Annotated in this window: 37 protein-coding genes and 5 pseudogenes; 16 read left to right on the top strand and 26 right to left on the bottom strand. The window is 70.0% G+C overall.

Going from position 1 to position 56,902, the window contains the following annotated elements; translation table 11 throughout:
* Window positions 1–1,077 (bottom strand): DEAD/DEAH box helicase family protein (locus H299_RS0122415; protein ID WP_027750231.1); only part of this gene is annotated, 1,077 nt, incomplete at its 3' end.
* 99 nt (window positions 1,078–1,176) lie between these two features.
* Between H299_RS0122415 and H299_RS0122410 the strand changes: the two genes are divergently transcribed.
* Window positions 1,177–2,289: a TniQ family protein gene (locus tag H299_RS0122410; protein ID WP_486587375.1), complete on the top strand. Its 1,113-nt coding sequence runs from the start codon at window positions 1,177–1,179 to the stop codon at window positions 2,287–2,289.
* 42 nt (window positions 2,290–2,331) lie between these two features.
* Here the strand turns inward: H299_RS0122410 and H299_RS39700 are convergent, their stop codons facing one another.
* The 4 genes from H299_RS39700 to H299_RS0122385 form a co-directional block, all read right to left on the bottom strand.
* Complete coding sequence (locus H299_RS39700; RefSeq protein WP_158692374.1) at window positions 2,332–3,129, bottom strand: hypothetical protein; 798 nt, start codon at window positions 3,127–3,129, stop codon at window positions 2,332–2,334.
* A gap of 331 nt (window positions 3,130–3,460) precedes the next feature.
* Window positions 3,461–4,036, bottom strand: coding sequence for a hypothetical protein (locus tag H299_RS0122395; RefSeq protein ID WP_027750227.1), 576 nt, complete (start codon window positions 4,034–4,036; stop codon window positions 3,461–3,463).
* Entirely contained in the window at window positions 4,037–5,599 is a 1,563-nt protein-coding gene (locus H299_RS0122390; RefSeq protein WP_027750226.1) for a helix-turn-helix transcriptional regulator, read from the bottom strand.
* Window positions 5,596–5,883: a helix-turn-helix domain-containing protein gene (locus H299_RS0122385; RefSeq protein WP_027750225.1), complete on the bottom strand. Its 288-nt coding sequence runs from the start codon at window positions 5,881–5,883 to the stop codon at window positions 5,596–5,598. The genes H299_RS0122390 and H299_RS0122385 overlap by 4 nt, the downstream gene beginning before the upstream one ends.
* A gap of 773 nt (window positions 5,884–6,656) precedes the next feature.
* Between H299_RS0122385 and H299_RS0122375 the strand changes: the two genes are divergently transcribed.
* Window positions 6,657–10,568: a hypothetical protein gene (locus H299_RS0122375; RefSeq protein WP_027750223.1), complete on the top strand. Its 3,912-nt coding sequence runs from the start codon at window positions 6,657–6,659 to the stop codon at window positions 10,566–10,568.
* A 110-nt stretch (window positions 10,569–10,678) separates the two neighbouring features.
* Here the strand turns inward: H299_RS0122375 and H299_RS0122370 are convergent, their stop codons facing one another.
* From H299_RS0122370 to H299_RS0122355, 5 genes and pseudogenes are all read right to left on the bottom strand, one after another.
* Entirely contained in the window at window positions 10,679–12,169 is a 1,491-nt protein-coding gene (locus H299_RS0122370; RefSeq protein WP_027750222.1) for a UvrD-helicase domain-containing protein, read from the bottom strand.
* Window positions 12,166–12,646: pseudogene (locus H299_RS35615) on the bottom strand (hypothetical protein). The gene H299_RS0122370 and the pseudogene H299_RS35615 overlap by 4 nt, the downstream one beginning before the upstream one ends.
* Window positions 12,643–12,843: a hypothetical protein gene (locus H299_RS40575; RefSeq protein WP_027750221.1), complete on the bottom strand. Its 201-nt coding sequence runs from the start codon at window positions 12,841–12,843 to the stop codon at window positions 12,643–12,645. The pseudogene H299_RS35615 and the gene H299_RS40575 overlap by 4 nt, the downstream one beginning before the upstream one ends.
* A 317-nt stretch (window positions 12,844–13,160) precedes the next feature.
* Window positions 13,161–13,502, bottom strand: a pseudogene (locus H299_RS40570) (DUF6083 domain-containing protein); the annotation flags it as partial.
* 169 nt (window positions 13,503–13,671) lie between these two features.
* Window positions 13,672–13,935 (bottom strand): helix-turn-helix domain-containing protein, encoded by a 264-nt coding sequence (locus H299_RS0122355; protein WP_027750220.1) that lies wholly within the window; start codon window positions 13,933–13,935, stop codon window positions 13,672–13,674.
* 192 nt (window positions 13,936–14,127) lie between these two features.
* Between H299_RS0122355 and H299_RS0122350 the strand changes: the two genes are divergently transcribed.
* The 4 genes from H299_RS0122350 to H299_RS0122335 all read left to right on the top strand — a co-directional run bounded on the left by H299_RS0122350 (window position 14,128) and on the right by H299_RS0122335 (window position 19,928).
* On the top strand, window positions 14,128–15,138 hold the full coding sequence (locus tag H299_RS0122350; protein WP_027750219.1) for a hypothetical protein: 1,011 nt from the start codon (window positions 14,128–14,130) through the stop codon (window positions 15,136–15,138).
* A 409-nt stretch (window positions 15,139–15,547) separates the two neighbouring features.
* A complete protein-coding gene (locus H299_RS0122345) occupies window positions 15,548–16,306 on the top strand; it encodes a TnsA-like heteromeric transposase endonuclease subunit (RefSeq protein ID WP_486587374.1) in 759 nt (252 codons plus the stop codon).
* Window positions 16,306–18,687, top strand: coding sequence for a transposase (locus H299_RS0122340; protein ID WP_486587373.1), 2,382 nt, complete (start codon window positions 16,306–16,308; stop codon window positions 18,685–18,687). The genes H299_RS0122345 and H299_RS0122340 overlap by 1 nt, the downstream gene beginning before the upstream one ends.
* A gap of 119 nt (window positions 18,688–18,806) precedes the next feature.
* The gene (locus H299_RS0122335; protein ID WP_027750216.1) at window positions 18,807–19,928 is read left to right on the top strand and encodes an ATP-binding protein; all 1,122 of its coding nucleotides are present in this window, start codon (window positions 18,807–18,809) and stop codon (window positions 19,926–19,928) included.
* Between the two features lie 42 nt (window positions 19,929–19,970).
* Here the strand turns inward: H299_RS0122335 and H299_RS0122330 are convergent, their stop codons facing one another.
* Genes H299_RS0122330 through H299_RS39275 form a run of 4 tightly spaced genes read right to left on the bottom strand, consistent with a single transcriptional unit; the run spans window position 19,971 to window position 28,885 of the window.
* Window positions 19,971–21,035, bottom strand: coding sequence for a phospholipase D-like domain-containing protein (locus H299_RS0122330; protein WP_027750215.1), 1,065 nt, complete (start codon window positions 21,033–21,035; stop codon window positions 19,971–19,973).
* Window positions 21,032–22,846: a hypothetical protein gene (locus H299_RS0122325; protein ID WP_158692373.1), complete on the bottom strand. Its 1,815-nt coding sequence runs from the start codon at window positions 22,844–22,846 to the stop codon at window positions 21,032–21,034. Before H299_RS0122325 ends, H299_RS0122330 begins: the two co-directional genes overlap by 4 nt.
* Window positions 22,830–26,390 (bottom strand): DEAD/DEAH box helicase family protein, encoded by a 3,561-nt coding sequence (locus tag H299_RS0122320; RefSeq protein WP_027750213.1) that lies wholly within the window; start codon window positions 26,388–26,390, stop codon window positions 22,830–22,832. The genes H299_RS0122325 and H299_RS0122320 overlap by 17 nt, the downstream gene beginning before the upstream one ends.
* Window positions 26,387–28,885 (bottom strand): DISARM anti-phage system protein DrmE domain-containing protein, encoded by a 2,499-nt coding sequence (locus tag H299_RS39275; RefSeq protein ID WP_027750212.1) that lies wholly within the window; start codon window positions 28,883–28,885, stop codon window positions 26,387–26,389. Before H299_RS39275 ends, H299_RS0122320 begins: the two co-directional genes overlap by 4 nt.
* A gap of 119 nt (window positions 28,886–29,004) precedes the next feature.
* On the opposite strand from H299_RS39275, the gene H299_RS35605 reads away from it, so the two are divergent.
* Window positions 29,005–31,092 (top strand): DNA methyltransferase, encoded by a 2,088-nt coding sequence (locus H299_RS35605; protein ID WP_078512941.1) that lies wholly within the window; start codon window positions 29,005–29,007, stop codon window positions 31,090–31,092.
* A 175-nt stretch (window positions 31,093–31,267) separates the two neighbouring features.
* Here H299_RS35605 and H299_RS0122305 read toward each other — a convergent pair whose 3' ends face one another.
* The 3 genes from H299_RS0122305 to H299_RS0122295 form a co-directional block, all read right to left on the bottom strand.
* Window positions 31,268–32,668: a HEPN domain-containing protein gene (locus tag H299_RS0122305; RefSeq protein WP_158692372.1), complete on the bottom strand. Its 1,401-nt coding sequence runs from the start codon at window positions 32,666–32,668 to the stop codon at window positions 31,268–31,270.
* Window positions 32,669–33,148: 480 nt separating this feature from the next.
* Window positions 33,149–33,907, bottom strand: a complete 759-nt coding sequence (locus H299_RS0122300) for a helix-turn-helix domain-containing protein (RefSeq protein ID WP_027750210.1) — start codon at window positions 33,905–33,907, stop codon at window positions 33,149–33,151.
* Between the two features lie 9 nt (window positions 33,908–33,916).
* Window positions 33,917–34,150, bottom strand: coding sequence for a hypothetical protein (locus H299_RS0122295; protein WP_027750209.1), 234 nt, complete (start codon window positions 34,148–34,150; stop codon window positions 33,917–33,919).
* 1,082 nt (window positions 34,151–35,232) lie between these two features.
* Between H299_RS0122295 and H299_RS38545 the strand changes: the two are divergent.
* Window positions 35,233–35,626, top strand: a pseudogene (locus H299_RS38545) (transposase); the annotation flags it as partial.
* 78 nt (window positions 35,627–35,704) lie between these two features.
* Here the strand turns inward: H299_RS38545 and H299_RS0122275 are convergent.
* The 4 genes and pseudogenes from H299_RS0122275 to H299_RS38540 form a co-directional block, all read right to left on the bottom strand.
* On the bottom strand, window positions 35,705–37,285 hold the full coding sequence (locus H299_RS0122275; protein ID WP_027750207.1) for an MFS transporter: 1,581 nt from the start codon (window positions 37,283–37,285) through the stop codon (window positions 35,705–35,707).
* Window positions 37,286–37,357: 72 nt separating this feature from the next.
* Window positions 37,358–38,074, bottom strand: a complete 717-nt coding sequence (locus tag H299_RS35600) for a DsbA family oxidoreductase (RefSeq protein WP_078512940.1) — start codon at window positions 38,072–38,074, stop codon at window positions 37,358–37,360.
* Between the two features lie 344 nt (window positions 38,075–38,418).
* On the bottom strand, window positions 38,419–39,330 hold the full coding sequence (locus H299_RS0122265) for an NADP-dependent oxidoreductase (protein ID WP_027750206.1): 912 nt from the start codon (window positions 39,328–39,330) through the stop codon (window positions 38,419–38,421).
* A 192-nt stretch (window positions 39,331–39,522) separates the two neighbouring features.
* Window positions 39,523–40,129 (bottom strand): annotated as a pseudogene (locus tag H299_RS38540) (transposase); the annotation flags it as partial.
* A gap of 160 nt (window positions 40,130–40,289) precedes the next feature.
* Between H299_RS38540 and H299_RS35595 the strand changes: the two are divergent.
* Entirely contained in the window at window positions 40,290–41,726 is a 1,437-nt protein-coding gene (locus H299_RS35595) for a helix-turn-helix domain-containing protein (RefSeq protein WP_078512939.1), read from the top strand.
* An 18-nt stretch (window positions 41,727–41,744) separates the two neighbouring features.
* Here the strand turns inward: H299_RS35595 and H299_RS40565 are convergent.
* Window positions 41,745–42,632 (bottom strand): annotated as a pseudogene (locus tag H299_RS40565) (threonine synthase); the annotation flags it as partial.
* A gap of 534 nt (window positions 42,633–43,166) precedes the next feature.
* Between H299_RS40565 and H299_RS0122250 the strand changes: the two are divergent.
* The 6 genes from H299_RS0122250 (at window position 43,167) to H299_RS35580 (ending at window position 50,651) form a co-directional block, all read left to right on the top strand.
* Complete coding sequence (locus tag H299_RS0122250) at window positions 43,167–44,336, top strand: FAD-dependent oxidoreductase (RefSeq protein WP_027750205.1); 1,170 nt, start codon at window positions 43,167–43,169, stop codon at window positions 44,334–44,336.
* Complete coding sequence (locus tag H299_RS0122245; RefSeq protein WP_027750204.1) at window positions 44,333–45,301, top strand: ABC transporter permease; 969 nt, start codon at window positions 44,333–44,335, stop codon at window positions 45,299–45,301. Before H299_RS0122250 ends, H299_RS0122245 begins: the two co-directional genes overlap by 4 nt.
* Window positions 45,298–46,146 carry an ABC transporter permease gene (locus H299_RS0122240; RefSeq protein WP_027750203.1) on the top strand — a complete coding sequence of 283 codons (849 nt, stop codon included), beginning with the start codon at window positions 45,298–45,300 and terminating at the stop codon, window positions 46,144–46,146. The genes H299_RS0122245 and H299_RS0122240 overlap by 4 nt, the downstream gene beginning before the upstream one ends.
* Window positions 46,143–47,960 (top strand): ABC transporter ATP-binding protein, encoded by a 1,818-nt coding sequence (locus H299_RS0122235; RefSeq protein WP_027750202.1) that lies wholly within the window; start codon window positions 46,143–46,145, stop codon window positions 47,958–47,960. The genes H299_RS0122240 and H299_RS0122235 overlap by 4 nt, the downstream gene beginning before the upstream one ends.
* A gap of 124 nt (window positions 47,961–48,084) precedes the next feature.
* Window positions 48,085–49,689 (top strand): ABC transporter substrate-binding protein, encoded by a 1,605-nt coding sequence (locus H299_RS35585; protein ID WP_051262730.1) that lies wholly within the window; start codon window positions 48,085–48,087, stop codon window positions 49,687–49,689.
* Window positions 49,686–50,651, top strand: a complete 966-nt coding sequence (locus tag H299_RS35580) for a 2,5-dihydroxypyridine 5,6-dioxygenase NicX family protein (RefSeq protein ID WP_037760052.1) — start codon at window positions 49,686–49,688, stop codon at window positions 50,649–50,651. The genes H299_RS35585 and H299_RS35580 overlap by 4 nt, the downstream gene beginning before the upstream one ends.
* Window positions 50,652–51,220: 569 nt before the next feature.
* On the opposite strand, the gene tpg is transcribed toward H299_RS35580, so the two are convergent.
* The 4 genes from tpg to H299_RS0122205 form a co-directional block, all read right to left on the bottom strand.
* Window positions 51,221–51,778, bottom strand: coding sequence for a telomere-protecting terminal protein Tpg (gene tpg / locus H299_RS0122220; RefSeq protein WP_027750201.1), 558 nt, complete (start codon window positions 51,776–51,778; stop codon window positions 51,221–51,223).
* A 12-nt stretch (window positions 51,779–51,790) separates the two neighbouring features.
* Window positions 51,791–53,980 (bottom strand): telomere-associated protein Tap, encoded by a 2,190-nt coding sequence (tap, locus tag H299_RS35575; protein WP_486587372.1) that lies wholly within the window; start codon window positions 53,978–53,980, stop codon window positions 51,791–51,793.
* A 278-nt stretch (window positions 53,981–54,258) separates the two neighbouring features.
* Entirely contained in the window at window positions 54,259–54,855 is a 597-nt protein-coding gene (gene ybiA / locus H299_RS0122210; protein WP_051262728.1) for a riboflavin biosynthesis intermediates N-glycosidase, read from the bottom strand.
* Window positions 54,856–55,412: 557 nt separating this feature from the next.
* Entirely contained in the window at window positions 55,413–55,820 is a 408-nt protein-coding gene (locus tag H299_RS0122205) for a DUF5997 family protein (RefSeq protein ID WP_027750199.1), read from the bottom strand.
* A gap of 58 nt (window positions 55,821–55,878) precedes the next feature.
* Between H299_RS0122205 and H299_RS0122200 the strand changes: the two genes are divergently transcribed.
* On the top strand, window positions 55,879–56,619 hold the full coding sequence (locus H299_RS0122200; RefSeq protein WP_106965846.1) for a LysR family substrate-binding domain-containing protein: 741 nt from the start codon (window positions 55,879–55,881) through the stop codon (window positions 56,617–56,619).
* Window positions 56,620–56,902: the final 283 nt, after the last annotated feature.

The following is a 56,902-nucleotide window of genomic DNA, read 5'->3' as shown; positions in this document are numbered from 1 at the left end:
GTTGAGGGGGATGTCGGCGAAGGCAGTGTAGTTCTTATGGCGTTCGAACGGGCTCTGCCTGGAGCTGACGGTGCCGACCTGCAGGGGGGTGCGGTAGGCCGGGGGCATGAGGGCTGCGGTCTCGTGGAGTGTTTCGGCAAAGATTTCCGCCGCGTCGATGCAGGGGTGGAAGGTCAGGGTGCGGCGCAGGTCGTAGCGGTGCTGCGCGACCAGCAGGGCGACTTGGGCGGCTGCGGCACGGAGGGCTTCGCCGGTCCAGGTGTTCGCGGGAAGCCGGTTCAGGAGACCGCGCAGGTCTTCGTTTCTGATGACGACGCCGGCGATGCGGTAGTCGGCGAGGAGTCCCTCGTCGATCGCTTCCCTCAGGGAGATGCGGTAGACGACGGGGCCGTAGATGCTCTCGTCGTCCATGGAGGCGATGACGGTGTTGGTGTGGATGCCTTTGGCGCGGGCTTTCTTCTCGTCGAAGACACGGGGCGTCGCGGTCATGTAGAGACGGTGGCGGGCGGGCAGCTTGTCGTCGTGGTGGACACGGGCCCACGGTTTGTCGTAGTCACCGGCGGTGCGGTGGGCTTCGTCGGCGACTACGACGTCCCAGCGGGGCAGGTGGAAGTCGCGGTGTGCTTCGACGACCTTGTCCAGTGAGTCGTAGGTGCAGAAGACATTGAGCGGTCCGTGGGTGTCGGCTGCCTGGTCGGCCAGGTCGTCGGCGGTATCGACCATGGTGAGGACGCCGGCCAGGTACGGATCCGCCGGATTGCCCGAGGAACAGACGCCGAGGTAGCGGCCGGGACGTCCTTCGCGGTGCCATACCTTTGCGGTCTGCTCGAGCAGTCGCAGTGACGGCACGAGGACCAGGGAGACACCGTCGGGCGCCGTCTCCTGGACGATGTGCAGGGCCACCAAGGTCTTTCCGGTGCCCGTGGCCATGATGACGGTGGCGCGGCGGTAGCCCTCGATGAAGCTGCTCACGACGGTGTCTGCGGCACATTGCTGGCGTCCGCGCAGACGGGTCTTCAGTCGAGGGGCTGAAGCGGGGAAGGTCGAGTCCGGGCGGATGCGCGTCGTCGTGGCCATGGTCCTCCCCCGGTGACGGTGTGCACGTGCACCTGGTTCACAGGGTGAAAGGGGTGTGCTGGGCCATGACTGGGCGTTTGCCGGGCTTCACCCGAACGAGTGCTGGTGCTCTTGACCAGCCTCCGGCGGGCCGGTCAAGGTGACCGTGGTGGCGGCTTCAGTGGAAGGGCAGCGGTGCTGGACGATCCCGGCCTGTACGGGCCGCGCCGGCCGCTGCCGCTGCGTGTGCGGCCGGTGCCGGGTGAGTCGACGGGGTCGTTCGTGAACCGGCTCGCGCACGCCAACGGCCTGAGCCTGGCGGCGTTCCTCGACCGCGTCGGGCAGGGCGAGGCATCCGCGTACCCCGAGCGGGTGGAGAAGTACCCGCAGTCCACCGAGATGCACGTGAATGAGGCGGGGCTGCGCTATCTGGCTGTCCTTGCTGACCGTGCGGCTGATCTTCTGCAGCAGGATCTGCCCAGCCTGGGCGCGGAACACCTGCTGCCCGGCCCAGAGGCGGCGCAGTGGAGGTGGCGCTGGGAGCCTGTGGCGGGGCACCTCGTGCGGTACTGCCCGCTGTGCGCTGATGCCCTGGGTGTCGGTGAGACGGTGTGGCTGATGTCGCCGGACAGCTGGCAGGTCTGTCTGCGGCACGGTTACTGGTCGGATGACTCCCGCGGCCGTGGTCCGGACTTCGTGCAGCTGGCCGAGCTGCCTGAGACGGTGACGGCGCACCAGGTGCGCCAGCAGCTGGCCGAAGAGTGGGGGCCGGCCGGCGAAGAGTTGTTCGCCGATGCCTTCCAGGTGGCGGTGTACTGGTGGACGCGGATGCCGGACACCGTGTGCTGGGTGCGGCGGGCCTGGACGGCTGGGCTGGACGCGCGGGAGATGCGGGCGGCCCCGCTGGTGATCTACCCGGAAGTCGCGGAACTCGCGGGCGCCATGCTGGACTTCGAACGGGCGGGGCAGCGGGATACGGCGGACCGGTCCCGATGGCTTGCGGGCGTGGAGCAGTTGATGGCCGGGTGGGGGGTGGACGTGGCTGAAGGGCGTCAGGCGCTGCTGATGTGGCTGGGGCGCCACCGCAGGGGGGTGCCCGCGCCGTCCGGTCGTGCGGGCGGAAACGGGCTGCTGCTTGGGGCGGGACACAGCCGGATCGCGTCCCGGACCGGTCCGGTGAGCCAACGCTCATGTCTGACCTGGCAGTTGGGCATGCCAGCCGCCGACATGTAGGCCACATCCGAGCGGGGGGCTCCGAACCGTATGGTTCTGAGATTATCCGGGCAGGTTGATGTCCATGCGCACCGCCGCAGCAATGGGGGCACCTCGCTGACTGAAGACGCGTCGCAGTCCCTCATTGTCCGTTGCGTCGTCGACTACGTAGCCATCGAGACAAGATAGCACTCTGTCAACCACGAATTCGGGAAGACGATAGCCCACTTGTCCGCGCCCATCTCGCAGCTCACCATAAGAAGCGGCATAATTCCGTGCAAATTCACGAGTAAGTAGCCGAAGGGCCTCCCCTGAGAGTACGCGCGCCCCCACATCAGGCGGAGCAATTGGACGCTCCATTGGGATAGCTACCGGGATAGATGCTTGCGTCGGTATCGAGTGAGGATGATACAGCAGATAATGAACGGGGAGATTGTACTCTTTTTCATAGTGCGAAATCGCTTGCCACTGGGTGTCGCCCACCTGAAGGGCTTTGTATCGGCAAGCCTCGTCAAACCGAAACGTACGTGACCCCAGAGAGGCGGGGAGCGAGGGGCGCATCAGCGATCCGAAACCACCAGGGCGAGTGATCCCTTCATCCTCGATAAATTCAGATTCCCTGGGATAGAGGCGCTTGCTCTGCAGTAGCACGACCTTGGTACGTAGGAGAGTGTTGTCGAGTCGGAAAGTGACGATGAAGCCGATATCGGCAACTTCCCATCGATCCCAATGTCGGCCACCGCCAACAAAGTGAACATCAATATCGACGAGGGTGCCGGATGGCAACAGATGAGGACCCTGCGCTTCGGCGACTGCGTCTACGAATGCGAAGTCGAGGGTCTCCTCATGCACGGTCGGCATGCGGTCGAGTCTCGCCGTTACGCGTTCGTTCACGTCGAAAAAGACACCCCGTACGTATTCGATGACGTCGGGCGATAGCGGAATGGGTGTTGCCGTTGGCAATGGCCCTCCAGAAGCGACGAGCGCCGAGGTGGCCTCGGCTGGCCCTGGAACCAAGGGTAGATCCAGAGGCGGCCGCAAGCAGCGCTTCTCGCTGCTTCGAGCGGTAGTTCGGAGAAGACCTCTGGGCTATGAGCCGGCGAGCTATCGAGTTGCTCAACCCCGCGCCGGTGAACACCACCGGACGTCAGGGCGGCGGCGCTGGAGACCCCTTTTTGTCGGGCGCAGGCTGCTACGCGGCGAAGCCGATGTTTTTGACGTATTCGTACTGGCCCCACTGGGAGCCCAGGTCGGGCAGGACATCGGCGGTCCAGGCGTCGTCCAGGCCTTGGTGGTCGCCGGCCGCCCAGGACGCGACGATCTTGTCCCAGCGGCGCACGTTCATCGTCCGGTGGGCCACCACCCGCTGGAGCTGGCGCGCCACGCCGGACTGGTCGAGGGGGTGGATCTCCACGCGAGTGCCGCGGCCCTTGCGGTTGAGGCGGGCGGTGAGGTGGCGGGCGACGTTGCGGCGCCGCACCGCCTTGTAGGCGGCGTCGATGCGTTCCAGGTTGGTCTTCGAGGGACGGCGTGTGCCCTGCAGCCATGCCTTCAGCGTCCGGTCGCTCACGGTCAGTCCGGCGTCCTTGGCCGCCTGCCAGGCCCTGTCCGATGTCGTCAGGTAGTGCAGGCGTGCCATCAGGCCACGCCTGGCGGTCACCGGGGTGGCGATGTGAGCGGCGAGCCGGTCGAGCTGGCGGGCGACGGCTTCGCTGCCCTTGATCCCGCTCGCGCCGAACTTCCCGAAGTCGATGTTCTTCTCCGGCATCTACTGCTTCTCCCCCGTGCTGGCTTCGGCATCGGTTCCGGCGGTGTACGTGTCCTTGACCTTGACCTCGGTAACACCGCGACCTTCAGGGAAGACACGGCGCCAGTCTCCGATGACGTGGAGTTCGTCGGTGCCCATCGCCCGCACGACGGTCAGTCCCGCGTCGTGGGCCTTGAGCGTCTTCATCCAGAGGTTGGCGAAGGCCTGGGAGCGGATGATGTGCATCCAGTCCGGGCGGTAGAGCTCCCGGTTGTAGTTCGACTCCCCCATCGTGGAGACGAACTTGGAGTACATCGCCTTCACGTACTCCAGCGTCAGCCCGTCGCCGTCAGCGATCGCGGTGTCGCGGGCGTCCTTGAGGGCGATCCGGAACTTCTCCAGGAGGTTCTCGGTGGCGCCCGAGGTGTACGACTCGTGGATCTCGGGCGGCTCGCACAGGCGGTGCTTTGGGCCGGACAGGCGCAGCAACAGGCGCAGGGTCGGTTCGGTGACCCACAGGGGTCCTGGTTCGTCGCGCTGACCGATCGGGTTGGGCAGCACCGCGTCGTGCTCCCAGGCGGGCGGGGTGATCAGGTGGACTCCGGCGCGGCGCCGGTCGTGTGCGAAGCCCGTGGAGTGTTCCAGCTGGCCGAGCGGGAGGTGGGTCTTGAGGGCCGAGAGGTAGGCACCGTTGATGTCGAGTGCGGTGACCTCGTGCTGGCCGGGCGGCAGTTCCGGCCGCGTCCACTTTGGGCGGGCCTCCCAGATCTGGTCGGCGCCCCTGGAGGTCTGCTTCTTGAGGATGTCGGGGATCCAGGGGTGGGCGATCACGTCGTAGCGGGCGCCCTTGCGGGTCTCGTCCAGCAGGCGCATCGCGTCCGGGATGGCCCGCTTCAGCAACGCGGCGCTCGCGGCTTCGACATCGCCTTGGTGCTCGGCGAGTGCGGCGTGCGCCGCTTCGTGGATCAAGTCGGCCGGTCCGGACGGCTCCTGGAACGCCCGCCCGCGCGGGGCCGCACCTTTCCCGCCGGCCGGGCGGGGCGGGCGTGCTGTGCGCGGCTCGTGGGCCTGGGCAGACGGCGCGGCGGGCTTGGGTTTCGGGGTTTCGACAGGGGTCGCCTGGCAGTCGGAGGAGTCCAGGTGCTGAGCGAACCCCGCCACGCGTTGTCCGGCGGGACGGCCGCACAGCACACACGGCTCGGGCACGGCGAGCAGTTCCACCTCGTCTTCGTCCTGGCCGACTTCCGGCGAAGACGTGGAGGTAACGGCCGCCGCAGCAGCGCCTGACGCCATGGGCTGCTCGGCCGGCTCCGCCGTGTTCTCAGTCTCGTTCGGGGTCTCGGTGGCGAGCTTGGCGTTCAGTCCGTCCAGCAGGTATGCGTATTTGGCCCGGGCCTCGCCTGCGGGGTCCCGGCCGCTCTCCCATCCGCTGAGGGTGGACGGGCTCACGCCGAGCGCGCGTGCCACCTGCGCCTTGGACAACTGGGCCCGTTCCCGCAGCTCGCGGCGCACCTTACAGGGCGGGAGTTGGACCTGCGGGCCGACGGCGTCGAGCAGCGAGTCGATCGCGTCGAAGTCACTCACCGGCTCGTGCCCTTCGCCTCGGCTCGGGCGGAACGGTGCCGGTCGGCGGGCAGCACCTCGCACGCTCTGGTCGGGCCCGCCAGCAGGTCCAGCGCGCCGATGCCGTAGTGCTCGGCCAGGACATCGACGTCACGCAGGCTCCACGAAACGGCACCCGACTGCCGGCGCGACACCTGCGTCTGCGTCAGTCCCAGCACCCCCGCAACCGACCGCTGCGAGTCACCCGTCACCTGCATCAATGCGGCCACCGTCAGCCGCAACGACTCCTCCAAAGCCAATCCCATACCCCTAATCTACCCGATTCGATGCGACTATCGCATGAAAATTAGCTAATTGCTATCAGTGATGCATAGGAGCTTAACCTGCTCACGAGTGAGCTGAGGGCCCTCGCTATGGCGGTCTCTCGCCCGGGCCGACAGGCCAGCGGTGAGGACCGCTTTACTCACGCGGAAGCCTGCGGGACGCCCGCCGGGCGTCCCGCCTCGCCTGGCGTGCCTCTTCAACCGCCCGATCGGACAGGCACCGCGGGCACACGAGGTCCAAGACACGGCGGCGCAGGACCCGGCGCAGCCGGGGTCCGGGAGGCAGCGGCCACCCACGGCAGTGACGGTGCACCGTACGCGCGCTGGTGCCCAAGAGCACAGCGACCACAGAAGCGCTGCCGGCGTAGGCGGCCAGGAGGAATGCCATCTGCGCCTGGTGGCCTGCCGGGAACCGCGCGGCGGACTCGGCCTGCTCCTCCGGGTGGAGGAAGGCGTCGTGGCGCTCGCAGCGCGGCGCCTTCCTGCTGTTCCGGGCGATGCCCGGCGAGCTGGTGTTCATGGCTCCAAAAGCCTGCCCGGGGCCGCCTGTGGACAGCGGGCGGCCGGTGAGACCGTTCCGCATGCGGCGGGTGACAGGGCTTCCCGTGCGTCACCCGGGCTGATGTCGGCTGGCTGTCCGCATGGTGCACAGGTTGGCGTCCGAGTTACGCCTGTGCCGTTGTGGCGCGATGATGGCGTTGCGCTACGGCAGAGGTGGCCGTGCGTACAGCCCTCTCACGTTTGCGGAGTTACCCGTGTACGAGACTGCGAGAGCCGCTCTGCAGGAGCTCGAAAACGATCAGGTCTTCGAGCGGGTGGCGCTGCATGTGCTGCGGGTCCGTTTTCCGCAACTGCGGATCACCAGCTCCACGGGGGATCTGGGCCGGGATGCGTTCGGCCGTCCCTTGTTCGGCGAGAACGACCAAGTCGTGCTGTGGGCGAGTCTGCAGCAGCGGTGGACGGACAAGCTGAAGTCCGAGCTGGTGAAGAACGCCAAGCACAGCAGGCGGGCCAAAGCGATCTACGTGATGAACCGCTCGACCAACGAGATCACCAAGGAGAAGTGGAGACAGAAAGCGCGTACGGAGTATGGCGTTGAGATGGAGATCGTCACTCTGGCTGAACTGGTCACCGAACTGGAGACAGACGGCTTGCGGTGGGTGGCGGAACTCGAACTCGGTGTACGTCCGCGGGCTCCGCGCAGGCTGTCGACGTGGGCGCAGTACATCGACGCCCTGTCCGTGTCGGTGCCCGGGATGACCGCGCCCTTGGTGGGACGCGAGGCGGAGATGCAAGCGCTCAGAGCGGCATTGGCTGACAGGAGTCCGGCGGCGCGGGTCGTGGTGGTGGAGGGTGCGGGCGGGGTCGGAAAGACCCGTCTGGCGATCGAGGCGTCGCGGTCGGTGTCGGCGGTGCTCGTCGCGCCCACAGGTGTGTCGTTGGAAGCCGGCGCGTTCACGGAAGCACCAGTCGATGCTCCCCTACTTGTTCTCATTGACGATGCCGACCGTGCCCCGGATCTGAGCGGTCTTCCCGCGCTCCTGCACGACGGCCGTTTCGACCGCGTACGTCTTGTCCTGACAGTGCGGCCCGGCCGTCACCTGGGGGTGCTGCAGCGCTGGAACATCGAACGCTGGGGCGGTGCTGTCGTCCCGCTTCGTTCCCTGGACAGAGGAGGCATCGACGCGCTTGTCACCGGGCGGGGGATCCTGAATCCGGCCTTCCGTGAAACCGTCATCAATCTGGCTCAGGGCAACCCGCTCATCGCTCATGCGGCCTGTGAAGCGGGGCTTGCCGCAAACAGGTTCGACTGGCCGAGCGCGGCCGATCTGCTGCGGGTCACCGTCGGGAGGCGTCTACCGGCCGACGACCCCGCGCAGGAGCACCGGGCCGCGGCGGTGGCGCTGGCGGTGCTGGGCACGGTCACCAGTGGGGAGGATCTCGCCATGCTGGCTGGTGCGGTGTCGACGCTTCCACCGGAGCCACACCGGTTGTCCGTCCTGCTGGATGAGCTGGCCGATGCCGGGCTGGCCGATTCTTCGCCGTACTCGGTGCGCCCTGCCCTGCTTGCCCCGGTTCTCCTCGCCGACGCGCTCGATCCTCACGCCCGGGTCCGGCTGGACGTGGACCGGGTGCTGCAAGCGGTGGCGGGAATGGCCGGGCTCGAGCTGGACGGGCAGTCCATCACGTCCGCTGGCCGGCACCTGGAATTCGGGGCGTCCCGGCTCGGTCCTCAGCTGAACGTCCTGGCCCAGGCAGCACACGACCGGGCAGACCATGTGGTGGGTGCTCGGCTGGCTGCGGCTGTCCGCGCGCTGCTGCCGTCCGAGGCGCATCTGGGCGAGTGGGCGGCTGTGGTCGGACTGGCCGGTGAAGTGGCCGTGGCCGCCCCCACTATCTTCGCGGACCTGCACGAGATGTTTGTGAAGCGGTGGCCGCCGGATCCTGCACCCCGCTTGCTGGACGGCGGAGACCAGGTTGCCCACTACCGGTACGGTCTGCAGCACTTGGGCGAGCGGTTCGCTCAGCTCGCCCACCGCATCGGGCTCGATGCGGTACCCAGTCCGGTCAGCCTGCTGCTCGATGTGGCCTGGTTGATGGAACCGGCCCTCCACGTGGAAAACTCTGACCGGCGCGAGGGGGTTCTGCGTGCCATCGGGCAGTGGTGCTCCGCGCCGGCCCACGCCCTGCCGCAGCAAATTGACGCACTGTTCGAGCGGCGTCGCGAGGTCCTGCGGGTCATCGCCCAGTGGCACCGGGACCGGGCTGCCTACCCTCCGCAGGAGTTGGACGCTGGGGAGAGCGCCATCCGTGGCCCCCTCAGCCTGGCGCGCGTGCTTCTGGGAGCCCTCCAGCCGCTGCTACGCCTGACTGTGGAGAGCACTGGCGGCACACCCGAGTCAGCGAGCACCATCTCCCTGCACGCCACTGTGCTGCCCGATCGCCCCGAAACCCTCACCCTGCTGCGCGAGGCGCTCACGCTGCTCGCCCCGCTGCTGGAGGAACCCACAATGCGCAGTGGTGAAGGCTTGCCCGTACTGCACACGCTCGTCTCCCTGCCCGGTCAGTTGCGTAGCGAAGGAGCGCGGCCGATGGCGTTCTCCGGCGTGCCCCTGGCCAGCCATGCGGTCGCCGTATTGGACATCGCGGCGGGAGAGTTCACCGAACAAATCGCCGCGCGGTGGGACTCGCTTCCTTTGGCGGTGAGGCGCAGCGCAGCCCAGGCTGTACTGGGACCTGATCCACGGCCTCATTCCCTTGCCGAAGCGGCCGAAGCCGGGGATGCGGTGGCAGCCGTGGCACTCGTGGACACCCGACTTGGCCGTCTCCTTGTTCTGCAGCCGCTGCGCAGCCGCGCTCCCTGGCGTGAGGCGCTTGAAGACCAGCAGCGCGCCGCACAGCAACTGGGCGGCGAGATGGATCTGCCGGAGGCGCTCCGGCTGCTGGAGGAGACCGGCCCGAATGTCACGGGCGTAGCAGTCAGCGCGCTTCCTGCTTTCACTCGGGCGGTCGGAGCTGCGGCCCCGGATCCCCAGCCGGCGTTCGAGCGGATAGCCCAGGCGCCGATGGCCGGCGAAGATGCTCTGCTGGCGGGACTCGCACAGCGTCACCCCGATGCCGTGTGGTCCTGGATGGAGGAACGGGTGGGCGATCCGCGTCTGGCCGCTGCGGCGCTGTCCTTCGCCCACGAGCACCCAGCGCGCGAGCCCCGCCTGTTCGACTTGATCCTGCAGGCCGCCTCCGCTGCCTCGGCGGCAGGGGGTGAGGGCGCGGCCCGCTTGGCAGGGAACCTGACGTGGCATTTGGTCGCGTGCAATCAGCCGCTCGCCCAACGCATGGCCGTCCTTGCCTTGCTCGCGGAGCTGTGCCCTGCCACGGCTCTTCCCACCACGCTCGAGGTGATCGGTTTCCTGCTCCAGGAGGCGCGCAAAAGCAGCCTTCGCATCGATACCGCCGTCGCCGCGAAGTACGCGGATGGGCTGCGCCGTCGGTTCAGCGAGTCCGATCAGATTGCCGCGACCGTCGACTTCGACGAGGACACGGCCTACGGCGCCGCCGAGATCGCCTCCTCCCTGCCGGAGGAATTCGCCGCCGTCGCATCCGGGCAGCTGCTGGCCGTCGACGGCAGATCCGGCCTCCCGCTCGCTTGGAAGCGGTCACTCGAGAAGCTCCCTCCGTCGGCGCGCGAACGGCTCGTCATCGCCTTCCAACGGAGGATGGACGAAGCCCGCGCTGCGGCGGGAGTCAGTGCCCGTGTCGACCTGACGGCCGCTGGGATTCTGACGGCGCTCGGTAACGGAACGACGGCCTGGGCCGACATCCTGCGGCAGTGGGCGTCCGGGGCACCAGCCCAACGTCGGCAGGCCGCGGCCGCCGTCCAGCACTCATGGCAGGATCCGCTGTGGGCAGAGATCATCTCGGTGCTTCTGTCCGCAGGCGTCGACGCAGCCACCAAAGACGCCCTCCTGGCGGGTGTCGTCCTACCCGGTATGACAACCGATCTTCCTGATGCACTTCAGCCTCGCCGGGAGGCATTGTCCCCGCTGCTCACAGACCCGACCGCTGCTGTCCGCGCTTTCGCCGCCGACGCCCTGCACAGCCTCGACGTCCTCGAAGAGGAAGAACGTCGGCGGGAAGCCGACTTCGACCGCGGATACCGCACCTGAACCATCCTGGGTCGGTGCGGTCCTGCGTCCCGCCTGTAGCTGTCGCGCCCGCCGCTCCGCCCTGCACTCCTCCAGGCAAACCACCGACCGCCAGAGCCCGCAGGGCGTGATCACTGCAGCGACCGAGAACTGGCCAGGACTCCTTCCGGATGCTCGTCGATCCAGGACAGACCTCCCAGGTCGAGGCGTCGGCGGGTGCGGGTGACGGCGACGTAGGCGAGGCGGGCTTCGGCGTCGTCGACGGGGTCGGGGGCGGGCGCCGGTGTGCTTCCTGCCGGGTCACCGGCGGTGTCGTTCGGGGAGCGGGCGAAGTCCTCGGCAATGAGGACACAGGGCCATTCGCGTCCCTTGGACTTGTGGGCGGTGGAGACGGTGACGTGTGCGTGCGGTTCGAGGGCGAGCTGGGTGAGGGCGGCGAGGATGGCGTCGGCGCCGTGGGTGTCGACGAGGTTGACCAAGGGCTGGAGGTCGCGGCCGGCGGGGTCGTGGGCGGCGTAGTCCTGCAGGTCGCCCCAGCAGGGGAAGAGAAGCAGTTCGGGATGGTGGGTGCGGCGGCCTTCTTTGAGGTCGCGGGCTGCGAGGGCCAGGGCGTGCAGGCTGTCCCCTCCCCCGGCCAGGGCGACCCGGTGCCCGGCTGCCATGTGGGTCATGACCTGGGCCATGGCGCCGACGTTGGTGCGGCACAGGACGGCGTCCGGCTGGGTGACAGGGCCGAGTTCGGTGGGCACGGCGGGGGTGCCGGTGAGGCGGATCGGCGCGTCGGCCAGGTGCAGCCAGCGGTTGGCTTCGGCGGCGAGGTCGGGGCCGAAGCGGAAGGACTGGGACAAGGCGAGCTGGGTGCCGTCGAAGCCGGTCATGATGTCCTTGGCGCCGCGCCAGTGGTAGATGGCCTGGGCGGAGTCGCCGACCATGACCAGCTGGGCGTGGTCGCGCTGGGCGAGGAAGATCTGTTCGACGACGGGGTTGGTGTCCTGGGCCTCGTCCAGCAGCAGGAAGTCGGCGTCGATGCGCGGCCGGGTCAGGGCCCAGATCTTCAGGTAGTGGTCGTGGTCGAAGCGGACGGCGCCGTCGTCGGGGTGCTGCAGGTCGGCCCACGCCTTGTGGGCGAACGGCACGATGTGGGCGGCGAGTTGGGTGTGGAGGTCGGCGTCGTCCAGGCCGCGCAGTCGGGGCACGTGATGGGGGGTGATGGCCTCGTCGGCGGTGTGGCAGAAGCGGGCGACGGTGCGCAGGGTGGCGTTGGAGAGGGCTCGTTGTGTCACCTCGCGGTCGCCGACGCGGACGGCTTTGTTGATGCCGAGCATCTGTCCGGTCTGCCAGGCGGGGCGGCGGGGTGCGTTCAGGCGGTGGGTGTAGCGGTGGCCGACGGCCGCGTAGGCCAGGGCGTGGGCGGTTTTGCACTGGACGGTGTCGGGGAAACGGCTGCGGGCGTCCTGGGCGATGGCCCGGTTGTAGGCGAGGTAGCGGCCGCGGCGTGTGGTGGCGTGGGCGAGCAGGGCCAGGGTGGTGGTCTTGCCCGTGCCGGCGCCGGCCTGCAGGGCGAGGTGCTGGCCGGCGTGGAAGGCGTCGGCCGCGGCCGTCTGTTCGTCGGTCGGGTTCATGCGGGGGCTGCTCCCGGGGTGTGGGTCAGGACGTGGCCAACGGCTGCCAGAAGGCGTGCGGCCGTAGTGCCGACGAGTAGTTGCTGCACGGCCCGGTCGAGCCGGTCGGCCTCGTCGCTGGCGTGCTGGGCCAGCGCGCGGTGCAGGGCCAGCTTCACGAGGAGTTCCGGGCTCTGCCCCGCTTCATGGGCAGCCTGGCGGATCGTGGCGTGGACGGCGGGCGGGAAGGCGAGGTTGAGCAGGACCTGTCCTGCGGCGTCCGGATAGTGGGTGGTGATCACGTCCACGGGAAGCCGTGCGGCGAGGCGTTGGCGCAGCCGGTGCGCGGCGCGGTGGGGGTTTGGCGCGTACGAGGGTCATGAGGCGGGTGGTGTCGTGGTTGGTGGCGAGCGGCAGCACGCGGACGGCTTCGCGGAGTTGGGCTGAAGTTAGAGGGCGGGTCAGGATGACTTCCAGGGCGTGGTGCGGCATCGTCATCGCTCTCCGCTGTCGTGTGCCGGTGGACGCGGCAGATCGGTACGCAGGTGCTCGGCGTGCAGAAGGGGATCGAAGACCTGCCATCCGGCCAGTGCCAGATCGGCGGCGCCGTGGGGGACGGCGTGCGCGGAGCAGCGCTGGATGCGCCAGCGCCGTTGTTCGACGTGAGGCAGTCGGCTGAGGTCGTAGACGGCCATCGTCTGTTCGGCAGAGCGGGTTGGCCGCGCCGAGGGCCGACAGGCAGCAGCCTCCAGGATCCGGCGGGGCCGTCCGGGGCAAGGACGGGGCGGGGGCAGCGGCGGCAGTGGTTGGTCTGGGCTACGCAGCGGACGGCCTCCACGGGGGCGTCGGCGAGGTAGAGGCACAGCAGTATCCGTACGACCGGGCGGTCGGGGGAGGCGGTGTCGGTGGGCATTGTTGTGGTGGGGCAAGCCGTGGGTGTGAAGGCGCCGGTATCGATCAGGCGGCGGGTCCGTACTGCGAGTTGGCGGCGCGCGGACCCAAGAGGTGGGCTGATCCGGCAGATGGGGGTGCGCTGCGGGCAGAGCACGGCGTGCGGAATGCGGCACCAGATACGGCCGTCGTCGTGCGGGTGGGCGATGCCGGAGCTCAGGTGCCAGCGGCAGGGGGCGGGGACCTGGGCGGTGACGATTTCGGCGGGATGCAGGGCGATGGGCCGGCCGTCCGTACGAGGGTAGAGGTCGATGCGGTTGCCGCATTGGTGGCAACGGCGGCTCTGGCCGGTGCGCAGCAGGCGGCTGGGGCTGGTGGTGGCCACCCGCAGCGGACGGCGCAGGGGTGCGGTGCGGGGGCTGCCGTCCCAGTGGCAGCCGGTGGGGGCGGTGTTGGGGCGCATGGCGAGGACCGTGCCAGGCGAAGCGTGCCGGGGGCGGAGCAGGCGGGCGGGCAGTCCCCCGGCCGGCCCAGCGGTATCGAACGGTGACGCGGTTCTGCGAGTGTGCGTTCTATGCGTGCTCGCCGGTTCGGGTGATTTGTGCCGCGCTGCAGGCCTGGCGCGACCGGAGTCAGGCGCCGTTGGATCCGGGCGGGGTGTGGTCTTCGCAGAGCGAGCCGAGCAGTTGCTCGATGGGGACATCGAAGGCGTGCGCGAGGGCATGCCAGGTGGTGACGGTGCCGGCCGCTCGGCCGTGTTCGAGGTCGATCAGCGTGCGCCGGGCCAGACCGCTGCGGCCGGCGAGTTCGTCGAAGGTCCACCCGCGCTCATTCCTCAACCGTGCCAGCGTCACACGCAGGGCGTCGCGGTCCGGGTCGGGCGGCAAGATCGTCACCCCACCATCCGACGGTGCAGACACCTGCCCTGTCAGTGCGGATTTCTGCACTATCAGTGCAGGTGAGCGCACCGGGCCCCCACTTCTGCGCGAGTGCAGGAATCTGCACTACGGTGCGGGCGGCTCCCGCGTGCGCACCGGGAGACCACCGCGCGACGCCGGCGCAGACCAGAGCGGAGGGACAACGAGCCGATGCGGCTTGCCAGCACACACGCCACGGTGCAGCGCATCTGGACAGTGCGCCTGCGCCCGCAGACGGGCGGACCGGCCCTGGCCTGCCCCCGCTGCACGCACAGCCCCGTCCTGCAGTCCGTCTCCGCCCGCTCGGCCGCCCTCACTCATCTGGCCCGCCATGCCCGCGCCGACGCGTTGCCCGGGCATCTGCGCACCTGCCAGTGCCGGGCGCTGGGCTGCCGCTGGCACCCCCGCCACCGCGGCTGTGCGGGGCCCGTTCTGCTCGCCCTGACCTGCGACCGCGGCGGCCGTACCTGGCGGCTGGCCGATGCCTGCGCCGCCTGCGCGGCGGCGATGAGCCGCACCGCCGTCGTGCCGCCCACCCTGCTCCGCGCCGACCGCGCCCAGACGCACTCCAGTACGTCGCGCTCTGCGCGCATCGCACCGCCATTCGGCCCGGCAGAGCAGCAACGCGTACGCGAAATGCTCACCTACCTCGCCACAGCACTGCCGCGTTTCTCCTCCCCCGCGGCCCGGCTGCTCGCCCTGCAGTGCGCGCTGCGCGCTGACCGCCAGGGGCAGATCCGGCTGCCCCACGGCTTCCTGCGCGGCATGCGGCTGCACGGCCGCGTAGAGCTGTGGCTGGAGCTGGAACACGCCGACTGGCTGCACCGCTGCGGACGCAGATGCTCCCCCATCCAGGCGCAGCTGCTCGATGCCGCCGTCCTCCATCAGGATCCCGGACGCACCGCGCGCGTCCGCGCCGCCCAATGGGCGCTGCGCCCCACCCCGCTGGCTCTCTCGACTGCCCTGCCCTCCGCTCTGCGGCTGGCCGCACTGGCACTGGCCGCCAACAGCACCGCCGGGGTGGGCGGTGGTGAGCTCGATGCTCTCGCTCGCCAGTGCGGGCAGCCGCCTCAGCAGTTGGAGGATCTCCTCGACCAGCTGGTCCGCGCCCGTGTCGTGACCGTCTGGCGCCACCATCACGACGGCGACGAGGTGCGGTGGGAGCTGCCCTCGCACTCCTGATCGGGCAGAAGCCGTCCAGCGGGCCGAAGTCGGCTTCTTGGCAGGCGAGTTCAGCAGCCGAGCCGCCGCGCAGGATGCCGAGCGGGCAGCGCCCGGAGACCCTTCATTGTGCCCGACTTGTTCACCCTTTCAGGTGTATCCGGCAGGCGGGAAAGTCCTCGCAGCGCGGAGCGGAGCAGCATGGGCATGCCGGGCTGCGGCAGCAGTCATCACCGAAAGAGGCAGGGGCGGGTGAACAGGTGACGGGAGCTTGGCTGTCCGGCTCCCGCCAACCCGTGCCGGTGCGGGGGCAGTCGCCGGCGGACGGTTTCGTGGGCCAGCCGGTGCATGGTCAGGGACTGGGCCCAAAGGGGCTGCCGACCGGACAGGTATGCGGGATCCTGCGGCGGCACGGCAAGGGGTGTGCGGCGTGAATGCGGCGGAGGGTCCCGACGGCCTGATGGAAGGCGAGGCCGTGCCGAAGGCGGGGCAGGGTGTCGTGGTTCTGTACCGCGAGCCGTACGGGCCGGTGCGCCTGTGCAGCGCGGCCGGGCTTCGGGGCGTGGCACTGGAGGAGTTCGGGCCGGTGAGCGAACCGGTGCCCTACCGGGGCCGCAAGGGCATCATCACCTACTGGCCAGTGGCGACCCGAGAGCAGACCGTCGTGTGCGGCAGCCTGCGGCAGTGGCGGCTGGCGATCGAGCTGGACTTCGAGCCGGCCTGGGCGGCGTTCAGTGCCGGCCCGGTGGAACTGCGGTGGCGGGCGGGAGGCCGCCTTCGCCGCTGGCGCCCCGACTTCGTGGCGCGCACGGCCGAGGGCGAGCGTGAGGTGCTGGTGCTGAAGCCGCCCCGACAGGAGAGCCTGCCCGCGGTGAGACTCGAGGTGCTTCAGGAGGTGGCGCAGGCGGCCGGGTGGCGGGTGCGGCAAGTGCGTGAGCCGTCGGGGCTGCGCGTACGCAATCTCGGTTGGCTGGCCGGCTACCGGTTTCCCGCGGGCGACGAGGAGGACCAGGGGCGAGCGCTGCTGGAGGCGTTCAGGCAGCCAACGGGCCTGCGGGCGGGGGTGGCGGCGAGCGGGCTGGACGAGCTGACGGGGCTGGACCTCGCCTACCGGATGCTCTGGCAGCGACGACTGCTGTTCGACCGCGCACAGCCGCTGCTGCCCGACGCCATGGCCTGGACGGCCTGATGGCGCAGAGGGGGCGCATGGCGGGGTCGGGTGAGGGCCAGCTTGCGGGGTCGCTGTCCATCGGGGCACGGGTGCGCTGGCAGGAGCGCGAGTGGGAGGTGGTGGCATGGCAGGGGTCGCAGGTCACGCTGCTGCCGCAGGACGGCGAGCAGGCACCGCGGGCAGTGTCGTACCGGTGGCTGGTGGGCTCGGAGGACTTCACGGTTCTCAACGGCGGCAGGGCACCGGCCGCGGACAGCACGGCTCTTGACGGGTGGGGGCGGCAAGAGGGCCGAGAGGAAGAAGCCGCGCTGTGGCAGGCGCGCATGGTGGAGATCGACACCGGTCTGGCGCCGGGCCGAAGCGAGCATGCGCGGGGATTCGGGCCGGAAACGACGCTGGCCCAGCGGTGCGCCGCAATGTCGGCGCGGCTGGCCGCCGACGGCGTCCGCTGCTCCGCCCACACCCTCGCCGACAAGCGGCGCAAGTGGAAAGCGGCCGGGGAGAACCCGGTCGTCCTGCTGCCCGGGCCGCGGGACAAACGGCCGGGAGGCTTCACCGACCCGCGGTGTCTGACCGCCATGCAGGAGGTGGTGGCCCGGCGCTCACACGCGTCGGACGTGACCATCGACGTGATCCGCGAGGAAGTCGAGGACCTGCTGCACTCGCGCTACGACGAGGAACTCGGCTCGGCTGCCGTGGCGGCTCTGTTGCCCTCCCGTTCCACCTTCTACCTGCGGATGAAGGAGTCCGGCCTGGCCGATGCCCTGGGCCAGCCGACACGGGCCCGGGCCGCCCTGGCCTCCACGCCGCCGCTGCCCCATGGCGGGCGCGAGGTCGTGCTGCGGCCGGGACAGGTGACCCAGGCAGACACCACTCCGCTGCGGATTCTGGCCCGCGGCGACGACGGCCGGCCCACCGCCACGGAGCTGACCACGCTCATCGATGTGGCCAACCACAGCGCGTGCGCGCTGATGATCACGCCCAGCCGTCCCCGGGACGCCGAGAGCGGACAGGCGGGCCAGGCGACCCGGGCGATCGACTTGACCCTGATGCTGGCCCAGGCTCTCGCGCCCTGGCCGGTGATGCCCGGCTGGGACCCGCTGAGTGCGGCCGCCGCCTCCAGTCTGCCGTTCGGGGCGCTGCAGGCGGCGGACGAGCGGTTCACCGAGACAACCGCCGCCCGCCCTGTCATCCGCCCCGAGCTGATCATCTACGACCAGGGCAGCCCCTATGTGAGCGAGCATTTCACCGAGGTCTGCGACCGGCTGCGCATCGCCCGCCGCCCGGCGCGCAAGAAGACCCCGACCGACAAGCCGCTCCCCGAGCACTTCTTCGTCACCCTCGCGCACCGCTTCAGTCAGCACGTCACGCACGGCTGGCAGGGCCGCAGCCACAAGAAACGCGGCCGCGGCATCGAGCGGATGCCGCTATACACGATCGCCGAACTCCAGCAGATGGCCCAGGAATGGGTGGCCCTGGAGTACCAGCAGACCCCCGACGCGGGGCTGCGCGACCCGTTCCGGCCAGGCGTCGTGCTGTCCCCCAACGACATGTATGCCGTCCAGGTGGCCCGCAGCGGCTACCGGGCCGTGCCACTCTCCCCCGCCCAGAACCGCCTCTTCCTGCTGCTGCGGTGGGTCGTCCCCGGCAAGAGCGGCTTCATGATCAACTATCGGACCTATCAGCCCGTCGCGCAGGACGCCGCCCACTACCGGGAGATCCTCCTGCGCGGCCGCTCGAAGCTGCCCGGCGCAGAGGACAAGTGGGAATGCCGCTTCAACCCCTACCGTCCCGAGCGGGTATGGCTCTACGACCACACCGCGGGCACCTGGGTGACGTGCGACTTCCGGCTGCGGCACCTGCTCACCGACCCGTGGACCGCAGACATGTGGCAGGAGCACGCCGAGCAGCACCGCGCGGTGGGCGGCAGCGAGCAGGACGAGGAAGCGATCGCCCTGTCCCTGGCCCAGCGTGACCGGCGCCGCCGCAGCCACAGGCCGCCGCCCAAGCGCACCGGGGCCGAACCACCATTCCAGGGACTGGAGTTGGAGACCGAACAGCCCTCCCACAATCCCTACGCGAGTCTGAAGGAGTTCGACCTGTCGACGCTGCGGCCCTACCCGGCGCTGCCCATCTCCCCTCTGGCTCCCCCGTCCGCAGCCGCCCCGCCGGCGCTTCCGACAGGCACGGGCGGCGCGGAACGGCCCTCGGACAGCGGGCAGGCTCCGCATCCGCTGGCAGCACTCTTCCCCGACGACGGCGACGACAGCCCGCCGGATGCCTCCGCTGCCGGAACATCGGCAGCTGCCTACGAGGTCGTCGAGGCGGAACTCCTCGACGACCTCGATCCGGACGGTGATGACGGTGACGAGGGCGAGGGCGACGTATGGGAGATGTAAACGACCAAGGACAGGAGCCGTGTCGACGCAGCCCCAGGCCGACCCCGCGAGCGGACAGGTTTTTGCGGTCCGGAGCCGGTGGCCGGTGCAGTGCAGGACCGTGGCGAGAGAGAAGCGTGATGAAGGCATCCATCGAACTGCGCGACAAACGTGAAGCCCGTCTGCGTCAGCAGCTGAAGGACACCCCGATGCGTCCTCTGCCGCTGTTCCAACTCACAGGCTGGACCCACTTCGTCGACGAGGAAGTGGAGCCGCCCGCACTGGCGGCTGCCAGCAGTCCGACCGAGGGCAGGAAGACGGACGAACAGGTCATCGCCTACCACCGGCATCTGCGGATGGTGCCCACCGACGCGATGACCCACATGCAGGAAATGGTCGTCGAGGCAGTCCACGCCAACAGCGGGCGCCGTGACGGGCTGATGGACCATGTCATCGACGGCCCCGCGGGCACCGGCAAGACCTGTCTGCTGCGGGCGATTGGACGCACCGCCCAGAGGGAGATCGAAACCGCCATGGGCGGCAGGCGCCAGAACACGATCCCGGTGGTGCACATCACCACCCCCGCGGACCCTGAGCCCAGGGTGAACTGGCTCTGGGAGATCGGCTCTTACCTAGGTCTCAACCCCGAGCCAAAGAGCCTCGTGGAAGTCCTGGAGATGCGCAGGCACCAGGACGTGACCCTGCCGGTCAACTACGTCCTGGAGACGGCGCAGACCCGTCTGCTGCTCATCGACGACATCAACCGCGCCTCGCCGCAGCATCTGGCGAACGTGCTGCCCTACTTCGACTACCTGCGCGACAAACTGGGCATCTCCATCGTCTTCTGCGGCACCGGAGCCAGCCACCGCCTGCACCAGGCCCGCATCCTGGCCGGAGAGCTGACCCGAGTCAGCGAGGAGAACCGGGTACGGCTCGAACAGGCGGGACGGCCGGCCGAACCCGTCTCGCCCTCCCCCACCGCCCTGCTGCCGGTGACCTGGCTGCACCCCCTGCCCCTGGACACCGAAGACGACGAGACCTTCCGGCGCGTCCTGGCGAGCTTCGAGGCCGACCTGAGCCTGTACCGGCTGGAGGAGAACGCCCTGAGCAAACACGCCGTCACACTGCACCAGCGCACCGGCGGCTACTTCAAGGCCCTCACCTACGTCATCTCCACCGCAGCCGTCATCGCGATCCGCAGCGGCAGCGAGAACATCACCATGAAAGAAATCGACGCCGCAACGGCCCAACTCGGCTCCTGAATCGAGCCGGAGCGGGCAGCGCGCCACGCCTCGTGTCACGAACTACCCGGTGGATCCGGTTTCGCCGCCGCCCACACGAGCGCCGTCTGCCGGCACGTTGGCGTAATCGACCCCGTGAAAGAGCCGGATGCGGCTCTCATCGACGCGGACTCTGGCTGGCCGCAGAGCGTCGTCCGAGAGGCGGCACAGCACGTCCGCTTCGCGGCGGCCGTCCCTGGTGGTGTGCCAGGACCGCAGCTGGCCGAAGCGGCGTTTCCCGTCTGCGGTCTCCACGAGCACGAGCGGGTCCGGTGCGCGTCCCGGCCCCTCGGTGACCTGGGCAAAAAAGCCTTCCTGGCGCAGCCGGGTGCACAGTTCCACCAGTGAGGGTGCCTGGGTGCTTCCCAGTTCCATGCCGATTTCGAAGTGCTCTTGAAGACCGAGGGAGGACAGGTTCGCGCTGCCGAAGTAGCCGGTGGCACGGTCGGCGACCACGAACTTTGCGTGCATGATGCCGGGGTTGGCCCCGGTCCACCAGTACAAGGACGTTCTTCCGTAGTCGGCGCAGTCTTTGACGAGGTCGGTCAGGGGTTGGGCCCGGCTGCTCGGGTCGTGGGCGTAGAAGTGGACGGCGACTTGGCGCTCGGCGACGGCGGGCAGCAGGACCTCGCGCAGCAGGTCGCAGCCGTGGCGGTTCCAGAAGGGGCCACCGATGTGGAGTTCGCTGGTGGCTCCGGCGATGACGTCCTGGACTAGCAGGTCCAGGCGCCGGACGGGGGGCGTCACCAGGTGGGCGGCGGCTCGGGGGGTGGTGAACACCAGGGGGCGCTCGGATGGTGGTGCTGCGGGCGGTGAGTCAAGGCCGTCCAGGACGTCCAGGAGCACCTGGAGTTGGGAGAGGCGGGCAGGGACGAGCCCTGCCAGCCGATCTGAGCCCAGTAGGCCGCACTCGACGGCGAGCTGGCGTACGGCGGTAGCGTGATCGTCTGCGACCCCGTGCACGCGGAGGGCGTCAAGGGTGTCAGCTCTGGCGATCTCCCGTGTCCATTCGGCGGCTGCCGCGTAGCTGCCCGCGAGGCGCTCCAGGAGTTGGGCGAGCGGGACCAACGGTCGCAGGTCGTCGGTCATGTGTGGCTCGAGGCGGCGGTGTGGCGGAGGAACTCTGCGGCGAGGCCCCGGTCGAGGTCGTCGTTGAACAGCTGGCAGCCGAATGTGAGGTAGACGCAGCGTTCGCAGCAGCGTGGTGAGGACTGATGGCACAGCGGGTTGTTCTCGCAGCTGAGCACCGAGTCGGCGGTGCTCTCCAGCCAGCTGAGTACGCGGTTGCTGAGCAGGGTCCATAGTGATCCGAGGGTGAATTCACGGACGTTGTCGGCGTAGATGGCGACGGTGAGTGCCTTCGTGACAACCCATTCGGCGAGCGTGTTCTCGGCTAGTCCTACTTGGCCGTCGTCCAGGGACCGAAGCAGGAGGTGGCCGAGGGTGTGGATGACCGTGTGTACGGTTGCTGCCGCGCGGGCGGCTACCGGGTTGTCCTGGTCTGTGAACAGTTCCAGCAGCCGCCGACGGGCCGCCGATTCGTCTTCGGCCGTCCCGACGGCGAGTCCTTTGGTGTTCAGGAATGACAGGACGGAACGTGCGGAGAAGGTGACCAGGAGGGCTTCGGTGTCCGATGCTGCGACATAGACCGGGTACTTTCCGTCGTGGTGGTACTTGTTGTGGAAGCCGGTCAGGACACCCCGCTCGGGCTCGTGCTCTTCTCTGGTGTAGCCGAAGGCGACTCGGGCTACGGGGAACTCCCAGGTGACCGCGATCTCTGCGATCCCCAAGGTGCGGGCCTGCTCGCGGGCGCGTTCCGTGGTCTGCTGGGCCAGCCGGTCTTGGAGCTCGGCGAAGCGTGCGCACTGGTCGTCGAGGGTGATGCGCTGGATCTGGGCGGGGTCGAAGACGGCTGCGCGTTCCACGAAGGGGCGGTCTGCACCGAGCAGTTCCCACCGCGCGTTATCGGCGTCCGTACTGGGCAGAGCAGCCAGGCCGCTCTCCTCGGGGCCCATCATTCTTCGGATCTGCTCGATTGCCTCCTCCCCCATATGGATCTGGCGCAGTTGTTGTTCTTTTTGCTGCCATTCCTGCGGGGACAGGCGCGGCACCGTGACGGTCTGGGCGGCGTCGCCGAGGCCCTGGGCCGTAGAGTCGATCAGGTTGAGGTAGTGGGCGGCCGCGATCCGGCCGCGCTGGGGGTGGCGCTGGTACTGCCGGAACTCGGAGTTGTCGATGTTGACGAGTTGGAGGGCGTGGACCTGGTAGGCGCGGGTGTCGTTGAACGTCCTTGCCCGCATCATGGCTCGGCCGGCGGCGTCCTTCCATTCGCAGCCGCAGGGGGACTGCGAGGTGCCCTGGAGCTTCGCGCCGCCGCAGCCTGGGCCGACGCAGCGCCAGAGGGCGGTGACGAAGCTTCCCGTGTTCTCAAACACGATGTGGTCGTAGCTATGCGCGGGAACACGGCACTTGGGCACGTACATGGGGCGGATGCGTCCGCAGTTGTGTGCGTTGAAGTACGGGAGCTGCCGCAGCGGTGCGCTGCAGGTGCGGCACCGGGGGTCGGCCGCGAGTTGCTGGGCCTTCACGTAGGTGCGCACGCGGCGGCAGGAGCGGCGGACGCATTCGAGGACGAGCGGGAATACCTCGAAGCGGACGAGGTCGGGACTGACCAGGACGAAATTCTGCCGTAGTCGGCCCTGCGGCACGGGCAGGGCGGCTCTGGCGTCTTCGCTCCAGCGCTCCAGGTAGCGGGAGATTTCGTCGTAGATGACGTCTTCGTTGAGTTTTTTGACCACGTCCCCGTCGACTGCCTGGACCCTGCCTCGCAGCCGCTGTTCGTGGCGGAAGACCGCACCGGGCAGGAAGGCGGTCATGGCCTGGCTACGGCTGCGGTTCATCCTCGCCCCCCTTGCTGTCGGCGGTGTTGGTGGCGAGCGCTTTGAAGGCGTCCTGGCTGCTGGTCAGTGACTGGAACTCTGTGCTCTTGTCGATGTCGCGGAAGCTGGTGAGCGGCTGTTGGAGGAACAGGTAGGCGGTGCGCTTTTCCTCTGCGCCCTTGTTGAGGTTGGGGCGTTCCTCCTGCCGCCAGGTGTCCATGATCCGCGCAACGAGGTCGTTCTCCAGGCCGCGCCCGTTGACGCCCTCCACACGCTCGCGATAGCAGGCTGGGATGCGTCGTTCCAGCCAGGGGTCGAGAAGTGGTCGTTGGGCGCTCCACCAGCGCTTGAAGTCTTTGGAGTAGTCAGCTCCTTCCGGTGGTGGCTTCAGCGCGGGGTCGCGGGCGGCGTCGTGGAGCAGCGCCAGCACGATGCCAGGCAGGGTGCGTCGGGCTGCGAAGTAGGCGTACTTGTTGACGGGCACGGGGGTGACCATGCGGTCGAGCAGGCGGTGGTAGCTCAGGAAGTTGGAGAACATGGAGCGTTCGCGGCGCGAGACGGGGTCGTAGACGGTGACGACGAGGCCTGCGTGGGTCCGCCCGGCCCGGGCGGTGACCTGGATGTAGTCGGCGGCGGTCGGCGGCATGCCGGCCAGGACCAGGAGGTTGAGACGCTCGAGGTCCACCCCGTGGCTGAGCACGCTGGTGCCGACCAGGGCGCGCAGCCGCTCTCCTCGCGGGGTGTCCAGGTGCTCGCGTTGGACCCGGGCGATGGCCGCGGCGAGGTCGGGGACCGGGACTTCGCCGGTGAGCACCGCGTGCACGACGCGGTCGAGTCCGGCGTGCTGCAGGTCGTCGGAGAGCTGGCCGAGCTCCTCGTCGAGCTGGGTGCCGTGCTGCTTGCTGTTCACATAGGCCAAGGAGACCTCGTACGGGAAGAGGAGCCGTGGGAGTTCCGAGTCGGGTAGCCCGTGCAGGGCGAGGCGCTCACGCAGGGCCTTGGGCTCCTCCTGGAGCCGGGCGATCTCGGTGAGGAGCTCGCCCTGCACGATCGCGGCGACATCGGCTTTGCGGCGCTTGTGCGGGAGCACGCCGATGTGAACGCGCCGGAAGTCGGGCCGGGTGGTGGTGTAAAAGCTCTCGCCGAGTGTCCATCCCGGTGCGGGGAAGGCGCGGGGGCGGCGGCCGTAGAGCTGGCGGAGCTGGTCCTGGTACTGCTCGATGGTGGCGGAGGCGCCCAGTATCTTGCTGGGCAGGCCGCTGCCTGCTCCTGACTGGAGTTCGGCGATCATGCCTTCGTAGTGCGCGTTGAACGCGCCGAGCTCCTCCTTGAGGAGGTGCATCTCGTCCTGCACTGTCAGTGCCGGTACCGGGTCCTTGATCGGGCGGGCCGGCGGGTAGCCCTGGCTCGGCGCGGTGCAGTGGCTCGGTCCGGCCAGGCAGGCTCCAAAACGCGGGAAGGAGAAGTAGCCGTGCTCGGCGCAGCGGTGTCTCGGTCCGTGCTGGAACGCGGTGAACTCGGGGAACCAGCTGTGCCCGGTGAGTTTGTCGACGGTGGAGATGACGATCGCGGGCAGGGTGCGATAGACCTCGACGTCGCTCACGTGCAGGGGCAGGATCCGCTTGCAGGCGGCGCACTCGTGGTGCAGACGGACCGCGTCGGTGTCCAGGCGCAGCCGTACGCTGTCGCGCTCGCAGTAGGGGCAGGTGATCACGAGCCGGTCGCGCAGGTGGTCTTCGGCGAAGGTCCCCGTCCGGGTGGCGGCGGCCTCGGTCTCCCAGCCGCGCCACCAGCCCCGCTCCCAGTGGAGGTCGTTGGGGCTGCCCGCCCCGCCGGCCAGGTAGCCGAGCGCGAAGGGGTCGTCGTGGGGGGATCCGATCCCGCGCTCGGCGCGGAGTTCTTCGGCGGCGATCAGCATGCGCAGGGTGCGGTCGAGTTGCTGCACGCTGAGCATGCGCAGCGGGAAGCGCAGCCAGGCGGTGACCCCTGCGTGTTTTCCTCGCAGCCGGTCGTAGAACAGGGCCGTGAGGATCAGTCCCAGGTATGCCTCGGTCTTCCCGCCGCCTGCGGGGAACCACAGTACGTCGGTGTGGTCGAGTTCAGCGCGCAGGTCTGCCCGCTGCGGGTGTTCGCGCACGGCGAGTGCCGGCAGGTGGGAGACGATGTAGACCAGCTGGAAGAGACGCCAACTGTCGTATGGGCGGCCGTCGTTGACGCGGGCGAAGACCTCGTTGGCGAGCTGGAAGGCGCGCTTGAGGTCCGGGTCCAGGTCCAGGCACTCGCGGCCGAGGCCGAACCGCCTGGCCTCGTCGTCGAACTGGGCGCGGTCGGCTTCGATGGCCTTGTGGTGCGGCAATTGCTCAGCAGCACGGCAGGCTGTGGCGAACTCCCGGGCGTAGCGGGCCATCGCGACCTCGACGGAGTCCAGGATCGGGGCCGGGTCGTCGGCGAGCTCACGCCACCGCGGGTGCCGCACCCCGGCTTGGCGAGGCACGACGGTGCGTTGGACGTGGACGGGCAGGGTCTCGGTCCGCAGGCCGACGCCGTGGGGAACTGCTGCGCAGCCGGTGCCGCGACCGATCACCTCCGCCAGTTCCTCCAGGCGGTAGTCACGTGGGGCGAGGTGGAAGCGCTGAGGCACGATGCTGATGCCGTCCCCGGGCAGGACCGCGAAGCGGCAGTCGTACACGGAGAGGTCCTGCCAGTCGCTCTGCGCCGTGTCGCTCTGGTTGTGCAGGGAGACGCGTATGAGGTGGTCGCCGCCGTCCAGGGCCTGGGCGTGCGCGGACAGCACCAGCTGGGGCGCGCAAGGGGCCGCGTCGCGGTCCAGCAGTGCCGCGACGTGGTGGTGGAATGCCTCCTCGTCGGCCATGGCCTCGGCGGGGAGCACGTTGCGCCTGCGCCGCCCCTGGCGACCCTGCGGCCCCGCGGTGAGCGGGCGACGGGCCTCGGGGCGGGCGAAGTGCGCGTCCACCGCGCGGCGGACCGCCCGGTCCAGCACCTGCTGGGCCTCGCTGAGCGCGGGCGGATCGAGGTCGCCTTCCCCGAGCGGCACTTCAATCACCAGGTCCGGCACGTGAACGTCGTGGCGGCGCCAGACGCCCAGCAGCTCTCCCGGCCGGGCCTGTGCGCCGGAGGGGCCTTCGTCGCCGCGCAGGTACTCCATATGCTCGGCGTAGCTGGCGATGTCTTCCAGGTAGAGGGCGAATCGGCAGTGGACGGCGAGTTGCGCGGTCCTGCGGCCGGGGATGGTGCCCACCCGGAAGTCGAGTGCCAGGACCGGGGGCGCTTGGGTGCCGCGTAGGGACTCAACGGGCCGGCGGATCGGGTCGCCCGTCGCCTCGTCTGGTGCCGATAGGTGTCGCGGCGGGACCGCGACGGCGGGCAGCACTCCGACGACCACGTGGTCGCGTGGTGTCCACGGGGGTTTGTGCGGGGCGCCGCTGCGGTCGGCGAGCCTGTCGGCGAGGACCTGCGTCAGGTGGTCGATCAGCGCCGTCTCCCGCTGATTGTCCGCAGCGCTGTCGGGGTGCGGCGCCAGCGGGTTGTTGCGGGCATCGTTCACGGCGCCTCCTGTGGTGAGCTGCTTGCGCTGCGGGGGCCTGGCACGCGGCCCAGGACGGTTGTGGACACGCTCTTCTGGCCGCCGACGCTGCGGACGACGACCAGGGCGAACTCCTCGAGGACCTCTGAGACGTCGATCCCGGAGCACAGTGTCTTCAGCTGGCGCAGCGCGGGGCCTTCCGTGCCCCGTGCGGCCTCGGTCATCGCCGCCGCCGCGGTGTGGCCCAGCGCCCGGTGTAAGCGGCGTAGTTCCTCCGCCATACGGGCCAGGCGCTGCCAGGTGCCTCCTGCGGTCAGGCGGGTGTCCCGGGCCAGCAGGGCAACCCGGTGGATGTCTTGCGGGTCCTCCGGGGCGATGACGCTGCCGTCGGCCCATTTGCTCACGGCCTGCCATGACGAGACCTCGCTCCCGAGGTTCTTCAGGGCGGTGAGCACGTTTGGCCACGACCCTCGTTGCTCGTGCACGGTGGTGATGGCCTGGCGGAAGAAGCCGATCATCGTGTCCATGGCGGTCACTTCGGCGCTGTCGTGCATCACCATGACGAGCCGGTCGTGGAGTCTGGACTGCCCGTCGCCGCGTGCGCGCAGGAGCCGGCTGCCGGGGGTGAGTGCGGTCACGGGCACCCTGGCGTAGCGCTGGCCGATGAGGACGTCGACCTGCTCGTCGCTGCGCAGCCAGAGCACTGCCCCTTCGGGTTCGGTGAGCACGGCCGTGGCCGGCACCGGGTCGTCCGCGGCCGCCACCGCTGTGGCGCTGCGGCCGGGGTCCGCCGAGGTGCCGATGGCCCTGGCCGGGGCGTCGTAGTCCTCGAAGAGCGCTGAGAGGTCGAGGGCGAGCCGACTGTCGTGCTGGGGCGGCTCTTCTGGTGCGGTGGACGGTCTGGAGAGGTCGACGGGGCCGTACGCGACGGGCAGCGGGGGCGTCACCCGCTCTGGTACCTCGCCCAGCCTCAGCACCGCGGCGGTCTGGCGTATCTGCTCGTGCCAGCCGTGCAGCGCGCGGTTGGCTGAACGCTCCAGCCAGGTGTACTCGCTTTGCTCTACAACGGCGAGGTGTTCATCGGCAGCACCGGAGAACAGCACGCCGGTGCGTGAGGCCGCGGGAACACCAAGGTGGAGCTCGAGCCTCGGCGAGGCGTCCCAGGGCAGGCGTTCCGTATAGGGCATCACATGCAGCGTTCCGGCTCCCCTGCTGGCGGCGGGCCCGGACCGGGGAGCGAGCAGCAGGGAGTCGGCGTCACCGCCGAGCGTGTCGGCCAGCTCCTCGGCGACAGCGGCGGCGGCAGAGCGGGAGCGGGTGCGGACGAGAACGGGGACGTCTGCCCGGTCGGCCCGTGCCCAGGCGATCAGCGCAAGCAGCAGGTCCCGGCGGGGGTTGTCGTCGTAGAGCAGTTCATACAGGTCCAGCACGCTGCGCCGGAGGTCGGGCCATTGGGTTTCGCGGAACAGCCCCCACGGCCCGGCCCGGCCCTCCAATGTCCCGCGGGACACCGACCGGGCCAGCGTCCGTGCGCCGCTGCCGCGCCCCATCAGCACCTGCCAGGCGTCTTGCTTTCCGATCGAACCCCAGCTGCACCACAGCAGGTTGAGCAGGCGCACGGCGTCGGCGATCGGCTGCGGCCAGGGCTCCGACGTGTGGATACGCCGTGCTGCAACCACACCCGCCACGACGGTCCGGTACAGCTCGGCGAGCTGCTCGTGGCGGTATACCGCCACGCTTGGTGCGGCTGCCGGGCGATGGGCGAGGAGGGCGTTGCTGGTCAGGGGGCCGTATGCGGAGCGGTGTCCGAGGGTGTGCCGCACGTCGGTGCGCAGCGCGGGAGTCCACGGCCATTGGGTCCAGGCCCTGCTGCTGCCCGGCTGGGTGCCCAGGTCGGCGACGCCTACGACGCGAGCGGCGTCGTGCTCGCTCGCCCAGGCCAACGCGCGCTCCCAGGACTGGTCGTTGGCCATGCTGGTGCGGTCGATGACGACGGTGCCGACGCTGCTCCCCAGCGAGGGCCTGCCGAGCGCGGTGTTGAGGTAGAACAGTCCCGAGGGCGAGTCGACAGCCCTGGTGATCCTTCCTTGGAGGTCAACAACCCGCCCGTCACCGCGGATTCTCTGCATGCGCAGGGCTCGCGAGAGGTTCTGTCGGCCGATCGCGAGCTGTGCCAGCCGTACGGTGACGTTGGTGCGCAATCCGACGACAACCACCGGTCCGTCAGGGACCGGACAGGGCGATCCGCCGGTCAGCTCTGCGCCGCGCCGTATGAGCTGGAGGTAGATCCCGATCAGCACGGCCAGGTCGTGCCGCCCGCGCGGGAGTCCCAGGTACACGCTGTGTTGGTCGCTCGATAAGGCGCGGGACAGCAGGGTCAGGGTGGCGCGGTCCAGTGGACCGAGATCGACGGTGCGGCCGCGGTCCGTCATACGAAGGGCCTGCACGCGCTCGAAGAAGTCGGCCGGGTCTGCGTCGGGAGGGACGAGACAGTCCAGATACGTCACGCGTGCCATCACCCACCTGGTATCCCCCCACTACCTGCCGTTACAGTAACGCACGTTGACAGGCCGTCACCTGCTCCTGCCCAATCCGAGGGCGGTGGATCCGGGTTCGGACCACCGGGGGCGTACACATGAACGAGAAGCCAGGGGCGGGCCTTCCCCCGGTGTCACTTCTCGAGGCCGGGCCGGCGCCAGTGGAGTGGAGCCGGATCGCCGAGCACGAGTCGTGGCGCAAGGAGGTGCACCGGCCCGCGACCTACGTGCACAAGTGGTGGGCGAGGCGCCTGGGCAGCGTCGCACGCCACTTACTGTTGGCTGCGGTGTCCGGGCCGGACGACTCTGTTGCGGACGCCGCGGCCAGGCTGCGGGGGCTCGTCGTCTATGATCCATTCGCCGGATCGGGCACCACCCTTGTCGAGGCGGCCAAACTCGGGGCCGCCGTTGTCGGTCGCGACATCAATCCCGTCGCGACGCTCACCCAGCGGCAGGCGCTGCAGCCATGGGATCTAGAGGTGCTCGCGGACCTCTTCGGGCAGGTCGTCAGGAAGTGCGCCCGTCCCGTCCAGGAACTGCACCGCACCGTCTCCAACGAGCCGGTCCTGCACTACTTCTGGGTGGCCCTCGCGTACTGCCCGGAGTGCGGCGAGGACGTGGAGCTCTTCACCACCCGGGTCTTCGCCCGCCATGCGTACCCGCGCCGATTCCCCCGCGCCCAGGCCGTATGCCCGGGCTGCCGAGGCATCTGCGTCACCGACTTGAGCAAGGACGAGAGGGGGCACTGCCCCGCCTGCGGCATGACCTTCCCGCTCCAAGGGGCCGCCCGCGGAAGGTTCATGACATGTCGTCACGGGCACCGCACCCCTGTCATTGCTGCGCTGAACGGCGCCGTCCCGGAGCGGCGCATGTACGCGAAGCTGGTGCTGCGCGCCGACGGCCAGCGTGAGTACCGGGCGATCGACGACTTCGACCTCTGCCTGTACGACAAGGCGGCGAAGTCCCTCGCCGACACATCGCCCGATGAGCTCGTCCGCCCGCTCGGCGCGCTGGAGGAAGGCGTCAGCACCATCCAGGCGCTGCGCTGGGGGTACGACTCCTGGGAGCGGTTCTTCAACGAGCGCCAGCGTTACAGCCTCGGACTGATCGGCGCGGCGCTGCGCGATCTGCCCGGGGCTTCCGCGGAACGCGAGGCGCTCATCGCATCGTTCGGCAGAACCGTCGAACACCACAACCTGTTCTGCTCCTACAAGGGGGAGGGTACCGGCCCGGTCCGCTCGGTCTTCCACAACCACGTACTGCGACCGGAGAGGTGCAGCGTCGAAGGAGACCCCTGGGGCGCCCAGGGGGGATCGGCTGGGTTCTCCGGGGTGCTCACCCGGCTGCACAAAGCGGCCCAGTACAAGAGCACCCCGCTGGACTTCAAGGCCGAGGCCGACCGGATCCTCGCCGTCGACCAGTCCTCGCTGCCCGTCGCCCGCCCCCTGAGCACGACGTGGCACCAGTTCGTGCGGAATCCCACAACGGCCTACACCACTACCGGCGACGCCTCGCGCACGGACCTCCCCGACGACAGCGTGGACCTCATCGTCACCGACCCCCCCTACGTCGACAACGTCCACTACTCGGAACTGGCCGACTTCTTCCACGCCTGGCTCAGCGCCATGCGCCCCTACCAGGGCTACCCGGACATGCCCAGCACCCGGGCCGTCCAAGAAGTACAGAACGCCGCCCCTGATGGATTCCAAGCCACCGCAGCCCGCGTCTGGCGCGAGTGCCGACGCGTCCTCAAGCCCGGCGGCCGCCTCCTATTCAGCTTCCACCAGTCGCAGACCACGGGCTGGTGCGCTCTGATGCGGTCGCTGTCCGACGCCGGCTTCACCGTTACCACCACCCGCGCCGTGATCGCCGAAGTGGCGACCAGTCTCTCCAAGACCGCAGCGGCGGAGCCCAACCGCATAGACGTCATCGTGCTGTGCCGGGACGCTGCCGGCACGTCTGCCGGGGCAACCCCCGACCTCGACCAGGCCGCCGCGCAGGCGCTGTCGGAAATCCAGGGCCTTAGGGGAGCCGGGCTGCGGGTAGGTCCCGGCGATGTCCGCACCGCCGTACGCGCCGCGGTCCTCGCGGCGGGAACACGCCAGGCAGCCGCCGACTGGGAGACCCTGCAAGCAGAGGCAGACCAGCGAGCCACGGCGGCGGTAGCGGAATTCAGCACCACCTGACTCCCCCGGTGCCGGTGCCAGTCACATCCCGGCCTGGCCCCCGCCAGCGAGGAGGACCGAGTACGGCCCCAGCACGCGGACCACCCGCCGGCGACTGCCCTCGCACTGCTGCCAGTCGCCTGCCGAGGAACAGCGGGCCGCGTCGCACTGCTCACGACCGGCACTGTGGTCCGGCTCAGAGCCCGAGGCGGTCCTGCGGCGGCGTTGCGCGGAAGAAGGCACGCAGGGGTTCGTCGATGGCGCGTTCGCGGCCGGTGCCGGCAGCAGCAGCGTCGAGGAGGGGTGCGAGGTCTTCAGTGTCGCAGGGGGTGAGGACGAGCCAGCGCAGAACAACCTGCCGCACGATCAGCCTGAGGTCACGCAGGGCGGCCAGTTTCTCGCTCTCCTCCTGGTCCTTGAGGACGTCCCCGTGCACGTACTTGGAGCGCGCGCTATACGCCTCCTGCACAATTGTCTCGACCTGCTGGCGCAGGGACGGGGTAAGAAACAGGGCGGCTGCACGGGACCGGATCCTTTCGCTGACGCCCTCGTGCTTGTCCTCGGGGCTAGCCATCAGGGCTTCCAGCGTGATGACGTAGTCTAGGTGCAGCTCGTCAGCCTCCTGCTCCCACACGCCGTAGTCGCTGTGAGTGCGCTGGTGGGCCTGCAGCAGGTGCCGGGCCGCGCGCTCCAAGCGCAGGGCGCGCCTCCTGGGCAGCCTTCGGCTGCTGGTGGCGCCGTCCATGACGGCGTCGATCATTGCGGTCACGGCGGCGCAGAAGGCTTGCAGGCGCGGGAGTTGCGCCGGGGTGACGTCGAAGCTGCCAATCTCGCGGACCTCGACTTCCTCCTGCCTGCCGTCATGGTCCTCGTAGATCTGGAGGGTGGTGGGCACGTGGTTTGGGTGCAGCCCGAACTCGCGGCCGCACTCAACGTCGAACACCGCGTCGACATACAGGAGTTCGGGACTCCACAGGATCAGCGGCAGCAGCGCCCTCCAGTGCCGGGCCTCCGGCCGCGGGCCGGTGAAATCGAACCAGGGCGCGCCACTGCGGTCCGACGCACGGTCCGGATCGGGGGCGTGGACGAACGGCGCACCAGCCAGGAGACGGAGGTCGAGCCCGCCCGGCTGAAGGCCGTAAAGGGCGGGCATCGGGCCCAACTGCCTCAGCTCGTCGGCGGTGAAGGTCTGCAGGGTGTACCGGCCCAGCGGGATCCGTGTCCCCTCGGGGAGGTCGCCAGTCAGCAACAGCCAGTCCTCCACTGCTGGCGCGGGCGCCGTGCAGAAGGCGACGAAGCTGTCCGCAACCTCTTCCACCGGCACCGTCGCCCCCTGGGCAACCAGACGGGTTGCATCCCCCAGCCCTGATCCGCTCAGGAGCGTGGACCATCGAGGCGCCCAGTCGTCATCGGCCTTGCCGTACAGGTCGCGGTGTTCGGATTTCGGCGCGGCGCCCGCCACGGCGTTGATCACGGCATCGAACTCCGGCTGCGTCGACAGTGCTACATCGGTGATTGCCTGGGGTATCGAGGGCAGGTCCCGTGCCTGTTCAAGCCAGGCGAGGACGGCCTGACGCAGTAGGGAGGTGTCTTCCATGCGGTACGAAAATAGCGCACCCTCGCCGCCCGCCAGACCCGACACCAGGCCACAGCTCCCGGCCTGAGCGGCCGTTACCTACGTTGGCCGACGTGGGGCGGCACCGGCGGTTACGTGCACCCCGCGGTCCTCAGCCCCCGGCCTCGCGGAGGCCGATGATGGCGATCTGGACTGGACTCCCTCGTGCAGAACGCGGTGTCGCGGTGCGATGCCCCCGGCGCAGCGCGCGAGCGTTTCAGCAAACCCGGGCCGCTCGCTGTACCGCGCGCGGCCCACGGGCTCAGGCGGCCGAGCCGGGCACGCCGTCGACTGCCCAGTACGTCCTCATGTAGGGGGCGTGCCAGGGCCACGTCCTGGAACACGCACCGGGCATCAGCGGACTCGGCCGCACCCACCCACCGACCGCCGCTGACGGTCGCGTTCGGCGTCGCCTGCGGGGGCCTCTAGGTCGAGGCCGCCCACTGGCGTGCTCAATCGCTCTTACCCGGTAGTCGCGACACCGAGCTTCAGCCGCCTTCCGTTCTTGTTGGCAGGGCGGCCGCGAGCGATCTGCGAACGCTGCGCGTCCGCGTTGCTCGTCGAACGGTCCCGGTCTGACGGGGGCTTGCGTTCGATCCGGTGGTTCCACTCGTTGGGCTTGTGCAGGTTCTTGAAGAGTTCGTTGTCGTACCAGGAGTGCCTCTTGTCCCACACCCGGGACAGAGCGTCCACCCAGTCCTGGTGCTCACGCTCGGGCACGTCACAGACCGTGAGGAAGGCCAGCATCTGGTCCTTGCTGAGCATCGTGGTGCCGTCGAGCACGCGGCGCATCGTGCTACGCGGCAGACGCCCCAGGCCCGCCCGGCGTTCCATCTCGCGCAGTGGCATCGCACCGGCCCGGTGGTACATCTCGCGCAGAGCGGCACGTAGTTCCGCCGCGTTCTCGACCAGTCGGGGTCGGGGCGCGCTGCCGAGCGCAAGCGCAGCGCTGTGCTCCACGGCGCGCGCGTGGCGCCAGCGGCGACGGGCCTGCTCCAACGGTTGGCCGCAGGCCACGGCATACGCCTCCGCCACCGACAGGCGCGGGACGCGCTTGCCGCTCGCAGCGCGCTGCAGCGTGGTGGCCGAGTACGCGTTGCCGGTCCTCGCCGCGAGCTCGACATACGTGAGCTGGGCGTTGGTACGGATCTCTCGCAGCCACCCGGCGAGAGCCAGGAGACCCAGGTTGAGCGTGGCGATCGGCTTCTCAGGACGTCCCATGACGCCCCCTCAAACCTTCGGCAGGGGCAGCGGGACCCGGCGGCCGAAGCGCAGTGTCACCACGGCCCCCACCGCGATCAGACCGGCACCGGCGAGCAGTCGGAGGACGGTGCCCGGATCCATGCCGCCCCACGCGAGTGCGACGCTGGTCAGGACGATGACGATGATGACGGCGGTCTCGGTTCCGGTGAGACGGTGCGGGGCGGGCGTACGACCCCCCGCGGCATGGCGTTTGCGGCTCATGCGGACTCCCTGTTGTTGATCAGGCGGCTGCACTCGTGGGTGCTGCCGCCGGCGGCTGCGGACTCCTCACCACACCTGGACGGTGACACGTCCAAGGGGTCTAAGTGCATGGTGCCCTACCGCCTTGCAGGGACCCCAGCAGTTGATGCGTCCACGGGCCCCTTAGCAGTCCTGTTAGCTGGCTCCGTAAGCAATCCACGCGGATCAGCCCCGCTGACCTGCAATATTCTGGCGCGGTGTACGGAACCCCGTACAGTTGATGCACCTGCGACCCAGCTTCGGCACGGCGAGCTTGCACCCCCGTAGGCAGGGATGCGACGCTCCATGACAGGTTCCAACTCCCCGGCGGCTGCGGACTCCTCCCTACCAAACGGGCCAGAACCTTCGGGCACCGGCGTGCGTGACAGCACCCGTCCCAACCGTGAGGGCCGACCTGCTCCAGGTCGGCCCTCTGCCATGCCGTGGAGACGGCGAAAGACAGCACCCTGTTGTGCGCGGGAGCTCGTGCGGTCAGGCAGCGAAGCCCACACTCGTACAGAACTCGTAGGCCCCGTACCGGGATCCCAGGTCGGGCAGGATGCCGTCGGTCCAGGCCCGCCGCGTCGCCGGCCGCCCAGGCGCCCAGATGCAACCGGGCGAGATCGCCCAGGAGTTCACCGACCGGGCGCTCGGGCCTCGCTGACGTCATGTCCACAGCCCAGGAGCGGGCACTGACACCCGCCGGGAAACGGTATGACGGGCACCTTGCACGAGGCCAGCCAACCATCTTGTCACCTACGACCATGCCCGCAGCCGCGCTCTCGGCCCACCTCACTCCCCCACACCACCACCCCCCTGACCAGCACAGACTCGCTCCGCCTGATCCACCCGGCAATAGCGAATCCTTCGACGATCACTGGATTCCGGAACGATCACTGACCTCGCACTTCAGAGGGCTCTTTGGCTCTTGGACCTCCACGGAAACCCCAGCTCAGATCGATCCGCCAGGACGGCTCGGGATCCTGCAACGATCACTAGATCAGCAGCTCAACGCATCACTCATGCAGTGATCCTTCGTGGATTTGTCAAAGATCGCCGAACTTCTCAAGCCCCTCTACACCGCGGCAACCGAAAAAGCCGCGCTCGAGCGGTTCGCGGGGTTCGCCGACGCGTGGGGCACGAAGTATCCGGCGACCGTCCGGCTCTGGGAGAACGCCTGGGAGGAGTTCACTCCCTTCCCCCAGTTCGACACCGAGATCCGCCGCGTCGTCTGCACGACGAACGCCATCGAATCGGTGAACGCCCCAACCTCGGCGGGCAGTCAAGGCTCGCGGGCACTTCCCGAACGAGCAGGCCGCCGTGAAGTGCCTCTACACGGCGATCATGTCGCTGGACCCGGCCGGCAAGGGCCAGGCCCGCTGGACCATGCGCTGCAAGACCGCCCTGAACGCCTTCGGTATCACCTTCGACGGCCGCCTCTCCGCAGCCCGCCAGTAACCCTCAACAATCCTAGCTACACGCTCCTTTGACAGACCCGACGGTTGTGGCGGCTCTGGCAGCTTGGCTGGGTGGGTGTCAGGTGGTGTCTGCCGCTGCCAGAGGCTTTTCGTTCTTTTCTTTCGGCTGGTCTTCCCCCGGTCTCACCTTGCGCAGGAGGAGTGACGCGGCTACGGCGAGAATCAGTACGAGGGTCGCGCTGATACCGGCGGCGGTGCGCAGGCTCAGGGTGAATGCCTCGGCCGCCGCGTCACGCAGGTCCTCGCCGAGGCGGCCGGAGAGTCTGCCTGCGGCGGCCACCGCCGCTCCGGGCGTGTCCCGCGCGGCTTCGGCCACCGTGTCCGGGACACCGGCGGGCAGGCGGTCGTCGATCTCGTCGCGGTAGACCGCCGTGCCGATGCTCCCCATGATCGCAATGCCGAGCGCGGCGCCCAGGTCCGTGCCGGTCTCAGAGATCGCCGAGGCGGCGCCCGCCCTCGCCGGCGGCGCCGAGCCGATGATCATGTCGTTGCCCAGCGAGAGCGTCGGACCGAAGCCGAGGGACATCACGACACCGCCGACCATGATGACGGCGAACCCGGAGTCGGGGCCGACCTGGGTGAGAATCCCCAGACCCGTGGCCGCCAGTACCAGGCCGCCGGCCATCAGGTACGCCGGGCGCAGCCGCGTCGCGAGCAGCGGGGTCAGCATGGTGCTGAGAATGTTCGCCAGGGCGTTGGGCACTACGACCAGGCCGGCCTCGAACGGCGACAGCCCGACCACGGCCTGGAGATACTGCGCCACGAAGAAGTTCGTTCCCGTCATCGCGAAGACGACCAGCGTCAAAGTGCCGAGCGAGGTGCTGAAGGAGCGGTCGCCGAAGAGCCGCAGGTCGAGCAGGGGCGTGGCAAGCCCGCGCTGCCGCAGGACGAAGTAGACGCCGAGGACCGCGCCCGCCAGGAAGACGAGCACCGCGGGGACTCTGATTCCCGCCACCGCGAACTGCTTGAGCCCGTAGACGACCGACAGCGTGGACACCAGCAGGGTCAGCACGCTCACGAGGTCCAGGCGTCCTGGATCGGCGGTGCGGTACTCCGGCAGCAGGACCGGACCCACGACGACCAGCAGAAGAGCCACGGGAACGGCCAGCAGGAACACCGACCCCCACCAGAAGTGCTCCAGCATCAGACCGCCGATCACGGGTCCGAGCGCCGTTCCGGCAGTGAAGCTGGAGATCCAGACGCTGATGGCGACGGTGCGCTGCCGGGCGTCCACGAACATCGTGCGGATCAGCGACATGGTGGACGGCATCAGGGTCGCGCCCGCGACCCCCATCAGCGCGCGCGCCGTGATCAGCATCTCGACGCTGGTCGACAGCGCCGCGAGGAGGGAAGCGGCGCCGAAGGCCGCCCCTCCGATGACGAGGAGCTTGCGCCGGCCGATCCGGTCACCGATCGTGCCCATGGTGATCAGCAGGCCGGCAATGAGGAACCCGTAGATGTCGATGATCCACAGCAGTTGCGTACCGTCGGGTTTCAGGTCCGCGCTCAGGCTCGGTACCGCGAGGATCAGTACGGTCATGCTGAGGGCGATGACAACGGTGGGCAGCGCGAGCACCGCGAGCCCCAGCCATTCCCGTGTGGTCGCGCGAGGAGGCGCGGCGGCGTTCGCGGCGTTCATGGAAGCCCTCTCTGGATCTCGTCCTGGCGAGTCGGCGTGCGGGGGGTGTACGGACGGGGCGTCGTACGCCGGTCACGTCACCGGGGCCGTGGAGCGGCCGGCGACCGGCCGCCTCTTCTCCCACTCCTCGACAAGCATCGCGAGCATGGCGTCCGAGTCCACGGCCCCGTGGATGACCTGCCGCCCGTCGACGACGAAGGACGGCACCGAGGTCACCCCCGCGTGACGGGCTCCCGCCTCCTGCGCGCGGATCTCGTCGGCGAAGCGGTCGCCGCCCAGCAGGGAGACCACGTCGTCGTCCGCCAGCCCCACCTCGGCGGCCAGTTCCCGCAGCACGTCCCTGTCGGCGATGTTGAGCAGCTCGGTGTGGTAGGCCCGGAAGAGCCGGTCGTCCATGGCGTCGCCGGCCCCCTCCGTCCGTGCCAGCCGGGACAGCCGGTGCGCGTCGAACGAGTTGACGGGGCGCACCCCCTCCGGGCGCAGGACGACGCCTTCACCGGCCCCGAGCCTGCGGATCCTGTCGAACACCGCGTCGATGTCGGGCTTCGGCATGCCGTAGTTCGTGACCATGAGGTCCGCGAGCAGGTCGCCCTGGGTACGGCGATGATCCGGGCGCAGCTCGAAGGCGCGCCACTGCACGGTCACTTCGCCAGCGTGGAGAAAGCGCTCCAGAGCCTTCTCCCAGCGGAGCCTTCCCAGGTAACACCAGGGGCAGACGAGGTCGGACCAGATGTGAACCGTGAGCACGCGGAACCGCCTTCTCTCTTCGTCGTGGAGCGCGCTCGCCATGCTTCAACCTCAAGTGCGGTTGATGTCAAGACGGAGCGGATTCCGGGGCGGCGGCTCCGAGCCGGCTGCGAACCGGTGTCGAGCGGCCTTCGAATCCCGCTCCAGTGCGTCCCCTCGGCGCTCGGCCGTGCTGCTGTTGCGGCCCCGATGCCGGAGGTCGATCCGGTCACGACGGCGACCCGCTGTTCGGGCATGGGCGCACATCCTGCGTAGCCGGGAGCGCGGCGGCGCGGTCCGTACCCGTCCTACGGTCGCTGCCGCCGCTCGAAAGTGCCTCAAGTCGAAAGGGCCTCAAGAGGCTCTCGATCGAGCGGCGGTCCGGTAGCACAGTCGTTCCCGCCGGTTCAGTCGACCAGAAGGGCGATCTTGCCGCGCACGTGACCGCCTTCCATCTCCCGGTGCGCCTCGGCCGCCTGTGCCAGCGGGTAGGTGCGGGAGACCACGATGCGCAGCCTCCCCTCCTCGTACAGGCCGGTGAGTGCGCTCAGCCGCGCCGTGGAGCGCTGGGTGCTGATCGCCTGGATCCCGTACTCGCCGGCCCGGTCGAAGTCCGCGACGGTTCCGATGCGCTGCCTGTCCTGGACCAGTTCCAGCGAGACATCGAGCGCGGCGCCACCGATCGCGTCGAGCGCCGCGGTGACCCCGTCCGGTGCCAAGGCCTGCACCCGCTCGGCCAGGCCCTCGCCGTATGCGACCGGGACCGCCCCGAGGGAGCGGAGGTATTCGTGGTTGCGCGGCGCGGCGGTCCCGATCACGGTGCCACCGAGCGCCTTGGCGACCTGTACGGCCACCGTGCCCACGCCACCGGCCGCCGCGTGGATCAGAACGGTGTCACCCACGCCGACCTTGAGCTGCTCGACGGCGGTGTGCGCGGTCTGGCCGGACGCCGAGAGGACCCCGGCCTGGTCCCACGGCATCGACGCGGGCTTCCGCACCAACTGGTCGGTGGGAACGGCCACATACTCGGCGTGACCGGACAGCAGCGCCCATCCGAGGGCTTCGGTGCCGACCGGGAACCCGGCGGCGCCCGGGCCCACCTGGTCGACCACACCGGCGAATTCGTTACCGATCGTCCGCGGGAATCCCGCGGGCACGCCGGGGATCGTCAGGCCGCGCCGGATCGCGCAGTCGAAGGGCTGAATCCCGGCCGCCCTGATCCGCAGCCGGACCTGGCCGGGGCCCGCCTGCGGAGTCTCGACGTCGAGCAGTTCCACCACTTCGGGACCGCCGACGGAGTTGATAGCCGCTGCCTTCACACCGCGTCCTCTCGTCAACACCATGAACATCGCACAACGCGTGCGCAGCCGGTTCCGGCCGCACGTCGCCGCCATCCTGCAACTTCATGTCCGGTTCAGGTCAACACCGTTCATCCTCCGCGTCCCCGGCCCGTTCCGGGCGGAGCTCCGGCGCGGGCCGGTCCCGTTTCGCGAGCTTCTTGTAGCAGGTCAGTCGGGAAGGTCAGCGCCTTCGGTGGCCTTGACGATCTCGCGCCCGGCGGGGTTGACGCGCAGGGCGGTGAACCGGGAGTACCTCCGTGTGCGGCCGTTCTCGCTCTTGCCGGGACGGGATCCCTCCCGCCACCGCGCGGCCTGGCCGCTTTCCGGCCCGCCGCGATAGCCAGCTCCTTCACCGGTCGCGGTTCGTCCGGGAACGTGGGCACCGGCGGCCGTCCCGTCCCGCTGTAGGGCGGTGCCACCGGTACTGCCCCGGCGGGCTGGGCCGCGAGTGTGGTGGAGATCCCGACCATGTGGTGGAGGCCGCGGGCTTGCAGGCCGAGCCGGAAGGCGGCGGCATCCCCGTGTCCGGCGTCCGCGACGGCCAGGGGCACCTCGATGCCCCAGGAGCGGGTCTCATCGAGCATGTCGAGTGCGAGCTGCCACTTCTCCACACGCCCGACATCGTCGGGGAGCTGGCACGCGGTGCGGCGGGCGGCCTTGTCCGGACCGGCCTTGGCGGACCCGGCCGCCCAGGTCTCGGGCAGGAACAGCAGCGACACCCGACCTGGCAATCGGTGACCTTGCCCGCGGTACCGGTGTACTGCCGCGACACGCACGCCACCTCAGCAACTGACAGGTGCGCCGGGGCCCTCGCCCTGTTGCTCAGCCGGCTTGACACTCTCCTGGGGTGTCGGCTTGGGCAACGCATGTGCTGGACGGATCCGCGGGCGGCTTGCATCATTGTGCGGAAGTCCGTACATGATCGTACTGGGGGTGTGATGTCAGCCGAGGCACGCCTGCCGGGTGGGCTCGACCACGTCGAGTCGGACGGCCCCCTTGCCCGGCTGCAGCGCCTGGCGGACACGACGAGTGAGGAGTTCGGCCGCGCTGTCGGTATCGATGACCATCAGCTGAGGCTGCTGGTCTACACCGAGCAGACTCCGGAGGAGATGGATCAGGTCCGGCTGCTCTCGATCATGAAGAGGCAGTTCAGCCCGGACGTCATCGAGCACTTCGCTTCCCATGGGCTCTACAGCGCCACCTCGACGTTCGTCGTGCCCGCCAACGACCGCATCGGGCTCTACCAGCGCGTCTGCACGCCGATCCGGTGCCAGGGTCACCTGCTGGGGTTTCTCTGGCTGACCGACCGCGGCGACGAGCTGTCGAAGCGGGCCCGCGAGTGGCTGGACGAGGTCGCGGCCGAGGCGGGGATCGTGCTCTACCAACGGCTTGCGTCCAGCAACAGCAGCGCCCAGCGTATCCGCGAGTTGTGCAGCGACCTGTTGTTCGCCGATGCCGGCGGCCAGGCCGCGGCTGCCGGCCAGCTCGCCCGGCTGGAGCTGTTCCCGGCCGGTCAGGCCGCCGTGGCGCTGGTGGCGCCGCTGCCCGGGACGAAGCGCGCCGCGGATGCCGAGCGTGTGCAGGTGATGGCCGAGGAGGCGCTGCAGCGCACACCGCTGCGTCGCAGCGGTCACCACATGCTCCATCTGGTGCGCCCCGGCCAGGCGATCGTCGTGGTCACCTTGGACGCAGTCGACACACCTCCCTCCGGGGCCGGCGAGCTCGCCGCCCGATGGCGCGACAACCTCCAGGCGGCACTGCCGTCGCTGGAGACGGGGGGCACCGCCGTGGTGGGGGTGGGCGGTGCGGTCAGGGGCGTCGACGCCGTCGCCCGCTCGTATCGCCAGGCCGTCACGGCGGCGAGCCTGGCCACGGTCCGCCCGGATCACCGGGGTGTCGTGTTCTGGGACCAGCTCGGGCTCTACGCGAGGCTGGTCGAGCTGGGGCTGGACGGCATCGAGGTCGACGCGCTGCACGCCGGGCTGGCGGAACTCATCAATGATCCGCAACAGGAGGTGCTGGCGCGCACACTTGAGTGCTACCTCGACCACGCCGGCGACAGCCAGGCCACCGCTGAGGACCTCTTCGTCCACCGGACCACCCTGTATCACCGCCTTCGCCGGATCGAGAGCCTCACCGAGACCGATCTCAGCGAGGGCGATGACCGCCTCGTCCTGCACCTCGGCCTCAAGATCGCACGCCTGCAGCGCCTGGCCGGGGGGCACACACAGCCCCAGGACGACTTATCCGGCAGCCCGCATGACGGCCTCCATACCGGTCCGGCCCGCGCAGAGGTCATCGAGGAGGGGGCCGGGCAGCGGCTCCAGTGGCGCGTCGTCCTCGCCGGGCAGGATCTGGTCCTTGAGCCCCACTGATGTGCCCACCACGACGACCGAGTCAGCCGGATCGACCAACCCGTCCTGCACGGCACGCCGGACCCCGGCGAACGCGGCCGCCGAGGACAGCTCGTGGTGGGCTCCCGCGAGCCTGCCCAGCGCCTCCCGCGCCTGGAGCGCTTCCTGGTCGGTGACGGTCACGGCATGCCCGGCGCTGGCGCGTACCGCGTGCAGCGCCTGGTAGGTGCCCTGCGGGCAGGCGATCGAGAGTGCGCTGGGCGCCTGTACGGCGGCGGCGCGCGGCTGGTCGGTCCCGGTGCGCAGGGCCTCCACGAGGGTGCCCGTGGTCTCCACGGCGAGCATGCGGGGCAGGCGGGTGGTCAGACCGGCTGCGGCCAGTGTGCGGAAGCCCTTGGCGATACCGGAGAGTCCGTCGCCGTATCCGACCGGGACGGCGACCCAGTCCGGGAGAGCGCCGGACTGGTCCGCGATCTCCCAGGCGATGGGCTGGTAGCCGTCGACGAGGTAGGGGCTGCTGCCGATGGGCGGGTTGTGGAAGTTCCCGGCCGGGAACCAGCCCAGTTCTTCCACGCCGGCCTGCACCAGGCGCCAGCGGTCCTCGGCGGTGGCCACCGCGATCAGCTGTCCGCCGCATCCGGTGATCAGCCGGCGCATGGCCGGGGCGATGCTCGTCATGGTCACCACGACCGCACGCAGGCCGATGGCCGTCGCGGCGCGGGAGACGGCCGCGCCGTGGTTGCCTGAGGAGGCGACCACCAGGGTGTCCGCGCCGGCCTGCCGGGCGCGGACCGCGGCCACCTCCGCGAGCCGGTCCTTGTAGGAGAGGCTGGGATTCAGCCGCTCATCCTTGACGCTCACGCGCACTCCGATATCGGCGCTGAAGCGCTCCAGAGGGGTCAGCGGTGTCGGCGGGCGGGCCTCCATACGCGGCGGAAGCACCGCGGCCGCGAGTTCCGCGGTGCCGGACACCGTACTCGGCAGCGTTATCGCGGTGTCGCCGTTGACGCTGACACCGTCTTGGGTGAGGCATTTCGGGCACGGGTTGAAGGGGCGATCGATCGGCTGCTCGCAGCGGAGGCAGTAAACGTCAGGGAATTCAGGGAACATGAAGGGACAGTAGCGCGCGTCCCAGCTTTTTCAATGGTTCCGGATGACGCGCATCAGGTGATGCGGAAAGTTCGCCCAGGACAGCACGGGTGTTGCTTGCCACTGCCCGCGGGCGCCGGCGGGAGCGGCGATCTGCCAGGTGCCGGGCCTCGGCCGCCCCCTGGGACCGCTGGCCGGAAGGGGCGCAACACATGTTGCGCCGATTCCGGTAAGCGTCGGACAAACGTTGTGGTGCTCTTCGCGGCCGCCGCTATTACGCTCACCTCCATCGTGGCGGGCACGAGTTCCTTCGCATCGAGAGAAACAATTGGGGCGGCTCGCCGAGAAGTTTACCTACGGAGGCTCGCGACTGTGCCGAACAACACCGTCGACGTCGCTGTCATCGGCGCGGGAGTTTATGGCGCCAGTGTCGCCTACCATCTTGGCCGGGCGGGCGTGCAGACCACGATCTTCGAACAGGATACTCCTGGAGCCGGACCGACCGGGAGTTCAAGCGGAATGTGCCGGGCGAACTACAAGAATGCGTTCCTGGCGCAGATCGCGGCGGAGAGCATGGCCATGCTGGAGGATTTCGCGGCGCTCACCGAGGGCGGCGACGCCGGCTTTCACCGCACCGGTCTGCTCTACCTCTACCCGCCCGAGGCGGCCGGTACCGTGCCGGCGCAGCTGGCCGAGCTGGCCGGGCTGGGTATCCGCCTGGAGCCTGTGGGGCCCGCGGAGATGGGCCGCAGCTACCCGTATGTCAGCCTGGCCGAGGGCGAGTCGGCGGTGTGGGAGGCCGGCGGCGGCTACGCCGACCCGGCTCTTGCCACCAGCGCTCTGTTCGCCGACGCCCGGCGCCACGGCGTCCAGACACGGCTGCGTACGAAGGTGGTCCGCGTCCAGGCGCGGAATGGCGGGGGCGCGGTTGTCCACACCGCCGAGGGCGAGAGCGTCGAGTGTGCCCGCGTGCTGCTGGCTGCTGGGCCCTGGACCCGGCCGCTGGCGCGCGGGTTGGGGGTCGAGCTGCCGCTGACCGTGGAGCGGCACATCGTCGCGCTGTTCAACTGGGGCGAGGCGGCCCCGATGAGGCACGGCATCAGTGACATCAGCGGCGGGTACTACCTCAAGGCCGAGGCAGGGTCGCACTTCTGCTTGGGAAGCCTGCTGCCGGACGCGTCGGCCGACCCGGACGACTTCCGCCGTTCGGTGCGCGTGGAGGAGGCCATGGCCCTGGCCGAGCGTGCCGTTCGGCGGGTGCCCGCGCTGGAGGCGGCCACCTTCACCGGCGGCTGGGCGAGCGTGTATGACGTCAGTCCGGACTGGCAGCCGGTGATCGGCGAGATCGCCGAGGGCGTCTTCGTCATGGCGGGGACCAGCGGGCACGGCTTCAAGCTCGCCCCGGCGCTGGGCCGGCACATCGCCGCCATGGTCACCGGCGGCGACCAGGAGGGCGGCTTGGCCCAGTTCAGTCCGCAGCGCTTCACCGGCGGGAGTGAGCCGCTGTCCGCGGGCTTCGGCACGGCACGGATCCTGGGATGAGAGCCCGGGCGCTTCTTCTGTTCGCCGCGCGGCGCCTCCTGGCGCTCTCGGCGCTTCTGGTCGGCGTCTCCTTCGTCGTTTTCGCCCTGCTGCGCCTGGCTCCCGGCAGCGCAGAGCAGGTTCTGCTGGGCACCCGCCCCGCCACCCCGGAGCTGCGTGCCTCCATCCGCGCCCAGTTCCACCTCGATCTGCCCTTCCTCCAGCAGTACTGGCTGTGGCTGCGTGATGCGGTGACGCTCGACTTCGGCAGCTCGATCCGCAACGGGCGGCCGGTCACCGACGTCATGTCCGCGCGGCTGCCGATATCGCTGTTCCTGGGCGGTTACGCCTTCGTGCTCGCGGTCGTGATCGGCGTACCGCTCAGTGTCGTGGCGGCGATGCGCAAGAACAGTCTGATCGACCGCGGCGCGGTCGGTGTCAGTGTCCTGTTCGTGAGCGCCCCGTCGTTCGTGACCGGTGCCGGACTGCTGTACGTCTTCGCCATCGCCCTCGGCGCTTTCCCCAGCTACGGCACCGGCGAGGGTTTCTGGGACCGGCTGTGGCACCTGACGCTGCCCGCGGTCGCGCTGGCGCTGACCGCGATGGCACTCATCGTCAAACTGACCCGCGCCGCCATGATCAGGGTCCTTGAGCAGGACTTCGTCGACTTCGCCCGCGCCCGGGGCGTCCCCGCCTCCCGGGTGGTCTTCCGGCACGTTCTGCGCAACGTGCTGGTTCCGCTGGCCACCGCGGCCGGCCTGGTGCTGACGATCGTGCTGACCGGGACGATCCTGGTGGAGAGCACGTTCACACTGCCGGGGCTGGGGACGACGCTGGTGGAGGCGGTCCAGCACAAGGACCTGCCGGTGCTGCAGGGCGTCGCGATGCTGCTGGCCACGCTGATCGTGTTGGTGCAGCTGCTCGTCGACCTCGCCTACGCCGTGATCGATCCGCGGATCACCTTCTCCCAGGGGCGGGCGGCATGAGCGCCCCCGAAGAGGTCCTGGAGACCCGGCTGGGGCGTCCGCCCTGGCTGATCGCCGGATGCATGGTCTACGTGCTGGCCGTGGTGGCGTGCACCGTCGCCGCAGGGTGGCTCACGCCGTACTCCCCCTCCGCCCAGGACCTGACGAACACGCTCCAGGCGCCCGGTGACGGGCACCTGCTGGGCACCGACGCCTCCGGGCGCGACATCTTCTCCCGGCTCATCGCCGCCGCCCAGGCCGGTTTCATCGGGCCGCTGCTGGTGGCCCTGGGGGCGGCGCTGGTGGGCACCGTGGTGGGGCTGCCCGCCGGCTACCGGGGCGGCTGGCTGGACTCGGCGGTCATGAGAGCGGCGGACCTGGTGTACGCGCTGCCCGGCCTGCTCGTGGCGATCGTGCTGCTGGGTGTGCTGTCGGGCGGATACTACGCCGCGGTCCTGGCGCTGGTGCTGTTCATGGCGCCGAACGACGTGCGGATCGTGCGGGCGGCGGCGCTGGAGCAGCGGCATCTGCCGTATGTGGATGCCGCGCGCGCCACCGGTCTGCCCGCCCGCCGGATCATGTACCGGCACATCTGGCCCAACCTGGTGCCGTTGGTGGTGGCGAACGCGTGCACCACCTTCGCCTACGCCCTGGTCTCCCTCTCGGCTCTGTCCTTCCTGGGTTTCGGCAGCACGGCTGATGCTCCCGATTGGGGCCTGATGCTCAGCAACGGGCTGCCGCATCTGGAGACGGCGCCCTGGCAGGTGCTGGCGCCGGGGGCGGCGCTGGTGCTGACGTCGCTGGCGATGAACCTGATCGGTGACTGGATCTTCGAGCAGCTGGAGCGGCGAGGGAGGACGCAATGAGCGACATCGTGCTGAGCGTGCGCGGCCTGCAGATCAGGGCGACCGGAGGCGGGAGGACGATCGTCTCCGATCTGGACCTGGCGGTCCGTGCGGGCGAGGCCCTGGGCGTCGTCGGAGAGTCCGGGAGCGGGAAGTCGATGACGGCCCGCGCGGTGATGAACCTGCTGCCGCCGGGGGTGCGGGCGCGCGGCGAGGTGACCTTCGGCGGGCGCAACCTGCTGGGCCTGTCCCAGCGGGAGATGGCGAAGGTCCGCGGTTCCGGCATCGCGATGGTCTTCCAGGATCCGTTCACCATGCTCAACCCGCTCATGCGCTGCGGTGACCAGATCACCGAGCTGTTGAGGGATGAGCGGGGCAGGCGGCTGCGGGGCGGGCAGCGCCGTGAGGAGGCCGTGCGGCGGCTGGCCGAAGTCGGCATCGAGGACGAGGGCGTCGCCCGGGCCTACCCCTTCGAGCTCTCCGGCGGGATGCGGCAGCGCGTGGGCATCGCCGCGGTCCTCGCCCGTGATCCGCAGGTCCTCATCGCCGACGAGCCCTCCACCGCCTTGGACGTCACCACCCAGAAAGCGATCCTGGACAGCCTCAAGCAGCTCCAGCAGACGCGGGGGATCGCGCTCCTGCTGATCACGCACGATCTGCGGGTCGCCTTCGATGTGTGTGACCGCCTCGCGGTGCTGTACGCGGGCACCGTGCTGGAGACCGGCGCCGCCGCGGACATCGAAGGCGAACCCCACCACCCCTACACCAGCGGCCTGCTGCGCTCCGAGCCGCCGGTGGACCGCAGGCTGCACCGGCTCGCCGCCATCGGCGGCTCCGTGCCCTCCCCCGACGCGGTCGCCGATCGCTGCGCGTTCTCCCCCCGGTGCGCGTGGAGCCAGAGCGCGTGCACGCACGCACGCCCGGCGCTGCGCCCGAGCGCTCCGGACCGCCAGAGCGCGTGCGTGCGGCTGCCGCACATCGCCACGGAGTTGGCGGCGGCCCGCACAGCGGCCCTCGCGGAGGCTCCCGTCCCGGAGCCGGGAGCGGCGGCAGCGCCTCTGGTGGAGGTCCGCGAGGTGGGCAAGACCTTCGGGCGGCGCACCCGCGGCAAGCGCCGGACGGCGGCGCTGCGCGAGGTCTCCCTCCACATCGACCGGGGCGAGAGCGTCGGCCTGGTCGGCGAGTCGGGCTCGGGCAAGACCACGCTGGGCCGCTGCCTGGTCGGCTTGGAGCAGGCCACCAGCGGCACCGTGACCGTCGGCTCCCTCGACGTGCGCGATGTCGCCGCGCTCTCCGTCGCCGAGCGGCGGACGCTGAGCCGCACCGTCCAGATGATCTTCCAGGACCCCTACTCGACACTGAACCCGGTCCGCACCGTGGGCGCCGTCCTGACCGAGGCACTGGCCGTCCACCGACGGGAGGGCGCCACTCCCCTCACGGCCGGTGACCTCCTTCAACAGGTGGGGCTGCCACCGGAGTACGCGCGCCGCAAACCCTCGGCCCTCTCGGGCGGGCAGCGCCAGCGGGTGGCGATCGCACGCGCCCTGGCGGCCGGCCCCGACCTCCTGGTCTGCGACGAAGCCGTCTCCGCCCTGGATGTCTCCGTGCAGGCGCAGATCCTCAACCTGCTCGGCGAGCTGCGCACCAGCCTGGGCCTCGCGCTGCTGTTCATCACCCACGACCTGGCCGTCGCGCGGCAGGTGACCGACCGCCTCTACGTCCTGCACGGGGGCGAGGTCGTCGAGCACGGCGCCACCGCCGACCTCCTCGACCGTCCCAGCCATCCCTACACCCGCCTGCTTGTCGACTCCGTACCGGGCCGACGCCCCGCATGACCGCGTATCACCGCGTATCACCGCGTGAAAGGACGGCACAATGAACATCCAAGCCCCAGGAACGGGAACTGCCGGCTCCGGGAGAGCGGAGCACGTCGTCGAGCGGCGGCGTGTCCTGCACGCCATGGGCGTCGGAGGAATCGCGCTGGCCCTGCCCGCCCTCCTTGCCTCCTGCACCGCGGGCACCGACTCCGGCGGCCCGGCGGGCACCGGCGGCAAGGGCACCGATGAGGAGATCGACTCCGTGAAGTGGGGCGTCCGCTCCGCCGTGGAGTCCCTGGATGTGGGCACCGTCCCCGCGGTGGACGGCATGATCGCGATGGGCCTGGCCCTGGAGGGCCTGGTCGCCCTGGACGCCGACCTCAAACTCAAGCCGTCTCTCGCCGAATCCTGGAAGACCCCGGACAACCTGCACCACATCTTCCGGCTGCGCCAAGGCGTCCGTTTCTGGGACGGGACCCAGCTGAGCGCGCAGGACGTCCTGTGGTCCATCCAGCGCCACCTCGATCCGGGCGGCGCCTCCAGGATCGCGGGCTACTTCAGCAACGTCGCCTCCGTACGGGCGACCGGCGAGCACGAGATCACCATGACGCTCCGCAGGCCCGATCCCACGGTGCTGTACACGCTGAGTTTCACCTTCATCACCCCGAAGAAGTTCAGCCAGAAGCTCGGCGACAAGCTCGGCGCTCCCTCCGGCACGGTGACCACCATGGGCACCGGCCCCTACCGCGTCACCTCCTACTCCGCCGAGTCGGGCATCACCTACAAGCGCTTCGACACCTACTGGGGCGAGCGGCCGAAGGTGCGCTCCGCCCAGCTGAGCTTCCTCACCAGCCAGCAGTCCCAGCTCTTCGCCGTCCGCTCAGGCGAGGTGCAGGGAATCTTCGACTTCGCCGTCGAGCAGGGCAAGACCTGGGACGGCATCGGCGGCGTGGCCACCCAGTACGCCCCGGGCAACCGGTCGCTGTTCCTGTGCTTCAACATGGACACCGCACCGTGGGACGACGTGCACGTGCGCCGTGCCCTGCTGTACGCGGCCGACCGCGCCGGCTACATCAAGGCATTCCTCGGCGGTCACGGGGAGGTGGCCTCCTCCATCGTGCCCAAGTCGCACTGGTGGAGCATCCTCGGCAAGCGCGAGACGGACAAGATCTACGGCAAGCTCACCGACTACGGCTACGACCTGGCCGCCGCGCGCCGGGAGCTGGCCAAGTCAGCGCATCCGGACGGCTTCACCGCCGACGTCGAGTACCCCGACCACGAGCCGTCCGTGGGCCGGGCGCTGGTCAGCCTCTCCGAGGCGGTCCGCGACCTGGGCATCACCCTCAACGTCCGCGAGCGCACCCGGGCCGAGTGGGGCGCGAAGATCGACTCCCGCAAGGGCATCGGCCTGTACTACCTGGGGCTCTCCCCCGACTATCCCGACCCGGTCAACTTCATGACCATCTGCCTGGCCTCGAAAGAGGCCGGCGGCGCCTACAACCTGGCCAACTTCCGTGACAAGCGCGTCCAGACGCTGCTGACCCAGCAGGCCGCGCTGCTCAAGGGCTCCGAGCGCGCGCCGCTGCTGGCCGAGATCCTCCAGATCGCCGACGAGCAGGTCCCCTACCTCCCGCTGTGGTGGCAGCAGAGCTCGCTGGCCCTGAAGAAGGACTACGTCTACGAGGACTTCAGCAGCTACCACTACGTGCTGCCCGCGTTCCTGGGCGACGTGAAGGCGCGGGCATGAGCCCGGCAGGGGGGCTTGAGGAGGCCCTGGACACGCTCATGGAGCACAACCTGGCGCTGCGCCCGGGCGAGAACCTGCTGGTCCTGGCCGACCGCGCCTCGGCCGGCCTGGCGGATGCGATGTGGCGGGCGGGCGCGCGGCGCCGAGCGGAGGTGGCCACCGTTTTGATCGATGACCATGGCGAGCTGGAGCTGCCCCGGGTCGCGGAGGCCGCCTTGATGGCGTGCGACGTCTTCCTCGCCCCCACACACCGGCGCTCCCTCTCCCACGCACCCGCGCGGCTGCGCGCCACGGCGGCGGGCGCCCGCGGCGCGACGCTGCCCGGCGTGACCGAGCAGATGATCACCCGGCTCCTCACCGCCGACCCCACGGCCCTGCGCCGGCGCTCCACGGCCGTCGCCCAGCTCCTGGACGCCGCGACCACCGCGCGGGTGACCTGCCCGCGGGGGACCGAGCTGACGCTCGACATCAGCGGCCGCCCCGGGGGCGCCGACACCGGAGACCTCACGGCCGCGCACGCCTTCGGCAATCTGCCCACCGGTGAGGCGTTCGTCGCGCCCCTGAACGGCAGCGGCCGCATCGCGGTGCGCAGCGTGACACCGCACGGCCTCCTCGACCCTTCGATGCTCCTGCAGGTCCACGAGGGCCGCCTGGCCGGTGCGGAGGGCCCGCACGCGCGCGACTTCCTCGCCCATCTCGACGCCCACGGCCCCACAGCCCGCAACCTGGCCGAACTGGGTGTCGGCACCAACGACCGCGCCACCTGGACCGGCAACGTCCTGGAGGACGAAAAGATCTTGGGCAGCGTCCACGTCGCGTTCGGCTCCAGCGCCGGGTTCGGCGGCACGGTGGCCGCCTCCGTCCACCGCGACGTCGTGATCATCGATCCCACCTTGGACATCGGCTCCACCCGCGTGATCGAGCACGGCCGCTGGCAGCTGGAGGCCCCGGCCCCCCGCTGATCCGGCCGCGCCCCGGCCACCCCCGCCCGTGCCGCCCGGACCACGTACCCGCACGCCCCTGAACCGGCTGGGTGAGTGCGGCCGGCAGCCTCAGTTTCGTCGCCTCCTCGCGTTCCGAGAGCGCCAGCATCCGGGCGTTGCCCGCGTAGGCGAGGGCGAGGTCGATGATGCGGCGAGAAGGCCGGCTGCCGGCGTATGCCGCGGCGTGGTCGATCATCCACTGGGCGGCATCGTCGGCCTGCGTCTGCCACCGCTCCCGCTCGTCCGCGAGGGCCCAGATGAGAATCTCCATCGAGAAACAGCAAGGAACGCCGCACAGAGCCAGTCACGGGAGCACGATAGCGACAGAGCCAAACTGGGGACGGCACAGAGGGCCGCTGCCTCGATGACCAATTTCAGGGTCGGCGTACTGCCCTGGGAAGCGCAGAGGGCAGGAGTCCGCGCCCGGTGGGGCGGGGAGGGGCGTTCCTCAGAGGGTGGTGCGCGGTTGCCAGGCTACGTCCCCATCCGGGGGGGGCAGTTCTGTTGGGCCCTCCATGGGGGCTCGCCTGCTGTTCGGGGCGCGGCTGCTACAGGTCGAACTCCAGGTGCTCCACGTCCGTGAACCGGACCTCTTCCAGGCTCCCGGCGCGGTGGCCGCCGTCCTGGAAGTAGACCTCCTTGAGGGCTTCGGCCGCGATCTGCTGGAGTTGCTGGTCGGTGGCGCCGGCCTCCTGGGCGTCGAAGAGGCGGGCGGCGTAGCGGGGTGGCAGGGCGAGGGTCAGATGCCGGATGCGGTCCTGGTCGGTGGACCCGATCGGTGCGGTGTAGCCAAGGCGGGCGCGGGTGTCGATGACGATGCCGCCGGTGGTCGCCGCCTTCTGTCGGGCCTTGGCGCGGATCTGCGGCTGCCAGCGCGCCTTCACCTGGCGCTCCAGGCGCGCGGCGAGGTCCGGGCGGGGCTTCCTCGCCTTGCCGGCCACGTACCGCTCCACCTGCCGCTGGGACATTCTGAGGAGTTCGGCGACGGCCTTCGTGCCGCCCAACTGCTTGACCAGGTACCGCATCTGCGGGCCCGCAGACTTGGGGGCGGGGCGGGTGAACGCCTTGTGCACCGCGGCGTCCAGGCCGTCCCCGAACATGCTCATCGTGGACCTCTCCTACTCGCCGTTGTCGACGTCGGTGACGGTGCCGTCCTTGATGTACCGGGCGAGGTTGAGCCCCGGCGCCTCGAACTGGTCGCGCACTCCTTCACCCCACAGCACACTCTGGGTGCCCTCGTGCTTGACCAGGCCGGGGTTGATGCCGAGCTTGAAGCCGCCGGGCAGGGGCTTGCCTCCCCGGTAGGGCAGGAAGTCGAGCGGCGAGGGGCCGCCGGCGGCGTAGACGACGCAGTCGGAGAGGATCGCGACCGGGTACTGGCCGGTGAACGCCGCGTGTCTGACGATCTTGCGGTGGAGGTTGATGCGGGTGCGGGAGATGACCGCCGCGCGGATGTCCGGCCGCCAGGTGGGGCGGGAAAGCGCCCGCCACGGCTCGCCCGGCCGCCAGCCCTCCCCGCGCGGGCGCTCGCGCAGCTTGCCCAGACCGCCCTTGACTGTGGCCTTGATCGCCGAGACGACGAGTCCCAGCTGCGGGTCGCGGTCCTTGTAGCCGTTCATCGCGGTGAGGAAGTCGGCCGGGGCAAGGTCGGCGTGGACGCCGAGGTCGGCCATCGTGGCGAGGTAGGCGTCGCGCAGCCGCTGGTACCAGCCGTCCAGGTAGCGGCCGCTCTCGCGCCGTACCCACGCCTCGGTCGGGTGCACCTCGTAGCCCAGCTCCACCGCGTAGGCGACGGTGGGCGTCGCGTACCAGGCCGGGCCGGTCGGTCGCTCGCCCTTCGGTGTGAACGGGCTCGGCAACAGGCCGGCGTCCAGCTCCAGCCGCTCCTTGCCGGCCTTCACCTTGGACAGGTCGACGTGGCTCAGGTCCACCAGCCAGCTGCCGGGCACTTTCGGGTCGAAGACCGGGCTGGTGACGTGCGTCGGCTCGCCGAGGCCGACGTTCAGCCCGTTCGCTCCGGCGGCGAACGCCATGTTCACGTCGATGCCCACGAGGTTGCGGCGCAGGCATTCGTCGTCCGTCATCGGCCGGGCCCAGTCGTAAGCCTCCTCGAAAAGCTTCTGCGCCGGGCCGCGCACGTGGAAGCGCGGCAGGTCCTTGACGAGCGGGTGTCCGTCGGGGGCCTCGCACGGCGCGCAGTCGACCGGGGCCTTCCCCAGTGAGCCGGGGTTGTGCTCGGGGTGCCGCTTGCCGTCGGCGTCCGGCTCGGAGGCGCGGATGGGCGGGTGCAGCGCGGTCATCAGCTCAAGGCCGGTCACGGCGGTCGATCCGCGCGGCGTCATCACCCTGGAGGCGTACACGCCCAGGACGCGGGCGAGTTCGGCCGGCGCAAGCTGCGCGGCGTCGCCCCAGTGCCGGATGTCCAGCGCGTTCCACGACGGGATGCACAGCTGCACGCACGCGCGCTCCGAGCCGGTGGCGGGGCGGTAGATCCGCGCCCACGGCCCGAACCCGCGCTTGGTCAGCTGCCACTGCGCGCGGGTCAGCTGGTTGATGACCTTGTGGCCCTCCGGAATGCGCCCCGCGTGCCGCTCCTCCTGCGTGAGCGCGGCCGGGAGGCCGTAGCGCTCCAGCGCGGCCTCGGTGAGCACGAGCAGCGGGTCGGCGTCCTTGCCGGGACCGGCGAGCTTGGGCGCCCCGAGCTTCGCCTCCGTGAGGGTCCAGTCCACCAGGGACGGGATGCTCTTGGCGGGCACGTCCAGGACCAGGCCGCCGGTGCAGTACGCCAGCACCGTGCCGTCGGCGCCGACGTCGAGGACCGCCAGCGGCCCGTTCTCGAACCGCGGGCCGGGGCCTCCCTCTTCGCGCCGGGACGACGCGTCGACGGCCTGGTGGTGTTCGCTGGGCGGCGCGCGGCGTCCGGAGCGGCGGCGAAGGAGGCCGGGGCGGGGGGCTGGGTGTTCTCGGCTGCAGTCATGACCGCAGCCTCGGACGCCAAAGCTGTGGGCGGGGACCGGGATTCCGCCGGTGCGGGTGCGTCGGTGAGCGTGGCGGGCACCGGGGCCGGGTAGAGCTTTGCGAGCTGCGCCAGCAGCCGTGCGTATGCCTCGCGCTCGGGGCCGCGCGGCTCGGTGGGCTTCTTGGTCGACTCCCAGGCGGACACCGTGGCCCGGCGGACCTTCAGCGCGCCGGCGACGTCGTCCAGCGTCAGGCCATGAACCGTAAGGTTCGCATACTTCCACCGCACAAATACCGTACGTACCCTCAAGTCGTTGGACTGTCGCTGGCAGGGGCGCATGGGTTGACATTGCCCCCTCGCAGTGAAGGCTGAGCATTCTCGTCGAAGGTGGAGCGCGGACGTGCCGCAGGTTCAGGTGCCCGTTGAGGGCCCTCGGCGTGCATGCCCGCGCCGCGAGTCGGGCGGCTCGCCGCCTTGTTGGCGGCCACGATGATGCGGTCTGCTCCAGGCGGGCCTTCGTCGCCCATGCTGACGACTCCGGGCACGCGGTCAGCCGACTGGAGTCCGAGTCTTACGCCACGGCGGCGACGTGCCCGGCAAGGTCGGGGGCGATGGCCGCACGGAGCGTCATGGCATCCGGTGGTCAGCGTCTTCCAGACGGGCGCGTGTCTCCATCAGGGCGAAGCCGAGCAGGTTCTGGCCTTTCCACCGGGTTGGATCGGTAGCGCGGCCGTCGTCGGCGGCGAGCCCGATCCCCCACACACGGTCGAGCGGACTTGCCTCGACCAGCACCCGATTTCCCGTGCCCAGGAGGTAGGTGGCCAGCGCGGGGTGCTGCTGGAACTTGGCGAGGTTGCCCGCGACGACGAGGCCGAACCGGGCGGCGGCCCAGCGCTCTTCGCTGAAGCCGCGGACCAGGCGCCCGTGCTCCTTGGCCTCGGCGGGCGTGCGCGCCGAGAGGACCGCCGCGAGGGACGCGTCGTCACCGAAGAGGCGGGCTTTGCCCGCCATCATCCAATGCTCGGCGCTGGGATACGCCACACCCTCCACGGTGAACGGGGACAGCCACCATTGACTGAGCGCTTCCCGGCCGACAGCACCGTCCCGCTGCGGCTGATGCCCCCAGAACATCAGCCACTTCGGCCGCGCTCCGGCGGCGACGAGCGCCACGAGATCCTCTCGTGTGCGGGCGCGGGCACAACTCACCGCGTCGAACGATTCCATGACAGGCATCCTCCCAGCCACCCACGGCAACGGGCAGCCCGGTGACATCGCGAACGGGCCTCGCAGCGGGGCCCGCGGCGGGCGCGGTGGTCTGGTCGTCGACCACCGAGTCGCGCACGAAGGCGGCCCGGTCGGTGCAGGGGACTTCGAGCGAGCGGGCGGTCGTCCTCGCCGGAACCACCTTGGCGACCGATCCGCACGAGGACCGCGAACTGGCCGCCGCCGACGAGTACGGCCTCGAGCAGGGCGCGGTTGCCGGGACGGGCGCACTTGACCAGTTCGCCGGCAGACGGTCTCGCGCGCCCTCACGCGCAAGCCCTGTGATCTCGCGGACCGGGTGTCCCAAATCGCCCCCACTGGCATCTGGAGCGCCGCCTGACCAACGGCCTCCAGGTGACACCCCCACCGCAGTACGCCCCTGGCCGGGAGACCGGGGCGTCTGCGTCTGATCCGCTAAGTCGTTGCGGGAGGTATTCGTGCGGCGAAAGGGGAAAACCGGGGGGAAGCCGTCCTGGCGGCTGTGGCCCCGGTACATCGGTCAGGGAGCGGGGGCTGCGTCAGCGGGCTTGTCCGCCCCGTTCCGCCTGCTGCTTCGGCCTGTTCTTCTCCTTGATGCGCACCGCTTCCTTGCGGACCTCGGCCTGAGTGGCGCGTTCCTGCCTCAGCCACTCGGGGAGTTCCCTCTTCAGCGCCTCGATCTGCTCGGTGGTGAGGGGCTCGGTGGCCCCGCCACGCGCGAGGCCGGAGGTGGAGACGCCCAGTTTCGCCGCTACGACCGGGCGGGGGTGCGGCCCGTTGCGGCGAAGTTCCACAAGCCACTCCGGCGGATCGGCCTGCAGCGCGTTCAGCTCGCTGCGCGAGACGGCGCCCTCCTGGAACTCGGGGGGCGTGGCCTCGAGGTACACACCCAGTTTCTTCGCCGCGGTCGCGGGCTTCATGGTCTGGGAGTTCTGGCGAGACGTCATGACGTCCAGGGTATCGAGTGCGCGTCGGGCCCCCGACCGCGCCCGCTATTCTGGCGGCGTGGCCAGCTCTGAAGCATCCCCGTCGTTCCGGGTCGCGTACGTACCGGGCGTGACGCCGGCCAAGTGGGTGCGGATCTGGAACGAGCGGCTGCCCGACGTTCCGCTGATCCTCGTCGCGGTGAGCGCCGCCGAAGCGTCGGAGGTGCTGCGGGAGGGCGGCGCCGACGCGGGCTTCGTACGGTTGCCGGTCGACCGTACGTACTTCAGTGCGATCCCCCTCTACACCGAGACGACGGTGGTCGTGGTCCCCAAGGGCCACGCGGTGACGGAGGCTGAGGAGGTCACGACCGGGAGTCTGGCCGACGAGGTCGTGCTGCATCCCCTTGACGACACCCTCGGCTGGGAGCGGCTGCCGGGCCGGCCGGCGATCGAGCGGCCCGCCACGACAAAGGATGCGGTCGAACTGGTGGCGGCAGGGGTGGGCCTGCTCGTCGTACCGCAGTCTCTCGCCCGCTTGTACCACCGCAGGGACCTCACCTACCGGCCGGTCACCGATGCCCCGCAGTCACGTGTCGCACTGGCGTGGCCGGAAGAGAGGACCACCGACATGGTGGAGGACTTCATCGGGGTCGTCCGCGGGCGGACCGTCAACAGCACGCGGGGGCGTGCAGCCGCCCCGGCGCAGCCGAAGCGCGCCTCGGCACGCGGTGCGCAGGGCAAGTCCGCGGGAGGAAATCCGCGTCAGGGCACCGGAGGCCCCCGGGGCGGCAGGCGCCGCGGGCCTCGCCGCCGGTCGTAGCCTCGGCGCCACGCCCGCCGCCCGGGCGGTGGGGTCTGCCACAGGGGGCCTGCGACGCCCGCGTCCGCCGCCCGGCGGGTGCGGGGAGGCCATCGCCGCTGTCTTCAGCTTGCGGTGACGGCTCCCGTGGACCGTCGAAAGCAGCGGCACGGTGCTTTCGGGCGGCACCGCTGCCGGCCTGGATCTGGTCCTTCGCTCCGGCGAGGCGAGACCTGACCGCAGTCATCGCCTCGCGGGTCAGTCGCCGGCAGCTGCGGCGGAGCCGGTGGGATACGCGGGCGCC

Source organism: Streptomyces sp. CNH287, from assembly GCF_000424825.1.
Note: the sequence above shows the minus strand (reverse complement) of the source record. Positions and strands in the feature narration are given on the sequence as shown.

What these genes read in the sequence shown, in the direction of transcription:
- H299_RS39700 (WP_158692374.1), bottom strand. Translation starts at nt 3,129, where the DNA reads ATGCCGACCGTGCATGAGGAGACCCTCGACTTCGCATTCGTAGACGCA.
- H299_RS0122395 (WP_027750227.1), bottom strand. Translation starts at nt 4,036, where the DNA reads ATGCCGGAGAAGAACATCGACTTCGGGAAGTTCGGCGCGAGCGGGATC.
- H299_RS0122385 (WP_027750225.1), bottom strand. Translation starts at nt 5,883, where the DNA reads ATGGGATTGGCTTTGGAGGAGTCGTTGCGGCTGACGGTGGCCGCATTG.
- H299_RS0122370 (WP_027750222.1), bottom strand. Translation starts at nt 12,169, where the DNA reads ATGAACCCGACCGACGAACAGACGGCCGCGGCCGACGCCTTCCACGCC.
- H299_RS40575 (WP_027750221.1), bottom strand. Translation starts at nt 12,843, where the DNA reads ATGGCCGTCTACGACCTCAGCCGACTGCCTCACGTCGAACAACGGCGC.
- H299_RS0122350 (WP_027750219.1), top strand. Translation starts at nt 14,128, where the DNA reads ATGCGGCTTGCCAGCACACACGCCACGGTGCAGCGCATCTGGACAGTG.
- H299_RS0122340 (WP_486587373.1), top strand. Translation starts at nt 16,306, where the DNA reads ATGGCGCAGAGGGGGCGCATGGCGGGGTCGGGTGAGGGCCAGCTTGCG.
- H299_RS0122335 (WP_027750216.1), top strand. Translation starts at nt 18,807, where the DNA reads ATGAAGGCATCCATCGAACTGCGCGACAAACGTGAAGCCCGTCTGCGT.
- H299_RS0122330 (WP_027750215.1), bottom strand. Translation starts at nt 21,035, where the DNA reads ATGACCGACGACCTGCGACCGTTGGTCCCGCTCGCCCAACTCCTGGAG.
- H299_RS0122325 (WP_158692373.1), bottom strand. Translation starts at nt 22,846, where the DNA reads ATGAACCGCAGCCGTAGCCAGGCCATGACCGCCTTCCTGCCCGGTGCG.
- H299_RS39275 (WP_027750212.1), bottom strand. Translation starts at nt 28,885, where the DNA reads ATGGCACGCGTGACGTATCTGGACTGTCTCGTCCCTCCCGACGCAGAC.
- H299_RS35605 (WP_078512941.1), top strand. Translation starts at nt 29,005, where the DNA reads ATGAACGAGAAGCCAGGGGCGGGCCTTCCCCCGGTGTCACTTCTCGAG.
- H299_RS0122305 (WP_158692372.1), bottom strand. Translation starts at nt 32,668, where the DNA reads ATGGAAGACACCTCCCTACTGCGTCAGGCCGTCCTCGCCTGGCTTGAA.
- H299_RS0122300 (WP_027750210.1), bottom strand. Translation starts at nt 33,907, where the DNA reads ATGGGACGTCCTGAGAAGCCGATCGCCACGCTCAACCTGGGTCTCCTG.
- H299_RS0122295 (WP_027750209.1), bottom strand. Translation starts at nt 34,150, where the DNA reads ATGAGCCGCAAACGCCATGCCGCGGGGGGTCGTACGCCCGCCCCGCAC.
- H299_RS0122275 (WP_027750207.1), bottom strand. Translation starts at nt 37,285, where the DNA reads ATGAACGCCGCGAACGCCGCCGCGCCTCCTCGCGCGACCACACGGGAA.
- H299_RS35600 (WP_078512940.1), bottom strand. Translation starts at nt 38,074, where the DNA reads ATGGCGAGCGCGCTCCACGACGAAGAGAGAAGGCGGTTCCGCGTGCTC.
- H299_RS35595 (WP_078512939.1), top strand. Translation starts at nt 40,290, where the DNA reads ATGTCAGCCGAGGCACGCCTGCCGGGTGGGCTCGACCACGTCGAGTCG.
- H299_RS0122245 (WP_027750204.1), top strand. Translation starts at nt 44,333, where the DNA reads ATGAGAGCCCGGGCGCTTCTTCTGTTCGCCGCGCGGCGCCTCCTGGCG.
- H299_RS0122240 (WP_027750203.1), top strand. Translation starts at nt 45,298, where the DNA reads ATGAGCGCCCCCGAAGAGGTCCTGGAGACCCGGCTGGGGCGTCCGCCC.
- H299_RS0122235 (WP_027750202.1), top strand. Translation starts at nt 46,143, where the DNA reads ATGAGCGACATCGTGCTGAGCGTGCGCGGCCTGCAGATCAGGGCGACC.
- H299_RS35585 (WP_051262730.1), top strand. Translation starts at nt 48,085, where the DNA reads ATGGGCGTCGGAGGAATCGCGCTGGCCCTGCCCGCCCTCCTTGCCTCC.
- H299_RS35580 (WP_037760052.1), top strand. Translation starts at nt 49,686, where the DNA reads ATGAGCCCGGCAGGGGGGCTTGAGGAGGCCCTGGACACGCTCATGGAG.
- tpg (WP_027750201.1), bottom strand. Translation starts at nt 51,778, where the DNA reads ATGAGCATGTTCGGGGACGGCCTGGACGCCGCGGTGCACAAGGCGTTC.
- tap (WP_486587372.1), bottom strand. Translation starts at nt 53,980, where the DNA reads ATGTCAACCCATGCGCCCCTGCCAGCGACAGTCCAACGACTTGAGGGT.
- ybiA (WP_051262728.1), bottom strand. Translation starts at nt 54,855, where the DNA reads ATGGAATCGTTCGACGCGGTGAGTTGTGCCCGCGCCCGCACACGAGAG.
- H299_RS0122205 (WP_027750199.1), bottom strand. Translation starts at nt 55,820, where the DNA reads ATGACGTCTCGCCAGAACTCCCAGACCATGAAGCCCGCGACCGCGGCG.